The following is a 55,266-nucleotide window of genomic DNA, read 5'->3' as shown; positions in this document are numbered from 1 at the left end:
GCATTGGCCCGGGCGAGCCGCGCGGTCGCCGGATCGCGCTCGACCAGGTGAAGCGCCAGGTCGGGCGCGCGCAGGCCGGCCGCCAGCCCGGCGGTGCCGACGCCGGCGCCGAGATCGACCAGCAAGCCTCGGGCCCCGGCCGGGACGGTTGCGGCCAGCAGGATGGCGTCGAGCCCGGCGCGATGCGCGCCGCGCGCGGGCTGCTCGATGATCAGGCGCCCGCCGAGGAACCGGTCGAGCGTGGTGGCGGGATCGCCGGGAGGCGGCGGATGGGCGTGCGCTCCGCCGGCCGCTTCACCGGATGGCGCACCGTCCGGTGCCGGCGACGCGGCGGCTGCAGGCACCGCGCTCACGCGCTTTTCGCCGGACGCAGTTCGTGGCCGAGGCCGGCATCGGTCAGGATGCGCCGGGCGCGCGCGATCTCTTCGCTGTCGACCAGGATGCGCCGCGGCAGGATGCCGAGCGAGCCTTCCAGCGTCGCCATATGGGTGTCGAGCAGGAGATGGGCGATGCCCGCGCCCTGGAGCAGCGCATCCACCGTCGTGATCAGGACGATGTCGTTCGAACGCACCAGTTCTTCCATCGTCATGAGTCCTCCCGCCGGTCAAGCTTAGAGCATCCCGGGCGCCGACGGAATTCATTCCCGCATGGCGGGACTATCTCGGTGACGATCCACGACGTCAGCGTCTCTTGTCCCCGGACCGCCACATCCCTATGCTCCCGCGCGCACGAAATAAGGAGCCTTCCTCCGTGGGCGTCGTCGTACCTTTTGAAGAGATCCAGAATCCGGAGCCGTCGATCGACCGGCTCATCGGCCTCGTCACCGACGACATGGACCGCGTCAACGCTCTGATCCTGTCCAAGGCGGGCTCGGATGTCGCCATGATCCCGGAGGTGGCCAACCACCTGATCTCTTCCGGCGGCAAGCGGCTGCGCCCGATGCTGACCCTCGCCGCCGCGCAGATGTGCGGCTATCGGGAGGACGGCCATATCCGGCTCGCCACCGCGGTCGAGTTCATGCACACCGCCACGCTGCTGCACGACGACGTGGTCGACGAGAGCGACATGCGCCGCGGCAAGCTGGCCGCGCGCAAGCTGTGGGGCAACCAGGCCAGCGTCCTGGTCGGCGACTACCTGCTCGGCCAGGCCTTCCGGATGATGGTCGAGGTCGGCGTCATGCAGGCCCTGTCGATCCTGTCCGATGCGGCGGCGATCATCGCCGAGGGCGAGGTGATGCAGCTCGCCGCGGCCAAGAACATGGCCACCACCGAGGACGAGTATCTGGCGGTGATCCGGGCCAAGACGGCGGCGCTGTTCTCGGCGGCGGCCGAGGTCGGCCCGGTCGTGGCCGGCCGGCCGCGCGGCGAGCAGGCCGCCTTCCGCAGCTACGGCACCAATCTCGGCCTCGCCTTCCAGCTCGTCGACGATGCGCTCGACTATGGCGGCTCGTCGGCCAAGCTCGGCAAGAATGTCGGCGACGACTTCCGCGAGGGCAAGATCACCCTGCCGGTCGTGCTCGCCTATCGGCGCGGCTCGGACGAGGATCGCGCCTTCTGGACGCGCTGCCTGCAGGGCGGGGAGATCGGCGAGGGCGATCTCGGCCGCGCCGTCGACCTGATGAAGCGCCACAATGCGCTCGCCGACACGGTCGACCGGGCGCGCCACTATGGTGCCGTCGCGCGCGATGCGCTGGCGCCGTTCCGCGAGAGCGAGCACAAGCGCGCGCTGCTCGAAGTCGTCGAGTTCTGCGTCGCCCGCGCCTACTGACGACCACACCGTCTGACGCCCGGGCTTGCCGCCGACTCCGCGTCTCGCGGCTTGCCGGCGCCGTTGGGCGGGCCATAAGGTCGCCGGTCAGGCGGCGGCGCGGACCCCGGCGACGATCCGGGCGACCGCCGCCAGCGCGACGAGCGCGACCAGGCTCAGCACGGCCATCAGCCCAAGCGCGTGGTCGGCGCCGGCATGGTCGATGACGAAGGCGGTGACGGCCGGGGCGGAGGCGATCGCCATCTGCCGGGCGATGCCGATCCGGCCGAGCAGTTCTCCGAAGCCGCCGGCGCCGAACAGGGCGAGCGGGATCGTGCCGCGCACGATCGAGAACAGCCCCTGGGTGGTGCCGAGCAGCATCGCGAAGACCCAGAGCGCGACCGGATTCGGCGCGCCGAAGGCCCCGATGACCAGCGAAAGCGCCATGCCGGCCGTCATGGCGATGCCCTTGGTCAGCGGATGCACGCGCTCGCCCGCGATCAGTTCGGCCGCGCGCGCGATCACCGAGGCCGGTCCCTTCATGGCCGCGATGGCGATGATCGTGCCGGGCGCGGCGCCGAGCGAGGCGAACAGCGCCGCGAAGGTCAGCTCGATGGCATTGAACACGAAGCTCATCGCCGCGATCGCGATCGCCAGCAGGATGCCGACCTGCAGGGCGGCCCGGCGCGGCAGCGGTTCGACCGGCGGCAGGGCGGCCGCGGGCTCCGCAGGCCGGATGTCCGACGAGGGCTCGAGGATCTGCCGGCGCGGCGCGAAGGCGACGACATAGATCGGGATGCAGACCGCAAGCTCCAGCGCCGCCAGGACCATCAGGGCCTGTCGCCAGCCGAGCCAGTCGGAGAGGAGGCCGGTCACCGGCCAGAAGACGGTCGAGGCGAAGCCGCCGAACAGCGTCACGGTGGCGATCCGCCGCCGCGCGCCGGCCGCATCGACCTTGGCGAGGGCCGGAAAGATGGTCTCGTAGAGCGCCATCTGGCTGCCGATCTGCAGGGCCAGCAGCGACAGGCCGATGCTCGCCACCCCCTGGGCGGCCGACAGTCCGACCAGCCCGAGCGCACCCATCACCGAGCCGGCGATCAGGATGCCGCGCGCGCCGCCGCGATCGATCTGGCGGCCGAGCGTCGGACCGAGCAGGCCGGCGGTCAGCATGGCGGAACTGAGCAGGCCGAAGACCATGGCGAGCGAAACGCCGGTGTCGCGCGACAGGGCCGGCGCGATCACCGCGATCGTGAAATAGATCGTGCCGATGCCGACGAGCTGGGCGCAGCCGACGAGCATGAAATGGAGAAGCGGCATGGCCGGCGGGCCTGTCTCGACGGGGACCTTCGGGGAGAGGCCGGCGCAGCGCAACTCGGTGACGCACGGAGTTTCGTGGCTAACATGACCGGGATCGGCCGGCTAGCCGCTCAATCCGCCACCCACCAATGCGGAAATGTCCGGCGCAGCGCATGCGCGGCCCCGGCGGCGGCGATCCGATCGGGAAAGAGGCCGAAGACGGTCGCGCCCGAGCCGGACATGCGCGCGAAGCGGCAGCCCGGACAGGCGGCGAGCGCGCGCTCGGCCTCGGCCACCGCGGGCACGAGGCCGATCGCCGGCGCGCGCAGGTCGTTGCGGGTCTCGCCGAGCCATCGGGCGAGATGATCGAGGTCGGCGAATTGCGCCGGCAGGGCCGGCAGGGGCGGATTGTCGCGCCGGTCGAGCCCGCGGAACACGTCCGGGGTGGCGACCGGCACGCCCGGATTGACCAGCACGAGCGCGAAGTCCGGCAGGCCGGCGAGCGGCGCGACCGTCTCGCCGATGCCGGAAACCCGTGCCGGCCGGCCGGCCAGGCACATCGGCACGTCGGCGCCGAGCGCCAGCCCGAGCGCCGCCAGGTCCGCGTCATTGAGGCCGGCATCCCAGAGCCGGTTCAGCGCCTTCAGCGTCGCCGCCGCATCGGCCGAGCCGCCGCCGATGCCCGAGGCCACCGGCAGGGCCTTGTCGAGCGTCAGCCGCGCGCCCGGTCGCGGCCGCCCGCGCGCGGCGACCCGGTCGGCCAGGGCGCCGGCCGCGCGGAGGACGAGATTGTCCAGACCGGCGGAAAGGCCGGCCGCGAAACAGCCGGTGAGGGCGAGCGACAGGGTCTCGGCCGGCTCCGCCGTCACCCGGTCGCCGAAAGGCGCGAACGCGACCAGCATGTCGAGGCTGTGATAGCCGTCCGGCCGCCGCCCGGTGACATGCAGGGCGAGGTTCAGCTTGGCCGGGGCCGGTTCGGCGACGTGGTCGGGGGCGGGCACGGGCGGCTCCGGATGGGACGGCCGTGTCTTAGCAAGCCGCACCGGCCGGCCGCAATCGGCATCGCCGGCCGGGGGCTGGCGCCCCGACGCTCGCCGGGACCCCGGCGCCCCGACGTCGAGTCGAGCGCGCTCAGCGCCCGGCACCCCGACGTCCATCGCGCTCAGCGCCGCGGTGCGCATTTCCCGCTCGGCAGCCGATAGCCGCCGCCGCCGCGACAGCCGCAGCCGCTGCAGGCCAGCCGCTCGGCCGTCTCCGTCACGGCCGCCGGGGCCGACGGCGTCCTGCCGGGCACCGCGTCGGTGCCGCGTACCGCGACGGAGCCGGGCACCGCGACGGAGTCGGGCGCCGCGATGGTGTTGGCGCCGGCCCCGAACGGCCAGGCGAGAGCGGACAGGAGAAGAAGGGTGGTGGCTGCAGCCCGCATGGCTGTCCTCCGCGTCGTCTTCGGTCTTGCGGACAGCGAGCATGGACGATGGCGGACATGCATCCCAGAATAATAATATCGATGAACTGCGCGCATAAGGAGAACAGGGTTGTGTTCCCTGGTCCGCTACGCCGGAGATCGCGGGGCGTGGGGCACATCGCTTCCGCGCGACGCTGCCGACCGGCGCGCAGCGCTCTTGAAGCACGACGGTACGGAGCGCCCGTGAAGCGTGACGGTGCGCAGCGCCTTTGCAGCCTACCGGCGCGGAGCGCCCCTTGAAGCATGCCGGCGCGGAGCGCCCCTTGAAGAATGAGGGTGCGTCTGCTAATATGAACAATGTTCATTTTAGGGATGATCGACCATGGGCGGTCTGGAAATCCTCGGCATACTGATCATGCTCGCGATTCCCGTGTCCGGGGTCGTCGGGTTCTTTTTCAGCCTCGGGGCCCGTCGGCGCCTGAACGATCTGACGGCGAACCGGCGTGGGCTGGAGATCGCCCTGGAGGATGTCGCCCGCCGCATCGACCGGGTCGAGCGGCGCCTGATCGCGCTTGAGGCCGGAGGGGCGGCGACGGCGGCCCCGGTCGCGGGAACTGCAGCCCTTGGCGCCCCGATCGCCGCGGGCGAGACCGGCGCGGCCCCCGTGATGCTCGACGAGCGGGGCGCCGTCATCGGCCGGTTCCGGGAGATGCAAGAGGCCGCCGAGGACGCGGCTTCGGCCCTTCGCGCGGCCCGCGTCGCCGCCGAGGCCGGTCCGGAGGGGCCGATACCGTCTTCGGGCGACCCGGCCGAAGCCGTCGCCGAGGCGGCGGACCCCTCGCGCGCCGACGCCGCGGCTGCCGGCGATGCGGCCGTTCCGCCGCCGCCCGCTCCGCCGTCCCGCAGCCTGGAGGAGACCCTCGGCACCCGCTGGACCGTCTGGATCGGCGGACTGGCGCTCGCGCTCGGTGCGGTCTTCATGGTCAAATATTCGATCGAGCAGGGCTTCTTCGGCCCGGCCGCGCGCATCGCCTTCGCGGCCCTGTTCTCCGCCGCCCTGCTCGCCGCCGGCGAATATCTGCGCCGCAACGAGATCACCCGCCCGATCGGCGAGATCCCGGTCGCCCATATCCCCGGCGCCCTGACGGCGGCCGGCACGATCGGCGCCTTCGCGACCGTCTATGGCGCGCATGCGCTTTACGGCTTCATCGGCCCGGCGACCGCCTTCCTCGGCCTGGGTCTGGTCGGCCTCGCCACCCTGGCGCTCGCCCTGCTGCACGGCCCCTGGCTGGCGGCGCTCGGCCTGCTCGGCGCCTATGCGACGCCGCTCCTGGTCGAGAGCAAGGATCCGAACGTCCCGGCGCTGGTCTCCTATCTCCTCATCGTCACCGCCTCGTCCTTCGGGCTGGCGCGGCTGCGGCTCTGGCGCTGGGTTGCCGGCGGCGCCTTCGGCCTCGCCGCCGCCTGGTTCTTCCCCATCCTGGTCGAGATCGGCCGGCCGAGCCCGGACACCGGCTGGCTCCTCGCCTATGTGGCCGGGCTCTACGGACTGACCGCCGCCATCCTGGTCGTCTCGCTGCATGGCTGGTCGCGGCTGCCGGAGGACCGGCCGACCGACCGCTTCGCCGTGCTGGGGCTGTCGGTCGTCGCCGCGCTCGCCTTCGTCGGCACCCTGCAGGACCTGCAGGGCACCGGCAGCCGCCTGCTCGCCACCATCGTGGTGGCCGGGCATTTCGCGCTCGCCTGGGGGGTGGCGGCGGTCGCCCCGGCGACGCTCGCCGCCAGCCTCCTCGCCGTCATCTCGGTGCTGGCCTGGAAGGTCGAGGTCAATCCGGCCTTCTGGGCGGATACTTTCGCCTATGGGGCCGACGGGCTGGTCGCCCTGCGGCCGCGCGTGGTCGTCGATTTCCTGACCGTGGCGGGCCTCGCCGGTGCCCTGACCGGCGGCTTCGGCTTCCTCGGCGCGCGCCGCGCGACGCCCGGCGCCGACCGCACCGCCGGCTGGTTCGCGCTGGCCGGCGTGATCGGTCCGGTCATGATCCTGGTCGTCGCCTGGCTGCGGACGTCGGGCTGGGAATCGAGCGCCGCCTTTGCCGGCGGCGGCCTCGTCCTGGCGGCGGTCTTCGCGGCGGCGACCGCGCTCCTCGTACGCCAGGAGCGGCCGGACGTGCCCGCACGCGCCGTCGCCGCCTATGCGGTCGGCAGCATCGCGGCGCTCGGCGCCGGCCTCGCCATCGGGCTCGAACGCGGCGCGCTGACCGTGGCGCTCGCCCTGATGGTGCCGGCGCTCGCCCATGTCCACGGCGCCCGGCCGATCCCGGCGCTGCGCCCGCTCGCCGCCATCGCCGGCCTCGCCGTGCTGGCGCGCGTGTTCTGGGACCCGCGCATCGTCGGCGACGATCTCGGCACGCGCCCGATCCTCAACTGGCTGCTCTACGGCTACGGCATCCCGGCCGCCGGCTTCGCCTATGCGGCCTGGACCTTCGGTCGCACGGGCGGCCGGGTGGACGGCCGGAGTGGCGACGACGTCTGGCAGCGCATCCTGGAAGCGCTGGCGGTGATCTTCGCCGGCCTGCTCGTGCTCTTCCAGATCCGCCACCTGTCGCATGACGGCGATGTCTTCGCGCCGGGATCGAATCTCGGCGAGGTCGGCCTCTCCGCCACCATGGCCTTCCTGATGAGCGCCGGTCTCGCCCGGGTCGCCGGCCGGCTCGGCTCGCGGGTCTACGATGCCGCCGGGGTGATCTTCACCGGCGCCGGCGTCGCCGCCGCCGCCCTCGGCGCGCTGGTGCTCGAAAACCCGATGCTGACCGGCGAGCCGGTCGCCCATCTCGTCTTCTCCACCCTGATGCTCGGCTATCTCCTGCCGGCCGCGGCCGCGCTGCTCGCCGCGAAACTCTCCGAGGGCGTACGGCCGCCGCAGCTGATCATGAGTCTCCGGACGCTCGGCGTCGTGCTCGTCTTCGCCTGGATGAGCCTGATGGTCCGCCGCGTCTACCAGGGGCCGGATCTCTGGCACGGCCCGACCAGCGACGCAGAGCTCTGGACCTATTCGGCGGTCTGGCTCGGCTTCGGCGTCGCGCTCCTGATCGGCGGCCTGCTGGCGGCCTCGCAGCCGGCCCGGCTGGCCTCCTCGCTGATCGTCACGCTGACCGTGCTGAAGGTGTTCCTCTACGACATGTCGGCCCTGACCGGCATCTGGCGGGCGCTGTCCTTCATCGCGCTCGGCGCGATCCTGATCGGCATCGGGCTGCTCTACCAACGCCTGCTGTTCCGCCATCCGACGCCGGCCCCGACGCCGGTGGCGGCGCGGCCGGATTGATCTAAAGGAGCGCCATGGCGGCGGCGGGTGCGCAGGCCGCCGCCGCCAGCGCGAGCGCGGGATCGGTGGCCGGGATCAGATCGGCGAGCGGCCGGCAGGGCCGGCCCAGCCGCCGGGCGACCTCCTCGATCGCGAAGGCGCCGGCCCCGCAGGCGACGACCGGCGCCGCGTCCGGCAGGCCGGCCCCGGACAGGACCGTGGCGGCGGCGTCCTGGATGCGCCGGATCTGCGCCTCCGCGAAGGCGGCGGCGAGATCGCGCCAGGCCGCCATGCTCGCCTCGGCGACATCGACGCCGACCATGCGCGACAGTCGCAGCCGGCTCTCCGCGACCGACTTGCCGCGCCCGTCCGCCGTGCCGTGCTGGTCGGCGCCCTCCGGCAGGCGGCCGAGCAGGCGCCAGATGTCGGCTGAGGTGGCGAAATGCTCGGCCATCACGCCGAGCCGACGGCCCGCGAAGGGGATGTCGGCGGCCAGCGCCATCAGCGGCGTGCGCACCACGCCGGTATAGACGAGTTCGCCGGTCGCCAGCCGCTCGGCATCCGAATAGCCGCGCGCCGCCGCCGCGCCGGCCCTGACCGGGATGATGTCCGTGGTGGTCGAGCCCATGTCGATCAGGAGCCCGTCGCCGAGCGCGGCGGCGGTCAGCCGGGCGGTCGCGTGCCAGTTGGCGGAGGCGACATCGTCGGCATGGGCCGCAGCGTTGTCGGCGGCGATCTGTCCGGCCCGGCCGGCATAGATCGTCACGTCGGCGCCGAGATGCTCCGCGGCCCGCGCGGCCAGGGCGGCGACGCCCTCGGCGCGGCTGGAGAAGAGGTCGACCAGTTCGCCCGTCATGGTCGCCTGATGCCGGCCGCGCTCTCCGATCCGGCCATGGGCTCCGATCCGGCCGAGCACCGCCGCGAAGGCCGCATCGAGACGGTCGAGGCCCTGCCACAGGGCGCAGGGTTCCTGCACGACGGCGACGATGCGGCCGTCCTCCGCGACCGCCGCCTTCAGATGTGCGCCGCCGATGTCCCAGCCGATCCGCCGCATGTCCGTCTCCCGTCTCTCGCCGGTGCGAGGAAAAGCAGGCCTGCGGTCCGAATGCCAGCCCCGCCACGGTCGCACCCGGGGTTGTTCGGGATCGCGCGTGCCCGCCCCGGGGCCGTCACGGTCGCACCCGGGGCCGTTCGGGGTGGCGCGTCGCCCGGCGGGCGCATGCCAAGGTCGCGCCGCCGCGCTTGCGAACCCGGCAGGCGGCGTCCAAGGTCGGCGCTGCCAAACCCGGAGGCCGCCTTGGACGTCGTTCCCGTTCTCGATCTGAAGCAAGGTCTGGTCGTGCGCGCCCGCCACGGCGACCGCGACGCCTACCGGCCGATCGAGACGCCGCTCGCCCCATCGGCAGCGCCGCTCGACGTGGCGCGTGGGCTCGTCGCGCTCCATCCGTTCCGCCGCTTCTATCTGGCCGACCTCGACGGCATCGAGGGGCGGGGGCGCTCGGACGCGATCGTCGACGCGCTGGCGGCCGCCCTGCCGCAGGTCGAATTCTGGGTCGACAACGGGCTCGCCGACGCGGCCGCCTGCCGGGACTGGCTCGGCGCCCACCGCGCGCGCCTGGTGATCGGTTCGGAAAGCCAGACCGATCCCGGTCTTGCCCGGGCGCTCGGGGCCGGGGCGGTGCTGTCGCTCGACTATCGCGGCGACGTCTTTCTCGGACCGGCGGCCCTGGAGACCGACGCCGCGCTGTGGCCCGACGACGTGATCGTCATGACCCTGGCCCGGGTCGGCAGCGGCGCCGGGCCGGATCTCGCCAAACTGGCCGCCGCGCGCGGCCGGTCCTCCGGCACCCGGCTCTGGGCCGCCGGCGGCGTGCGCGGTGTCGACGATCTCGAGGCGCTGCGCGGCCTCGACGTCTCCGGGGCCCTGATGGCGACCGCGCTCCACGACGGCCGACTGACGGCGGCCGACATCGCCGCGCTGGCCTGAACCCTTCTTTCGCCAGGTACCGAGCCATCCGGGGCGGCGCCCGCGTGCCGACCGTCCGCCGTCGTGACCCTCCCGGCCATTCGAAGCCGGCGCCCGCCTGATTGGTCGCGCGCGGGCGAACCCGGTCGTCGGTTCCGCCTGCCAGGCCGGTGTCGACGACCCGGACTGCGCGCATGGCCGGCCGCTTTCGCAACCTGACAAAGATTACGAAAATGTAATATCGATTTTGTTCCCTGGAAAAGTTCAGTTACGGACAAATGACGCGCTGTTCAATTGCTATCACGAACGCATGATCCGATCGTGATTATGTAGTAACGGTCATGTCAACGCTGAAAATCGCGATCGGTATTGAAGGTCCGCAGCAGAGGATTAAATATCGTCATGTGAACTTGCTTACCACGGGCCGCCGAGCCGGCGGCTCAAACACAGGAGCCTAAAGATGTCCATGACCAAGATCGGCGCTGTCGCCCTCATCCTGTCCGCCGCTGCCATCGGTGCCGCCAGCGCCGAGCCCGATGATGCCGCGTCCCGCTCCAGCGTCTATGACGCCGCGCCGGCCGCCGCCGTCTACGAGGGCCGCCAGGCGACCCCGATCCTCGCCCCGGCCGTCACCAACACGGCCGGCCAGACGAACCTGCAGTGGTTCGAGCAGCGCGAAATGCAGGACGTGAACAAGAACTGATCGCGGCGGTCCCCGGCGCGGTCGGCCGCAGCCCGGCACGCCATCCTCGCCTGCCCCTGTTGCAAGTGAGCGTGTCGCGTCGCGTCAACAGCCCGATGATCCGCCCGTTCCGGGGTGCGAAGGCTGATCCGATCAGAGCGAGCCGCTCTGATCGGATGGGGCCCTGAGGGCCCGGGAGCCCGGGGGACTGGAGCCCTGGCGCCTCGGACCCGTAGGCCGACCGGCGAACGACGGTATCGGCGATCCCGATCCGACCAGTGGCGGCCTCGCCGCCGAAGTCATCCCGATCGGCGGCCGCTGGCGATCCCGCCGGCGGCCGGCCGGGAAACCGTTCCACCATCTTTGCGGCGCCGCATCCGACCCGACCGGATGCGGCGCCGTTTCTGTTTGCGCGTTGATTTGCCTGCTGAGAATTCGTGAATACGTTTTCATGGGCACGATCAGCGAATTCAAGTGCGATCACGAAGTGATGATGCTGGCGTCATCTTCCGATCACGCAACCGTCAATGTTCACAAACGCGGACAGTACCGTCAATCGAACGAGGGGTTTTTCTGCCCATCGAACCCATTACATGAGCTCTCATGCTGCACCGACGCAGCGAGCAAACGGAGACTTCCATGTCCATCATCACCAAGACCGCCGCTCTCGCGTTCCTCCTCTCGGCCACCGCCATCGGCGCCGCCTCGGCCGAGCCGGACGATGCCTATACCCGCTCGGGCGTCTATGACGTGGTCCCGACCGCACCGGCGGCCCGCGCCGCGACGGTCTATGAAGGCCGCCAGGCGACCCCGGTGACCGGCCTCAGCCAGGCCGATCGCGAGCGTCTGCAGCAGTTCGAGCAGCGCCAGGCTCAGGACCAGAACAAGAACTGATCGGGTCAGGTCGTCCGGGACGGCGCGATGCGCCGTCCCCGACCTCGATCGTCGCTCGACCCGGTTGGTCGGGATCGACGGGACGAAACAGACGGGCCGGGCGGTTGACCGTTCGGAACGCAGATTGGGTTCAGGCAAAGTCCCGATCCGCAGGCGGTCCTCGAAAGGCCGGATGCGGATCGGGACTTCCTTTTTGTGGCGACACCGCATCTTGTGGCGACACCGCTTCGCGGCATGCGGTTCTGCCCGGCGCCTGATGCGGCGAGGGCAGGGGGGCGGCCGGCGGTACGGTCAGTCCGCGACGGCGGCCTTGAAGCGCCGTTCGGCCGTGGTGCCGAAGGTGTAGTGGCTCGACGAATAGGGGGCGGCGCTGCCCGGCGTCGCCGACCGATAGCCGACATGGATGCCGACGATGGCCGGATCCGGTCCCGTGGTCAGATAGGCGGCACCGGACAATCCGCCGCGCCCGGTGCAATCGGTCCGGATCTCGCGCGGCCCGCCGTCGCTCTTCTCGACCACCTCGCGGACCTGACAATGGTCCACGGTCCGGCCCCGTTCGGGGCTGTAGGAGACCACCACGATTCCCTGTCCGGGGCTCGGCGGCAGGCCGAGGCGATAGGGGCGAATTCCGGTGACCGGCTCGGCCAGCCGGCCGACCGCCCAATCATGGTGACCGGCCATGCCGTAGGGCCGCGTCGAGCCGCAGCGGGCCGGGTCCGGCTTCAGGGCGATCGATCTTGTGGTGCCGCCGACCGCGATGATGAAGCGGCAGGCGCCCGATGCGGCGCGGGACTGGCCGTTCTCGTCATAGAGCGCATGGGCGGCGGTGGTCACCAGATCGCCGCGCCCGGTCAATTGTCCGGTCGAGCGCATCCCGCCGCATTCGATCGTGCCGGTGGCGCCCCAGGATCCTGCGAAGGCCGACTTGCCGACTTCGCCCGGCGGCAGGGCGCTGCTGCGCGTGTCGCGGCCGACCACCACCGTCGCATCCGGCCCGGTCACCGGGGACGAGAGAGCCGGTGGGGCTCCGGCAAGAGCCAGAAGCGCGCATCCGAGCATTCCATGCCGCGTCAGACGTCTGGTCATCCGGAGAGCCTCGCCACTCTTCACGATCGTGCGAGCGTAATAGGCGAAGAGGCCCTTTGTCGAGCGATTGAATTAAGCATGAACGGACCGCTCTTTGGGCGGCTTTCGTGACGTTCATGTCAGGCTTGGGCTGTACAATAATTGAGATTGAAAGACGTTTCGGCACAAGACATTGCCGGAAAGCCGGCGCAACAGGCCGTCTTCGCTGCGATGCGGAAACGAAAACGGGGACGGCGCGTTCGCCGTCCCCGTTTCGCTCTTCGAGCCTATTTGCCGAAGAATTTGGCAACCAACCGCTGGAGCAGACCCCGCGGCATCGCCGGGGTTTCCGGCTGCCCAGGGTGGTTTCCTATCTAAGCGCCGAAGGGGTGCTTCACAGAATCACGCTTGGCGGTCACTTCCGCCGCCTTGGGCTCGCCGGCGACGGCGCGCTTCAGAGCGAGCTTGGTCGCCTCGTAGTTGAACGACTGGATCTTCGCGTCGTCCTCGGCTTCCCAGTGGATGAACACGCCGACCAGCACGTAGACGTCGTCGGCTTCGTCGGCCGGAATGGTGCCGTCCGCCACGCAGTCCTGCACGGCCTTGGCGACCGCATACTGGGCCGGGCCGAACATCTGGACCGCCTGCTTGGCGCCCTTGATCGTGACCTTGTTGAACATCAAGGTGTTCGGCTTGCACGGCAGGTTCGGCGCGATGACCGCGAGCAGCGACGTGAAGCCGTCCTTGTTGTTGGTCAGGCTGTTGCAGAACGCCGCCTCGGCGGCGCTGTTGCGCGGGCCGACCAGCAGATCGATGTGAGCGATCTCGTTGCCGTCGCCGACGAGAGCCTCGCCGACCATGACCTTGTTGATTTTCGCCATCAGTAAACCTCCCGGTACACAAAGAAATTCCACGGCAGGGCGATCCCTGCACCGCGGACCCCCGGTCTATCCTTGCTGCAGCACCCGACATTCGGCACGATCCGAAGCGCGAGCCGGTTCGCCAGATAGGACGGACATTTCCCAGACGGAGCGGAGCCTAATCCGGCCGCTGTCAGGCGGCAAGAGAGCGGCCCTACGCGTATTCACGTAATTGGCCGGATTAGGTGCGGCAAAATCGTCGCAACCGTCAAATCCGCGCTGGTTCCAGGGTTTATGCTGCGCCGCTTCCAGGCCGCGTCCCATTTCATCAGTTCGTCATGCCCGCCTGACCTTGCGGTAGCGCCGCGTAAGGTTTCCGCGGTCTTTCGCACGTCCTCAGCTATATCAGCGCCGAATTTGCGGACGATGTGGCTATCCGGTCGGGCGGCGAGCCAGGCGAGGTAGATTTCGGTGACCGCCGCCGGGCCGAAGGGGGAGCGGCGGATAGCCGCGGCGAGCGCCGGCAGGCCGATCGTCCACAGATCCGCGAAGCCGGTGACATATTGCCGCGCTATCGAGTCCCGGTCGGCGGCGGCCGCCATGGCGGCGTGCAGATCGACGGCCGGGCCGTGCACGTCGTGCTCCGGGGCGCGCCCGAGCCCGCCCGGATTGGCCAGCCGGATCGCTGCGAACACGTCCTCCGCGTCCTGGCGATCGAGTTCGGCGAGAATCGCGCCGAGATCCGCCCGCAGGTCGCCGCCACGCTCCGCCGCGGCCAGGATCGGCGCGGCCAGCAGCAGGATGCCGAGATTGGTATTCTGGCCGACGGCCGCCATGGTCGCCTCGACCGCCTCGCGCACCCGACGGCCGACCCGCGCGCCCGGCCGGGCGACCAGGGGCGCGGCGACGGCGGCGCTCAGCTCGAAATCGGCGACCGTCATGCGATGGCCGGGCGCATGGACATGCACGTTGCCGGGCTTCAGCGCCTGCAGTTCCATCAGGCAGGCCCGCTCGAAGGCCGCCGCCAGGGCCGATGGGTCGGGCGCGCCTGCCGTCATGGCCGCGCCGCGTCGCCGAAGGCGGCCGCCATCAGGTCGGCGGCGATGCGCCCGGCAATGTCGATCGCGGTCACGCTCTGGAGGCCCGTCCAGGCCGGCATCGAATTGACCTCCAGCACCATGTAGCCGCCCGTGCCGTCCTCGATCAGGTCGACCCCGGCGAGATCGGCGCCGACGGCCTGCGCGGCGGCCAGGGCGAGTTCGGTCGCGGCCGGGTCCGCCGCCCAGGCCTCGGGCCGGCCGCCCTGGTGGACGTTGGTGATCCAGGTCTCGCCGTGCCGGCGCATGGCGGCGATGACGCGTCCGCCGGAGACCAGCACGCGGTGGTCGCGGAAGCCGCCCTCGGACGGGCCGACGAAGCGCTGCAGATAGTAGAGGCCCGCGACGGCCTCGGGCGGCGGCAGGTCGGCGGCCGCGCGCACCAGCGCCAGGCCCTTGCCCTGCGCGCCGAAGAGCGGCTTCAGCACCAGCGGCCCGCCCAATTCGGCCAGGATGGCGGCGGCCGTCTCGCGGCTCTCGGTCACCCAGGTGGCCGGCGTCGGCAGGCCGGCGCGCGCGATCATGAGGCTGGTCATCGACTTGTCGACGCAGGCCTCGATCGCCCGCGGCCGGTTCCAGACCGTGCAGCCGGCGGCGACCAGGGCATGCAGGATGCCGAGCCTGACCGTCACCGCCTCGAAACTGCCGGCCGAGATGGTGCGCACGAAGGCGGCGCGCGGCAGGCGCCCGTCGAGGCCCGGGATGCGCACCGGATCGCCGGCGCCGCCGGTCGCGATGGTCACCCGCTCCAGCGGCACGATCAGGCTGTCGCGCCCGGCCACCGCGAAGCCGGCGACCAGCCCCCGGACATGGCTGTCGCGGCCGTCGGCGAAGACCACGATCGTGTCGGAGAAATCCGGCACCCGCCCGTCCCCGTCAGCCGAACGAGGCGTCGACGAGACCCGGCGCGATCGCCCCGGCACGATGGCTGTTGCCCGATTCGAGCGCGGTCACGACCACCTCGGCGGGCGAGAACAGCATGCCGTCGATGGCGTAGAAGTCGCCGCCGAAGCGGCGGAAGACCTCGCCGAACGGCGCGCCGTAGTCGCGCGAGGTCGAACTCGGCAGGCGTTGGGCGAGATCGCGGGCGTCGTCGTCGGGTCCCTCGACGAAGAGATGCACCGTGCCGCCATAGATGATCGCGTCGTTGGTGCGGCCCATGGCGGTGACGAAATCGGGCGAGGGCGGCGCCAGCGGGGCGATGCCGATGCCGTCGACGATCCGCTCCATCGGGAAGTGCAGGGCATGCACCTTGTGCAGCGCCACTTCGAGCACGCGGCCGACCACCTGGGTCGAGCCGGCGAGGCTCTGGGTCGGGGCGTAGAGGAAGGTCAGCGCGGCCGGATCGAGCCCGGTGCCGTCGGCGACCATGCGCACCACGGCCTCGGTCGGGGCCGTGTCGGTCTCCAGCACCAGGGCGCCGCTCGCCGCCCGGTCCGCATAGGCGATGTCGGCGAAGATGTCCTCCTTGGCGTAGAGCGCGCGCGCCGGGCCGGAGCCGAGCGCGAACCAGCCGTCGTCGGCGAGGCTCCAGCCGGCATACTGGCTGCCGAGGCACGCGACGACCGGGTCGGTCGCGCCGACGCGGATCGCGAAGGGCCAGCGCGGCGTGCTCGGCGACGGCACGATCGCGACCTGGCCGAGCCCGCCCATGCAGATCTCCGTCAGCCGACGCCCGGCCTCGATGCCGCCGCGCCGGGTGGCACCGGCATCGATCAGGCGGCAGCCGAGCGGGCCGGCCAGGACGGCCACGCGCAGGCTGTCCGCCTCCGCCGCCATCGCCTCCACGAGCGGAGCCGCCGACCGGTTCACGCTCGGCTTCGTACCCGTACCCGCCATCGACCTCTTCCCCCTTACGTCGCGCCGCAGTCCGCGCGCAGCCATGCCGAGCGCCGTTCGATCAGGGCGCGGACCGCCCCGACATCCGGCGCTTCGGCGGTCACGGTCGCGATCGGATCTCCCGCCCCGATCGAACCGCCCGAGTCCGGCCTATCGAATACCCAAGCGGGCCACTCGGCAGCGAGCACCGCAGCAATCGGCTTCGTCGCATAGACGATCCCGATGCCCCGGACCATAGCGGAAACGACTTTCATTTCAGGCAAATAGCCGCGGCAGGCCGCGATATGGGCGGCGAGCAGCGGCACTTCGCCGCAATCGAGCACATCGAGCGCGGCACCCGGGCGCGGGTTGATCTCGACCAGCGTCCAGTCTTCGCCGTCCAGAACGGCGTCGAGACTGGCGAGGCCGCGCAGCCCGAAGCGGCGCGCGAGCCGGCGCGCGGTTTCGATCATGCCGGCCTCGACGGTCTCCGGCAGCCGGACCGGGCCGGCCATGCCGCCGAAGCGCCACGGCCGCGCCGGGGTCGGCGCCGCCCATTGCTCCGCGAAGCCGACCGGGCGGATGTCGATGCCGTCCGACAGGAAGCCGAGCGAGACCGACCGGCCGGGCACGAAGGCCTGCGCGTAGCGCCCGCGCGGCAGCGTTCCGGGCCGGCGCGCGGGGCGGACATGCACGCCGCCGGATCCGCCGATGCGCTTGATGAGCCAGTCGCCCGCCTCCGGCACCGTGCGGGCGATCGGCGGATGCGGAATGTCTTCCTGGCGGCAGGCCGCGGCGAGGCTCTGCGGGTCCTTGGCCGCGCGCACGCCCGGACCGGCCGTGCCGAGGAGGCCGTAGCGCGCCGCCAGCCGTTCGATCAGCCGCGGCCGGTCCTCGAAACCGGACCCGAGCACCAGGCCGATCGGCGGGGCGGGGGCCGCGGCCGCCAACCGGTCGAGCGCGGCGACCAGGCCGTCGCGCCGGAAACCTGTCGCCAGGGCCCCCTCGACCGCGATCGCGGCCGGACAGAGCGCGCGGGTATCGCTGTCGGCGAAGAGGTCGGCGACCAGCGGCACGAACCCGGCCCGCCGCGCGGCGGCGGCGAGCGCCCGGCCGGATTGCGCGGCGACCAGCAGGCAGGCGCCGCCGGCCGCCGCTTTTCTCGCCGGATCGGCCTCGGCCGCATCGACCGCCGGCGGGGGCAGGTCCGCGCGCAACGTCCGGTCAGCCGATGAAGGCACGGGCCTCGGCATAGGCATGGCGGAAATCCAGCACCAGCGGTTCGCCGGTGGTGATCATCCGCCGGAACAGCCGGTTCTGCGCCTGATACTTGACGTTGCCGATGGCCAGCGCGCCGAGCCCGACGCCGTCGCCGATGCCGAGCGGCTCGCCGTTGGCGAACACGTCGATGCCGTGGATGCCGGGCGGCGGCACGGCATTGACGTCGCCCGCGACCAGCAGCTTCTTCGCCGCGGCGACCTGGTCGGCATTGAGGATCTGCACGCCGGCCGGGCCGGCGGCGAACAGCACCTCGGCATCGAGGGCCAGTTCGGCATTCTTCTCGGGCGAGGAGCCGTCGGCCGGCTCCACGTCGACGCCGAAGCGGGCCTTCATGTCGGCCGCGATGGCGCCGACCCGCTTGGTGCCGTCATAGCCGACCAGCTTCACCCGCGCGCCCTCGCCGGCGGCGATCACGGCGGCCGAGAAGGCGACCACGCCGGTGCCGCCGTAGATGACCACGGTCTTGTCCTTGAAGCTGGTCTGGAACCGGGTCTCCAGGAGCTTCGCCGCGCAGGCGACCATGCCGGCGGCGGTCGTGAAGGAGCCGGCCGGGTCGGCCATCAGGTTGATCAGGAACGGCGGCACGAGGCTGTCCTCGGCCGTCTTCATCATGTCGAGCGCCGCGATGGCGTTCTTGCCGGCGAAGAAGACGCCCTGGCGCACCGCATCGGCCGGCGAGCGCGAGAAGATCGCGTCCTGGACCAGCCCGCGCACCTCCTCGGGGGTGACCGACGTGTAGGTGGCGATCACGTCGAAGCCGGCATCCGCCGCCATGTTCACGTCGAACGGGCTCATATGCTTGAGCGGCGTCAGCATGTGCAGGATGTTTTTGGACATTTCCCCCGGACTCCTCGCGCCCGCCAGGCGGGCCATCTGCTTCGGCCGATCATTCGGCCTCGATCGCGGCTCCCTGGTTTCTGCCCCTGACGATGAGGAAATTCAAACCGTCCGCGATGCGGTCATTCAGCGCAAGGGCGGCGACGGCGGCCTCGGCTGCGGCTTGCGTGGCGAACAGTGCGAAGCCGGTCGGACCCCAGGAGCTCTGCCCGTATCCGGCGGAACCGGCCTCGGCGAGCGCCGTGAGCGCGGCCGCGACGCGCGGCGAGGTGAAGCGTCCGCCGCCCTGCGCGGGCGCGAAATGGTCGCCGAGCCGGGCCTGGATCTCGGTCACCGCCGCGCCGAAGCCGGCAAGGTCGGCCTCCGCCAGCGACGGCAGCATGCGCATCAGCACGAGCCGGCAGAGATGCGCCGCATCGGCGGCCGGGAAGGTCGGCAGGGTGCGGAAAGCGGCCCGTTCGTCGTCGCCATGGACGCCCTCGGTGGTCTCGTCGAGCACCAGCACGATGCGCCAGGCTTCCGGGATCGGCAGCCGCGCGATGATCGGCGGTGCCGCCGGCCCCGCGCCCTTGCCGCCGTCGAGCACGAAGCCGCCGCCCTCGAAGGCCGCCACGCCGATGCCCGAGCGCGCGCCGCGATCGAGTTCGGCGGCGACGGCGCCCGCGTCGAAGGGCAGGCCGTCGAGCCGTGCCACCCCGGCCGCGATAGCCAGCGCCAGCTGGGTGCCGGAGCCGAATCCGGCATGGGCCGGCATGGTGCCGGCGACGACGAGATCGTGGCCGGGCTTGACGCCGAGCGCCCGGCAGGCGGCGACGAGGTAGCGATGCGCGCGGCCGACCTCGGCGCCCGAGACGGCGGTGACGGCGGCGCGCGCGATGCGGATCATCGCGCAAGGCCGATCGACGGCGAGGCCGATCGAGCCGAAGCGCCGTCCGAGATCGCCGTTCAGATCGAGGAAGCCGATATGCAAGCGCGCGGGAGCGGTCACGCGGACCAGCCCGGGCCGCGTCTGGACGGACACCATCATCGCCCCTAGGTTTCTGCCTTGTCAGGGTCCGACGCGATGTCGGGACCAGTCGACCGGGATTTTGGCCCGTCGAGCCGGAGAGCGCAACGATGAGCGAGCGTCAGACCGAGAAGACCTATACGGACGACGAGGTGCGCGCCCGGCTCGCCGCCGAACTGCCGACCTGGCGTCTGGAAGACGGCTGGATCCGGCGGACCTACCGCACGTCCAGCTGGAAGGGCACCCTGATGGTGATCAACACGGTCGGCCATCTCGCGGAGGCCGCCTGGCACCATCCGGACCTGACCGCCTCCTATGCCTGGGTCGAGGTGCGCCTGATGAACCACGCCGCCAAGGGCATCACCGACAAGGACTTCGCGCTGGCCGCCAAGATCGAGGAGGTCGTGCAGTGGCAGCCGGCCCGCGAGGGCAAGGGGCTGGAGGGCACGCCCGACAAGGATCTGCGCTTCGCCTATATCAAATACGACTGAGCCGGCGCGAAGCCGCGGACCGGTCCGGCGCCTGGCCGGCGCCGGCGCAGGTCCGGACCGCGAAGATCCAGGGCATGATCCCCCCGGTCAGTGGGGGTCATGGTGGATCGCGCCGCCCGGACCGCGCACGGCCGCCGGGGGCCGGACGGCCATGCTCCGAAGCGTCGTCGGCAAACGCCGTGGATCGGTCAGATCCGATAGCCGTCGCGGCCCGCCGGCCCGCAGCGCCAGCGCTCGACCTTCCATTTCGGATGCGACTGGGACCATTCCGCAATGATCGGTTGGGCGCCGATCATGCACTGGATCGGCGCGACTTCCTCGACGCTCACCGACAGGCGCTCCTCGCGGCAATCGCCGGGCGTGGACAGCATGCAAACGGCCAGGATCAGTTCCATGGGGTGTGACCTTCCGTGTCAGGGTCGGGTATCACCCTCTCGGTCGCTCTCTCACCTCTTGCGCCGCCGATCCTCCGGCCCCGCATCGCCGGGATCGCGGGGACCCCTGCGGAACCGACCCGGAAGTCGCGGTCTGTTCGTCCTTCGGTACGGTCCTGCCGCCGGTGTGTTCCGCGGTCCGCCGCACAGTCACAAGTTGGCAAGCCCCGTGCCACGCTCCGTCCCGGAGCCGCCGCCCGGCGAGGCGGTCCGCCCGGATGGGTGCTGGAATTTCAGTGAACGCGCGAAAAGCGCCGATGGCTCAACGGCGATAGCCGGTCTCGAGTCCCCGGCCTCACAATCATGTGATCGCGCCCTTCGGGCGCATGTCGGCTCGTCGACGCCTCGGTCGATCCCCTCGGAAATATTGCAATGCATTCAAAAATTGTGCGCTGCACACTGTTCCGCCGCCCAAATATCAGGCGGTCGGCAGGGAAGTGCCTGCGATCTTTTGTCACGACCGAGATCGGGAGTGACCAATAAGCCGGCAACCCGGAGCCTGCGGCCGCTCTGTCGCCGCCGGAGCCGGTCTTCGTCCGCTCTGCCGCTTCGGGAGTCGGCCTTCGGCCGCCGGCTCGCCCCGAGAGGCCGCACCGTCAATCCGGCACCGCGCCGGGGCACCGTCCGCGCCGGGAAACGGTCCGTGCCGGGCGGGGGTCTTCGTCCGGTCGGAACCCGTTTGCCGTCCGGAAGGAACCGGCCTCAGCCGGCCGCGACCAGGATCTCGCCCTTGCCGAGCGCCGCCATGTCGCCGCGCCAGCGCAGGGCCCGCTCGGGGATCAGCCCGGCGGCCACCGGCACCGTCGTGGCGATGTGGCGGGCCAGAAGCCGCAGGAAGGGCAGTTCGTAGCGGCCGGCCGGCACGAAGGTCGGACCGAGGTCGCCATGCCGCCCGGCGACCAGCGTGCCGCGCTTCATCAGCGTGCCGGGCTCGGCGCCGAGTTCGGCCGTGACGATGGTGCCGCCCGACATGCGCGCGCCGGCATGGGCGCCGGTCCCGGCGATGGCGACCAGGAGGCCGCGGCGCATGCGGTCGCCGGCCCGGTCGCCGACCCGGCCGCTGACCACGATGATGCCGCCGGCCTGGCCCGCCATGGCGCCGGACGCCGCCGTGCCGCCGGTGAAGTCGCCGGCGTCGCCGCCGATGGTCAGGAGCCCGCCGGTCATGCCGGCACCCGCCCGGTGCAGGGCCGATCCGGTCACCCGGATCGCGCCGCCCTTCATGCCGGCGCCGACATCGAGGCCGGCATCGCCGACCACGGTGATCCGGGCCGATCCGGTCAGGCCCGCGCCGATCCGGTCGAGGCGGTCCGAGCCGCCCTCGAACACGATCTCGCCCGGATCGTCGCCGGAGACCTCGAAGAGATCGCCGACGGTCGGGGCGTGTTTCGTGGTGCCGACCACCAGGGCGGCGATCGCCGCGCGGTCGAGGCCGACGAGACCGGCCGGCGTCAGGGCCGAGAGATCGAGCCGCTCGGGAGGGGCGGCACGCAGGCGGAAGACGAGGGCGGCCATCAGATGAGGTCCCTCAGCTTGAAGTGATGACGGCCGAGATTGCCGCCGTAATTGCCGGCTGAGATGCGCAGGATGCCGTGCTCCGGCCCGAACGCGCAGGCGGCGTGCAGGCCGCGCCGCATGGATTCCCGGATCGCCTCGAAGGACAGCCCGTCCATGACCAGTTCCATCACGCAGTCGGTCTCGGCGTCCAGTTCCGAGCCCGGATCGCCGCGCAGCACCGGGCAGAAGGCGTTGTTGGTCGAGGCGATCAACGCCTTGTATTTCGAGCCGACCTTCGAGCCCGAGCGCACGATGCCGCCCGGAAAGGGCAGGATCACGTCGGCGACCGTCGAGGCCGCCGCGACGGCCGCTTCCGATGCCTCCAGCACCTCGGCATGGCTGCGCCCGAGGATCAGCAGGTTGCCGCCGCCGATCGCGCTCTCCGAAAGGCCGGTCGAATGCTCGACCAGGAACTCGCCGTCCATCACCGGCACGCGCCAGTAATGCGTGCCGCCGAGCCGCTTGGAGATCTGGTTGCCGTCGCCGAAGAAGCGCAGGGTGGCGCCGAGCTTCAGCTTCTTGGTGCCGTCGAGGCCCGCGAAACAGGCCGAGCCGGGGCTGGTCAGCACGCATTGCCCGACGCGGTTCTGGATCTGCATCTCCAGGCCCTTGCCGTCGAAGCCGAACATCAGCACCCGAAACCCAGGCCGTCCGTCCGGGGTCTCGTCGGGGGAAAGCTCGCGGTCGATGCCCGCCTCGACCCCGCAGGCGATCACCGAGGTGGCGAAGCCGGTCATGGTGCGGGCGGCGATCTCGGCCCAGCGCGCGGTCGGCGCGGTGATGACGAGGCCGGTCGCGGCCATGTCGAAGGCCTCGGCGAAGCTGTCGTCGATCGTGACGCCGTTGAGGCTCAGTGGCTGCATGGTTCGACCTTGAAGACGTGGCGTTCGCCGAAGGCTTCGTCGGGAACCGCGAAGGCCTTGGCGCCGACGCCGTAGCGGTCGGTCAGATAGGTCTCGACCTCGCGGGTCATGGCGGCGTCGTAGCCGGGTTTCAGCGCATGGGTGCGGCCGAAGATCCAGCCGGTGCAGCGGCCGTCGCGCACGGCGACCCGGCCGTCCTTCAAGACCAGCCGCGCCGCGCGGAACATGGCGGCCCGGTCGGCGAGGTCGTCATAGACGGCGATGTCGGCGACGGCGCCCGGCTTCAGATGGCCGCGATCGGCGAGCCCGAGTAGGCGGGCCGGCGCGGCGCGGGTCATGATCGCCACCTCGTCGAGGGTATATTCCCGCTCCAGCGCGGCGAGGCCGCAGCGCCGCTTCGCCTCTTCGGGCATGCGCGCGATCCAGCGTTCGCGTTCGCCGCGATCCATCAGCAGGTGCAGGATCTCGGGGTAGGACGTGAACGGGCCGCCATTGGGATGGTCGGTGGTCATCAGGCAGCGCCACGGATCGGGCGAGAGCAGGAACAGTTCGAGCCCGATCGCCCATTGCAACTGGTTGACCCAGCTCTTGGCCCGGTAGTCGATCGGCACGATGCCGCCGCCTTCCGCATCGCCGTCGACCAGCGCCCATTTCTTCGGGCTGGCATGGGGGTGGCCGGAATACTGCTTCATGATGTCGAGCGAGATGGTCACGGTCGGCCCGAACATGACCTGCCCGACATCGACCGAAACGTTCGGATGGGCGGCGAGCGCCGCCGCGATGGTCTCGGCGCCCGAGCGGAACAGGCCGGCCGGGTCCTCCTCGTAGGCGTAGAACTGGATATGGGCGAGATGGATCGGCCGCCCCTCGGCGCCCGCCATGGTCGCCCGGACGGTCTCGGTCGCGCCCGGCACGCCGAGATTGTTGCAATGGACGTGGAGCGGATGCGGCACGCCGATCTCGGCCGCCGCGTCGAGCAGCCCGGTCACGATCCGGCGCGAGGTCAGGCCGTAATGCGGCACCTCGTCGTCGAACGAGAAGGCGCGCAGGTTCGACTTGAAGGCCGGCGCGCCGCCGGCATTGATCACCTTGAGGCCGAGGCCGCGCGAGGCGGCGAGCGCGTGGGCGACCGCATCGCGCACCGCGTCGCGGCTTTCCCGTTCGCGCAGCAGCTTCAGGAGCAGGTCGTCGTTGCCGACGACGGTCAGCGCGCCCTTGTCGATGACCGGCAGGTCGGCCAGTTCCAGATGCGTCTGCAGCGCGTGCGTCGGCGCCAGCGCCGGCTCGATCACCGTGGTGAAGCCCATCTCGGCATAGAGCCGGCCGATTTCCCAGCTCGACCAGCGCGCATGGGCGAAGGGCATGCCGTCCGGCGAGGGCGCCTCGTTGACATGCAGCTCGGGCAGCAGGAGCCGCGCCAGCGTGACGTTGCCGCCGGCGATGTGGCTGTGCACGTCGATGGCACCGGCCATCACGATGCGGCCGCGGCAGTCGTGGGTCTCGTCGACCGCCTCGCCGGGTTCGGGGGCGGCGACGATGCGGCCGTCGCGGACGTAAAGGTCGCCGACCGCGTCGAGCCCCTGCACGGGATCGATGACGCGGCCGCCGGCGAGACGGATCAGCATGCCGCGCCTCCCTGGATGATCTGCGCGAGGCGACCGATCACGGCCGCCGCGCGTGGGCGGGCCGACGGCGCGGCCGGCTCCAGATAGCTGAGCCCGTCGCGGCGCGCCTCGTAGAGCGTGCCGCCATGGTCGATGCCGGGCACGCCGACCTCGATCACCACGTCGGCCGCGGCGGCCTGGCCGGGCGGCACCAGCGCGACCGTGCCGGCCGCGGGCAGCCAGTCCGGCAGGCCGGGCGCCAGCGGACCGACCCACAGCACCGCATCGGCCTCGCCGGAGGCGACCAGGCGGCGGCCGTCGAAGCGCCAGTCGTCGCCCTTCGGCACGCCGCGGACCATGCCGAAGCGGCCGGGCAGGCCGACGGTCCACAGCCCGGCCAGCGCCGCGGCCTTGCCGTTGAGCGCCGGCGGCGGGGTCAGCGCGGTGAAGCGCGTGGCGACATTCATGTCCTTGACGAGGCCCTGCGCCAGTTCGATGCCGAGCGCGCCGAGCCCGGCCGGATCGTAGACCAGCACGCCGAAGGCCGCGGCCTTGATCTCGGCCGCCGCCGCGGTGATCGCGGCGAGTGTCGGCCGATCGCCGGTCGGCGCGGTCAGTCCGTGGCCGGCCGCGGCCGCGCGCAGGGCCGCCAGGACCGGGCGCAGATGTGCGGGATCGGCATCGAGATGGCTGACCGCGACGGTGGTCGGCCCGAAATCGACCGCTGGCGCATCGCCGCAGCCGATCAGCAGCACCTTGCGCTGGGTCCGCCAGGGATAGAGCGGGCTTGCCGCCGCCTCGAACAGGCCGACCGCCACCGCATGGGCGAGCGCGGCCGGGCCGGCGACGACGACCAGATCGGCCCGGTGGCGGGCTTCCGCCGGGGTGGTGTTCATCTGGCCCGAATCGGCGAAGGCGCGCATTTCGGCGGCGAGCGCGTCGCCGGCGGCCGGATCGACCGCCGCGCCGGTCAGGTCGGCGAGCGCGAAGGCCGCCCGGATCGCGTCCAGGTCCGCCGCCAGTCCGGCGATCAGGGGCAGCCGCGCCCGGCCGATGAGCGCCGCCGCACGCGCTTCGGCCTCGGACGCCGGCCAGCCGACCGCCGCTTCGCTGATGACCGCCACGATTCCTCCCAAGACATGCCAATGGTGTCAGGCTGCGAAGCAGACTGCCGAGTCTTTGTTCCCGGCAGGTTAGTCCGCTGACCGGCTTCCGCAAAACGTCGCAATGGTCGCCGAGACAACTCGACGCAGGCCCGGCCGGGGATCGGTCGGCCGCAGGCAGCCTCTTCCCTGTCGGGCTCCGTTTCGGCACCTTGGCGCGCCGCGCCCCGCATCGTGGCCGGGATCGCACGCCGGACCGTGGCCGGTCCGTTCCGGCCGCGGGGCCCGCGGTGCGTGGGAAGGGTCCATGAAGCTCAATACCGCCTCGATCCGCTTCCGCATCGCCGCCGTCGCCGGCCTGGCCGCGGCCTCCGCCATCCTGGCCGCGGTCGCGGTGGTCTGGTCGCTGTCGCTCGCCGAGGACCGGATCGCCGGCGCCCTGGCGTCGCAGCGGCGGCTGGATCTGTGGAGCGCGGTCTCGGCGCGCATCTCCGACTACACCTTCGTCGCGCTCGACACCGCCGAGCGCGGCGCCGCCGGCAACCGCCGCATCGAGGAGGCCCGGCGCGGCGTCGACAGCGCCTTCTCGGCCGTCGACAACGCCGTCATCGAGGCGATCGAGACCGCGCCGACCGACGGGCTGAAGGCGGCGAGCGCCAATCGCGGCCGCATGCTGGCCCGGCTGCGGGCCGGCTTCGAGGTGCTCGACCGGCAGATCGGCGAGCGGATGGCCGAGCCGAACGGCGCCGTCGCCGACCAGATTCGCGGCGCGCTGAACGGCTTCGCGGTCACCTTCGCCCCCAACCTGTCGGCCATCATGGACGACGAACGGCGCACCGGCGGGCGCATCCAGGAGGAGATGCGCGCCCTGCGCGGCCGGCTGACCCTGGCGGCGGCCGGGGCGGTCGCGCTGGCCCTGGCGCTCGCCCTGTGGCTGTTCCGGGCGGTCGCCCGTCCGCTCGTCGTCCGTCTGGCCGACCTCGGCCGCGGCGCCGGCGCGATCGGACGCGGCGACCTGCGCGCCCGTCTCTCCGTCACGGGGCGCGACGAACTGAGCCTGGCGCTCGCCGGCTTCAACCGCATGGCCGCCCGGCTCGAACGGCGCGAGGCGCGGGTCGCCGCCGACCGGTCGCGGCTCGAGCAGACCATCGCCGAGCGCACCGCGGATCTGCGCGACGCCAACCAGCGGCTCGCCGCCGTCGACGCCGCCCGGCGGCGCTTCTTCACCGATGTCAGCCATGAGCTGCGCACGCCGCTGACCGTGATCCTCGGCGAATGCGATCTGGCGCTGCGCCGCCCGCTCCGCGAGCCCGGCGACCCGGCCGGCGAGGCGCTGACGACGATCCGCACGCGCGCCCAGCGCCTGCACCGGCGGGTCGAGGACCTGCTGCGCGTCGCCCGCTCGGAAACCGGCGAGATCGACCTGATGATCGCCGACACCCCGGTCGGCGGCTTGATCGGGGAGGCGGCCGAGACGGTGGCGGCGCTGGCCCGGCGCGGCGGCGTCTCGCTCAGCGTCGATCCGGGCGAGGGGCTGGCGGCGCGCGCCGACCGGGACTGGATGCGCCAGGTGACCGAGGGGCTGCTGGCCAATGCCATCCGCCATACCCCGTCCGGCGGCAGCGTCCGCGTCGCCGCGCGCCTGGAGGCCGGCATGGTGGCGATCCAGGTCGCCGATACCGGCGCCGGCATCGCCGAGGCCGACCTGCCGCGCATCTTCGACCGCTTCTATCGCGGCGCCGGATCGGAGGCCGGCAGCGGCTTCGGGATCGGTCTGGCGCTGGCAAAATGGGTGGTCGAGAGGCATAAGGGCAGCATCGCGGTCACCAGCGCGACGGCCGACGGGGTCGACCGGCCCCGCGGCACGACGGTGACGATCAGGCTGCCGGCCGTGGAGCCGGAAGGCGGGAGAACGGCATGACGATCCTGGTGGTCGAAGACGATCCGGACATCGGCTCGCTGTTGCGGCGCGGCCTCGGCGAGGAGGGCTACGCGGTCCACGTCGTCGATACCGGTGCGGCGGCCCTGCCCGAGGCGCGGCGTCTGGCGCCCGAGGCGATCATCCTCGACGTGATGCTGCCCGACCATTCCGGCATCGAGATCTGCCGCAGCCTGCGCGCGGAAGGCTTCGCCATGCCGATCGTGATGCTGTCCGCCAAGGCGGCGATCTCCGAGCGCGCCGAAGGCCTGGAGGCCGGCGCGGACGACTATGTGGTCAAGCCCTTCGCCTTCGGCGAGCTGGTCGCGCGGCTGAAGACCCACATGCTGCGCCGCTCCGACGCGCCGCAATCCGGGCGCTACCTGACGGCGGCACCGCTGACCCTGGATCTCGAGACCCGCATCGCCCGCATCGGCGAGGCCGAGACCCGGCTGACCGAACGGGAAAGCGCGCTCCTGGTGGTGCTGATGCGCGCCGCCGGCCGGCCGGTCGCACGCGGCGACATCTTCGACCAGCTCTGGGCCGACCAGGGCGGCGCCTCGCTCAACGTGGTCGACGTCTATGTCGGCTATCTGCGCCACAAGCTCGGCGAGATCACGCCGCCCGGCCAGCAGCTGATCGTCACCGTCCGCGGCCGCGGCTTCATGTTCAAGGCCGACGGCTAGCCCCCACGCGTCGGCAAGGCATCGCCGTGCCGACATTCCAGTCAGCAGCCGCCGAGGCGGTCGGGGAACCGCCCGGAACCGTCCCCGCGCGGATTCCTCAAGACGCCGAGGCTTTGGTGCCTCCGCACAGTCGGTGGACGGCCGGACGCATCGCGCCTCCGGCCGCCGTCTCACTTCTTGGCGAAGTTGGCGGTGACGGACTTGTCCGTGCTGGCCGTGAAGGTGCAGGTCGTGGCCTTGCCCGTGCAGCCGCCCGACCAGCCCTTGAACTTGGTCTTCTTGCCGACCGTCGCCGTCAGCGTGACCGACGTCCCGGTATTGACCTGCATCGAGCAGGTCGACCCGCAATTGATGCCGGACGGGTTGCTGGTGACGGTGCCGGTGCCGCTGCCGGTCTTGGTGACGGCGACCAGGACCTTGCTGTTCGAGGTGTTGAAGGTCGCGGTGACCGACCGCGCCGCCGACATGGTGACCGTGCAGGTCGACGACGAGCCCGAGCAGGCGCCGCCCCAGGCACTGAAGCTGGAGCCGTTGGCGGCCACGGCGGTCAGCGTCACGCTGGTATTGGTCGTGAAGGTCGACGAGCAGGTCGCGCCGCAGCTGATGCCGGACGGGCTGCTGGTCACCGTGCCGGAGCCGGTGCCGCTCTTGGCGACGGTCAGGGTCTGCGGATCGGAGGCGTTGGTGAAGGTGGCGATCACCGACTTGGCCGCATCGGCGCTGAGCGTGCAGGTGGTCGAGGTCCCGGCGCAGGAGCCGCTCCAGCCGCCGAACACCGAGGCATTGTCGGGGGTGGCGGTCAGCGTGACGCTGGTGGCGTAGGCGAAGGTGGTCGAGCAGGTCGCGCCGCAGTCGATGCCCGACGGGCTGCTGGTGACCGAGCCGGCGCCGGTGCCGTTCTTCGAGACCGAGACGGAGATCTGCGTCGCCACGAAGGTCGCGGTCACCGACTTGGCCGCCGACATGGTCACCGTGCAGGTGGTCGACGAGCCGGAGCAGGCGCCGCCCCAGGTCGAGAAGGTCGCCCCCGTGGAGGCCGCCGCGGTCAGCGTGACGCTGGCATTCTCGGTGAAGTTCGCCGAGCAGGTCGAGCCGCAGTTGATGCCCGAGGGCGAGCTGGTCACCGTGCCGTTGCCGGTCTTGCTCACCGACAGCGCATAGGTGGTCGCCGGGGTCTTGAAGGCCGCCATGGTGGCCGCGCGCTCGTTGTGGACGCGCGCATTGTCGTGGGTCTGGGCGGTGCCGGTGGCGACGCTGTTGTAGGTCAGGTTCGGGTTCGAGAAGCGGCCGATGCGCGGGCAGGACCCGCAGGCATTCACATAGGCCATGATGGTCCGCCAGGAGGTCTGGTAGACATAGCCGTGGCCATAGGCATAGGGCGTCGTCGAACTGTCGACGTAGGGGTCGTGGCGGGCGCCGAAATTATGCCCGATCTCGTGCTCGAAGGAATGGTTGGAGACGGCGCAGTCCCAGTAGACGACGCTATAAGCGGAGGTCGAGGACGAGTTCAGCCAGCCGAGCCCGCAATAGGCCGTGCCGTTGAACATGAAGCTGACCAGGTCGGCGCCGAGCGCCTCGCGCTTGGTGTTGATCGGGCCGAGACCGCCGGTGCCGTTGGTCACGTCGTCGAGCGCGGTGTTGAAGTCCGTGCCGGAATAGGAGGTCTCGATCGTGCCGGCCAGGCGCAGGCGGGCATCGACGCCGCTATCCGAATAGGCCGTGTTGGCCGTGTCGACGGCCAGCTGCGCATAGGCGTCCATGTCGCTGCCATAGGCATTCTTGGCGGCGGTGTTGTAGGCGACCAGGATGTCGATATAGGTCAGCGACCCTTTGGTGGCGGCCTTGGCCTTGGGATCGATGCCGCCATTGCCGCGTGGCAGCGCGCCCGGGGGATGCTCCGGCGGGAAGGCCGAAACGTCGCGTTCGATGATCGCGTGGGTGCCGTTGCCGACCGGGCGGATATCGAAATTGCCGCGGTCGCTGGTGATCGTGCCGGTGATCGCGCCCTTGCGGACGACCAGGATGGCGCGGCCGTCCTTCCCGTCCAGCTTGCCGACCCAGGTCAGGTCGTCGTTGCTGCGCTTCTCGGCCGATTTCAGCGTCAGCTTGCCGATCGCGCTGCCGAAGTCGATCGTGTCGGTCTGGGTGTCGACGGGCAGGCTGGCGCCGGCCTGGAAGTAGCGGACCGACTTCTTGCCTTTCAGTCCGGCCATGGCCGGATCGGCATTGCGGGCCTGCACGGTCGCGGACTCGGCGCTGAGATACCGGACGCTCAGGGCTTTTCCCGAGGGTTCGGCTGCTGTCGCGGTGCCGGCCAGAGCAGCCGCAATGATCAGTCCGAGCATCCATTTCAGCATCGCAAACCGCTCCGGTGGGTCTCGCCCGGTTCTTGGCGGGCGAATCGCGCCAACTTTCATGCAGTTATTAGGTGCAATCTGTAAATCAAGAAACAATCGCGTTCTTCGAAGTGAGCGAAAATTGTCGGCATTCGACGTTTCCGCGCATCGGCGACTGCGTCCGGCGGTTGCGGTGGGGCCCGGGTTGCCGAACCGGACCGCGGCGGCACCCGACACCGTTCTGCGGAGGAATCCAGCGCGGTTCCGTTAGGGAATTCGATCTGGCTCGGCTTCGGAGCCCGACTTGGCTTTTCCTCCGAGCCCGGCTTGGCCTGCCTGGGAAGCCCGGCTCGGTTTCTTCCCGCCGGCCCGGAGGCGCCCGACCGGATGCGGCGGTCACGATTCCGGCATCGGGCGCAAACGGACGGGTCGGCGCTTGCATTTATATTGCGCGCAATATAATAGTGTCGTCCTCAACAACCAAGGAGGCCATCATGGGCATTCAGGCAGTCTACAAGGCGACCGCGACCTCGACCGGCGGACGCGAGGGTCATTCGCGCTCCTCCGACGGCGTGCTCGACGTCAATCTGTCGGTTCCGAAGGACATGGGCGGCCCCGGCGCGGCCGGCGCGACCAATCCGGAGCAGCTGTTCGCCGCCGGCTATTCGGCCTGCTATCTCGGCGCGCTGCGCTTCGTCGCCGGCAAGCAGAAGATCAAGATCGTCGACGAGGCGAGCGTCACCGCGACCGTCGGCATCGGCCAGATCCCGGGCGGCTTCGGTCTCGAGGTCGCGCTGCACGTGTCCCTGCCGGGCATCGAGCGGGCCACCGCCGAGGAGATCGTCGAGGCGGCCCACAAGGTGTGCCCCTATTCGAACGCGACGCGCGGCAACATCGACGTGACGACGACGATCGCCTGATCGCGCACGGCTGCGACATTCCGCTGCGGCGGCCGGCGGCCCATCCCCTGCTACCACTGCCGACCGGACAGGAGGCCTGCGCGAAAGCGTGGGCCTTGCCTGTATTGCGGCCGAAATCCGCGGCGTTCGACTTGATTCTTATGGATTTCTTATTTATTGCAGTGCAGAAATACTAAGATTTCTCTTATTCTATTTTGTTTGACACCGGATCGAAGCCTGCAAATATACGGAAGCTGTCGCACATTCGATGCGACTGGGACGGACCTTCTCAGGAAATTCTTAGAAATAAGACTTGGCTGGGCGGGTCGCACAAAACGGAGGAAAGACCATGCGTTGGAACAAGCCCCTCGTTCAGGAAATCTGCGTCGGCCTCGAGATCAACGGCTACTTCCCGCCGGAATACTGAGACCGACGACGGGATCGTGAAGCGTGGACGATAGGGGCATGACTGTCCGTCTCCGCGCGATCGTTCTCGGTTCGGCAGCCGGCGGCGGCGTTCCGCAATGGAACTGCCGCTGCCGCGTTTGCCGGATGGCCTGGAAGGGCGACGGCTCGGTCCGTCCCCGCACCCAGTCGAGCGTAGCGGTATCCGCAGACGGCGAGCGCTGGCTTCTTCTGAACGCCTCGCCCGACATCCGCCAGCAGATCTGGTCGGCGCCGGCGTTGCACCCGCAGACGGGTTCGCGCCATTCCCCGATCGCGGCGGTTCTGGTCACCAATGGCGACGTCGATCACGTGACGGGTCTTCTCGGCCTTCGCGAACGCCAGGCATTCGACCTCTACGGCACCGACGAGACGCTCCGGACGATCGCCGACAACCAGATCTTCGACGTGATGGCCGCCGACTGCGTGACACGCAGGAGCGTGGCCTTCGGCGAACCGTTCCGGCCGCTGCCGGGGCTCGACATCGAAATCTTCCCCGTCCCCGGCAAGGTCCCGCTCTGGCGCGAGGATCAGAGCCTCAGGATCGGGGAGGAGGGCGAGAACACCGTGGGGGTGACGATCAGCGCCGGCGGGGCGCGCCTCGTCTACATTCCCGGCTGCGCCCACGTCACCGACGCGGTCAGGGCGCGCATCGACGGTGCCGATGCCCTGTTCTTTGACGGGACGCTCTACACGGACGACGAGATGATCCGCGAGGGTCTCGGGGCCAAGACCGGCCGGCGCATGGGGCACATCTCCATGTCGGGGCCGGACGGCAGCGCCGCCGCCCTCGCCGGTCTCGCGGTCGGCCGACGCTGCTTCATCCACATCAACAATACCAACCCCGTCCTGATCGAGGGCTCGCCCGAACGCCGGGCGATGGAGGAGGCCGGTTGGGAGATCTCTCACGATGGCCTGGAGGTGGTCCTGTGACCCGTCTGATGACCCCCGACGAATTGGAAGCCGCCCTGCGCAAGGTGGGCGCCGAGCGCTATCACAACCTGCATCCGTTCCATCACCTGCTGCACGGCGGCAAGCTCAACAAGGGGCAGGTGCAGGCCTGGGCGCTGAACCGCTACTGCTACCAGTCGGCCATCCCGCGCAAGGACGCGGCGCTGATGTCGCGCTGCGACGACCGCGACCTGCGCCGCGAATGGATCCATCGGATCACCGACCATGACGGCACGGGCGAGGATCCCGGCGGCATCGAGCGCTGGCTCGTGCTGACCGACGGCCTCGGTCTCGACCGGGACTATGTCGTCTCCAAGCGCGGCGCGCTGCCGGCGACCAAGTTCGCGGTCGAAGCCTATGTCCACTTCACCCGCGACAAGCCGCTGCTCGAAGCCGTGGCGTCGTCGCTGACCGAACTGTTCGCGCCCGGCATCCACAAGGAGCGCATCTCCGGCATGCTGGAGAACTACGACTTCATCGACGAGAAGGTGATCGCCTATTTCCGCCGCCGGCTCGACCAGGCGCCGAAGGACGCCGATTTCGCGCTCGACTACGTCAAGAAGAACGCGCGCACCCCGGACCAGCAGGAGGCCGTGATCGCCGCCCTGACCTTCAAGACCGAGGTGCTCTGGTCGCAGCTCGACGCGCTCTACTTCGCCTATGTCGATCCGGGCATGCCGCCGCCCGGCGTGTTCCGCGCCACCTGAGGCCTCCGCCATGCCGCCGGTCGCGTCCGCCAGCCGTCCCGTCGAGCCCTGCCGGTCCCGGACCGTGGGCGGCCGATCGGGGGCGGTTCGGCGCGGGGCGGCCCGGCGCCGGGTGCCGACCCCGCGATGGGTGCCCCGTGCTATCACTCGGCGCGCAAGCCGAGCGCAGGGGAGTGATCGCATGGCCCGGATTCTCAGTCCCGCAGACCTGGAGGCGGAACTCCGCCAGGTCGCCGCGCGGCGCTACTATCACCTGCACCCGTTCCACCGCCTGCTCAGCGCCGGCCGGCTGGACCGGGCGCAGGTCACCGCCTGGGCGCTCAACCGCACCTACTATCAGGCGATGATCCCGGTGAAGGACGCGCTGGTGCTGTCCCGCCTCGCCGATCCGGCCGATCGCCGCTCCTGGCGCCGGCGCATCGTCGAGCAGGACGGCGAGGGCGAGGGCGAGAGCGGGCTCGACCGCTGGCTGCGGCTGACCGACGGCCTCGGCCTCGATCGCGCCAAGGTGCTGGCCTTCGAGGGCGTGCTGCCGGCGACCCGCTTCGCCGTCGACGCCTATCTGCAATTCGTCCGCGAGCGCACGCCGCTGGAGGCCGTCGCCTCCTCGCTGACCGAGCTGTTCTCGGCGACCGTGGTCTCGGAGCGCATGTCCGGCATGCTCGCCTCCTACGACTTCATCGCCCGCCGGACGCTCGCCTATTTCGACGAGCGGCTGGCCCGGGTGAACCGCGATGCCGACTTCGCGCTCGCCTATGTCAAGACCCATGCGGTCACGGCCGAGACGCAGGCCCTGGCGATCGCCGCCATGCGCTTCAAGTGCGACGTGCTCTGGTCGCAGCTCGACGCGCTGCATTTCGCCTATGTCGATCCGAAGCTGCCGCCGCCGGGGGCCTGGAACCCGGACGAGGAGACCCGATGAAAGCCGATGCCGCCACCGACGAGGCCGTGCCGCGCCTGCCGCGCGGGGTGAAGCTGCGTTTCGACCAGGTGCGCAACAGCTGGATGCTGCTCGCCCCGGAACGCGCCTTCCAGATCGACGAGGCGGCGGCCGGCATCCTGAAGCTCTGCGACGGCGAACGCACGCTGGCGACCGTGATCGCCGAAACCGCCGCCGCCTACAACGAGGCGCCGTCGGTCGTCGATGCCGACATCCGCGCCATGCTGGTCGATCTCGCCAACAAGAGGGTGCTGGAGCTATGAACGCACCGCGGCCCGTCTCCGTCCCGGCGCCGCTCGGCCTGCTCGCCGAGCTGACCCATCGCTGCCCGCTGAAATGTCCCTATTGCTCCAATCCGATGGAGCTGGACCGGCGCTCGGTCGAACTCGACACCGAGACCTGGAAGCGGGTCTTCACCGAAGCCGCCGCGCTCGGCGTGCTGCACACCCATCTGTCCGGCGGCGAGCCGACCGCCCGGCGCGACATCGTCGAGCTGACCCGCCACTGCGCCGAGGTCGGTATCTATTCCAACCTGATCACCTCCGGCGTCGGCGTCTCGCAGGACCTGCTGACCAGGCTGGTCGATGCCGGCCTCGATCACGTCCAGCTCTCCATCCAGGGCGCGGACGGGGCGGTCAACGATCATGTCGCAGGCTACCGCGGCGCCTACGAGAAGAAGCGCGAGGTCGGCCGCTGGGTCGTCGATGCGGGCCTGCCGCTGACCCTCAACGCCGTCATCCATCGCGGCAACATCCACCAGGTCGGCGACCTGGTCGGTCTCGCCGTCGCCATGGGGGCGAAGCGGCTCGAGGTCGCCCACACCCAGTATTACGGCTGGGCCTACGCCAACCGCGCCGCGCTGATGCCGGCCAAGCCCGATGTCGACCGGGCGATCGCGATCGTCGAGGCGGCCCGCACGCGCCTGGAAGGCACGCTGGTCATCGACATGGTCATCCCGGACTATTACGCGAAATATCCCAAGGCCTGCTCGGGCGGCTGGGGGCGCCGGTCGATCAATGTCGCGCCGTCCGGCAAGGCGCTGCCCTGCCATGCCGCCGAGACCATCCCGCATCTGGAATTCTGGAACGTGCGCGAGCATTCGCTGCGCGACATCTGGCTGTTCTCGCCGGCCTTCACGGCCTATCGCGGCACCGACTGGATGCCCGATCTGTGCCGGACCTGCGAGCGGGCCGAGATCGACTGGGGCGGCTGCCGCTGCCAGGCGCTGGCGCTCGCCGGCGACGCCGCGGCGACCGATCCGGCCTGCCACAAATCGCCGCTGCACCACAAAATCGTGGCTCTCGCCGAGGCGGAGGCAGTGACAGCCACACCGCCGCCCTATCAATATCGGGAAATGACGGCCCGGGCCCGCGAACCGGTAGAATGACGGCATCCCGGTCCGGACTTGGCTCCGGCCCGACGCCGACAGGCAAAGAACCGGCGCGGGCTTAGGGCAGGACAGTCTCGGGAGGAGATGACCCTTGTCGATGATGGAATTCGGAAAGCGTGCCGTTGCGGCCGCGGCCTTCGCGATCGCTCTCGCCGCCGTCGTGCCCGGCGCCTTTGTTTCAGTGGCCGAGGCGGCCGGGCCGGCGGCCCCCGCCACCGCCACCAAGGCCGCCGCCACCAAGGCCGATGTCGGCGAAATCCTGTTCGAGGGCGAGCACTATCTGAAGGCAGCGCCCGGGACGGTCCTGAAATACAGCTTCGAGCGCAGCGTCCGCGATCCCGACAAGGTCAAGCCGGGCTTCAAGGACGTGGTCGAGCTGACGCTGGAGCCGGGCGAGGCCGCGACCAAGCGCAACGTGATCGTGACGCTGTTCAAGGGGCCGCAGCATCGCGCCGCCGGCCCGTTCGACAATGTCGCCTTCAATCCGACCGCGATCCTGATGCTGGAACTGCATCTCGGCGATTTCGCCAAGCTGCTCGGCGGCAATCCGCGCTACTTCAAGAACGCGATCCGGACCGGAATGCGCGAGGCCGCCAGCGCCGAGCCGGTCAAGGTCAAGCTCGGCACCGGCGAGGTCGACGGCACCCAGTTCACCGTCAGGCCCTATGTCAACGATCCCCAGAAGGCCCGCATGGCCGCCTTCTCGGAAACCGTCTACCGCTTCACGGTCTCGCCCGAGGTCCCGGGCGTCATCTACGAGATCCGGATCACGACGCCCGCCCCCGACGGCGGCGCCCCGCTGGTCGAGGAGGTCACCCGCTATGTCGAGAACTGATCGCCGCCGGGCCGGCACGGCCCTGTTCGCGCTGGTCGCCGCGCTCGCCCTGTCCGGGCCGGCGCTGGCGCAGAACGGGGTCGACCCCGGCACCCTCAACGACTTCCCGACCGCCGCGCGCGCCGACTACGTGTTCGGCTGCATGGCCGCCAACGGGCAGACCCGCGACGCGCTGATGCGCTGCTCCTGCTCGGTCGACGTGGTCGCCTCGATCCTGCCCTACGACAAGTACGAGCAGGCCGAGACCATCCTGATGATGCGCCAGGGCGTCGGCCAGGCCGCCTCGACCTTCCGCTCCAACACCGCCATGGACGAGACCATCGCGGATCTCCGCCGCGCCCAGGCCGAAGCCGAAATGCGCTGCTTCCCGTAAGGCCGCCGCAGTGCCGTCCCGCCCGGACGGGGACTCCGGGGGGGCGCCGTCGGTCGGACGGACGCGGGGGCAGGGGCAGCCGTCACCGAGGAGGCCCGGGGCGTGCGGAGCCGGGGGTGAAGGCGGTTGCCGAGGGGATTGGGCACCTGCCGTGGCCCGGGGCAGGCCGCCGGAAGTTGACGGCCCCCCGCGGACGGATCGAACCGCGCACGGCGCATGGTCTCGCGGACCGCAATCCGCGCCAGCGGCGCCGGAATGCGCCAGCGGCGCCGAAATGCGCCAGCGGCGCCGAAATGCGCCAACGGCGCCGAAATGCGCCAACGGCGCCGAAATGCGCCAGCGGCGCCGAGAGGGTCACTTCGACAGGCTGGCCTTCAGGGCTTTGATGCCGTCGCGCAGCGCCGCGAGGTCGCCGGCGGGCTGCCCGATCAGGCAGCCGATCGCCCGGACCGCGTCCGCGGCCGGCCCGCGCAGGGCGTCGCCTGCCGGGCTCAGCACCACGCGCACGACGCGCTCGTCGGCCTTGTCGCGGCTGCGCTTCAGATAGCCGGCGCCTTCCAGCCGCTTCAGAAGCGGGGTCAGCGTGCCCGAATCGAGCCCGAGACGGTCGCCGATCTCGCCGACCGAGAGCCCGTCGCGTTCCCACAAAACCAGCATCACCAGATACTGCGGATAGGTCAGCCCGAGCGGCTCCAGAAGCGGCTTGTAGGCCCGCGTCATGGCCTGCAGCGCCCCATAGAGCGCGAAACAAATCTGATCCTCAAGCCGCGGCGGCGTATCCATGGCGCCATCCTATAGCGCACAATGGAATGACGGGTCGCCTCATCGGCGAAATGCCGAAGCCAGCCGCATGATCTCCCGGCTCCTTCCCCTGCGCCCCCTGCCAAGGGGGAGAAGGTGCCCGAAGGGCGGATGAGGGGGCCTGGATGTGGAAAACCGGGCGCGCTTTTCGGTTCGGCTCGGGATATCCTGCGGCGCGAACCGACTGTTCGGCAAATTGCCGCGGGACCGCCCCCTCATCCGCCCTTCGGGCACCTTCTCCCCCCTTGTGGGGAGAAGGGATACGCCTCTGACGCAATGCGGAAGCGGCCCGCGAGATCTGCTGCCTCCTTCCCGGTGTCTGCTTGCGGCGGGAAACGGGTCGCCTCATCGGCGTGACGCGGCATCCGGCCGCACGATCTCCCGGCTCCTTCCCCTTCCCCCTTGCTGAAAGAGAAAAGACGCCCCTTCGATGTCGGGTCCAAACGGGTCTTGCGGACCGGTTCACCGTGTTCGGCGGATGAAATCGCCGAAGGCGCGGGGGCCGTCGCCGACCTTGGCGGTGCCGAGGGTTTTCAGCGTGGCGGCGTCGATCGCCGACAGGGTGTTGGAGAACCAGTCGGCGACCAGGATGCGGCGGCCGTCGGGGGTGGCGGCGATGCCCTCCGGGTATTCGCCGCCATAGGCGAGTGTCGCCACCGGGGCGAGGCTCGCGGTGTCGAAGACCGTGATCGTGTCGGCATGCTGGTCGGTGACGAAGGCGCGGGAGCCGGCGAGTGCGACCGCATAGGGCGTGTTGCCGACCGGAACGCGGCCGATCTCGCGCCGTGCGGCGAGGTCGATCACCGAGACGTCGTTGGAGCCGACATTGGCCGTATAGGCGCGCCGGCCGTCGGCCGAGACCGTGACCCCGAAGGGCCGCGTGCCGACCGGCACCACGGCCACCACCGTCAGGCTCGCGGCATCGATGATCGAGATCTGGTTGGAATCCCGGTCCGCGGTCAGCACCAGACTGCCGTCCGGGGTCGGCGCGATGCCGGACGGGCTCTCGCCGACCGTCACCTGCGCGGTCACGCTTCCGGCCTCCGGGTCGACCACCAGGAGCCGGTGGGCATACCAGTCGGCGACATAGACCGGGTGGCCGGAAGGGTGCACGGCGAGGCCGAGCGGGCCGCCGGTGAGAGCGATCCGCTTCACGATCGCGCGCGTCTCCGCGTCGATCACCGTCAGCGTCTTGGAGTCCGGGCTGGTCACATAGGCCCGCCGGCCGTCGCGCGAGACCGCGATGCCGGCCGGCTTGCCGCCGATCGCGATCGTGGCGACCGGCGCCATCCGATCGAGATCGACGACGGTCAGGTCGTCGGAGCCCTGGTTGGTGACGAAGGCCTCGTCGGCCACCGCCGGCCCGGCCGGGGGACCCGCCACGACGGTCAGCAGGCCGAGCACCAACACCACCGCCGCCGCCGGGCGCGCCGGCAGGGCGGGGGTCAGAGCCCAGATGGAAGACCGGCGGAGCCAGCCCGCCGGCCGTCGGGTCCTGTCGGCGCCGGGCACGCTCAGCTGCCGCTCTCGACCTTCTTCTTCAGGGCTTCGAGGCCGGAGGAATAGACGCCCTTGATCGCCTTGATGGCGGCTTCGTCGCTCAGCTCCGGCGGCGGATCGTTGTTCGGGAAGCCGCGATAGAAGGCGCCGCGCCATTCCACCTTGGCCTTGCCGCCCTCTTCGGTCACGGCGATGCGCGAGGTGTAGTTGGTCACGGGCAGGACCTTCACGTCCTCCTTGGTGATCCGGTAGCTGTAGTTCATCCCGGCGGCGTCGTATTTCTCGAGCGTCTCCTCGGGGATGACGGCGCCGCCCTGCAGGGTCAGCGTGCGGGTGGCATTGACGTCGTTGCCGCCCTTGCCCTCGCCCTTCACGACGGCCGGGTGCCAGCTCATGTCCTGGAAATTGCCGATCACGGCCCAGACCTTGGCGGCGGGCGCGTTGATCTCGATGGTCTCGGTCACCTTCTGGCGGGTCGGGCCATGGGCATCGGCCGTGGCGGCGACGAGCGCCACGGCGGCAGCCGCGACGGCGGTGAGGGTCCAGTGCTTCATCGTTTCCTCTCCTGCGAACCGGTCGGTACACCGCCGGCTGATTTCTTAAGGGACCGGGGCGGGCCGCCGGTCGTGTCGTGAGCTAATGGGTACTCGCATCCGTGGCGGCCAGAGGTGCGGCGAAATGCCCCTCGATCTTCTGCCGGATCCAGTCCCAGGCCTCGCGTTCGGCCGGGCCGGCCGTCTTGGAGACGGCGATCTCCAGATAGGCCATCTCGGTCTCGACCTTGTCGCGCGGCAGCATGCCGAGCCGGGTCGACAGGATGGCGGCCTCGAGCACCGCGGCCTGGGCGCGGTTGAAGCCCGAGAAGGGGCGATGCGCGGCCTCGTGCACGACCCGGCAGCGGAAGCGCGGCCGGGTCGCGTCGTCGGTGAAATCGACCACCGCGAGTTCGATATGGCCGAAGCAGTCGGCCAGCCGCACGCCCTCGACCCGGTCGGCGGGGACCAGCGGCCAGTCGCGCCGCCCCGTGACATGGCCGGCGACGACGCGCATGTCGGTCGGCCCGGAGGCGACCGCGAAGGGGTGCCGGTGCAGGTTGTCGATCGCCGGGGACGGCCGGAACGGCGCCAGAATCCATCCGGCGTCGTCGCGGATCAGCCCGTAGGGCGCCACATGATGGCTGCCGTCGGGGTTTCGCGTCGCCACCACCGTCTCCAGGATGAAGGGCATCAGTCGGCGTCTCCTCCGGCATCGGCAGGGCCGGCACCCTCGGCATCCGGGTCGGTTGCGTCGGCGGTCGCGTCCGGCGCCGCCTTCTGCCGGCGGGTCGCCAAGGTGTGGCCCGCGTCCTTCAGACGGGTCAAGTCCTCCGCCTTGCGGTCCCATGCCGCGCCCCAGTCGAGGGGTTCGTCCTGCGCATAGCGCTTGCCGAGCCGCCATGCGGTTTCCGCCTTGGCGAGCTCGGTGCCGAGATAGAAGGCATGGCCGCCGTCGGTCTCGACCCCCAGATCCGGGAAGAAGGGCAGCGCCTCGGTATGCACCGCATGCACGTCCCGATTGTAGACATGGATGCCGTCCTCGACCACCTCGATGCGGAAATTGCGGTCGCGCACCGCCGCGGCCGCCGCCGCGACGCCGGCGGCGCTGTTGGCGTAGGGCTTGCGGTCGTGCAGGGCGGAGAGCGCGCCGGAATAGCCCTTGGGCAGGGCGCCGTCGCGTCGGGCGGCGTGCAGGATGCGGCGGGCGGCATCGTGTTCGGCGATGGTGCGCCGGGTATGCGGGCTGACCTGGACCACCAGCACGTTGCGGATCGCCAGTTCGGAGGCGATGCCGAGCAGCGTCATGGTGATGCCGGTCGTGTCGGCCTCGGTCAGTTCGGTCAGGTTGCCGGTGCCCATCAGCATCTCGGCCGCCGGCATGGCCTTGCGGAAGGCATGGTAGCGGACGATCGAATCGGTGAAGCCGAAATGGATCGGGTCGAGGATCGGGTCGGCCAGATAGGGCAGGCCCCAATCGTCCATCCGCCGGCAGGCGCGGATCAGGCTGTCGAGATCGTGCGGGCGGGCCGGCACCAGCACCGGCACGGCGGCAACCGCGCGGGCGAGATCGAGCGTGTCCTCGTTGAGCGACAGGAGGAAGTCGCAGCCGGCCTCGGCGCCGATCCTGAGTTCGCCGACATCGGCGCTGTCGACCGAGACGCGCAAGCCCGCGGCCTTCAGGGCGCGCACGCAGTCGGCGAGATGCGGGAAGGGCGTATCCGGCAGGCAGCCGAGATCGATCACGTCCGCACCCTGGGCGGCGAGCCCGAGCGCCTTGGCGAGCACGGCCTCGACCGGCAGATCCGGCGCATCGACGATCTCGGCGAAGATCCGGAGGTCATGGCCCGACAGATCCGGCACCGCGGCGCCGCGGCCGAAGAAGGCCGGCAGGTCGACCACCTCGTCCGGCCCGCGCCGCACCGGCACGCCGAAATGGGCCGACAGGGCGTCGAGATCGGCCCGGCAGCGGCCCGGCACTACCACCATCGTGGCGCCCTCCGGCAGGCTCACCCGGCGGCGGATGATCTCCTCGGTCATCAGCGCGGCGACCTTCACGCCGGCATCGATCACCTTCCACTGGAAGGTCCGCCCGTCCTGTCCGCGCCCGCCGATCTCGGCCATCACCGCCTCGACCCGGGCTCGCGCCAGATGGCCGGTCAGCAGCACGATCCGGTCCTGGGACGATGGGGTTTGGGCGGGGGCGTCGGGCATCGTCTTCCGGTTCGGGCTGGGGCGGTCGGCGCGGCCGCGCGCGGCCGGGAGGGTCAGGCCGCGACCGGGCTCTGGCCGGCGGCGGCGAGCATGCGGTCGAGCGCGGCTTCGAGCTCCGGCAGGGTCTCGACCACGTCGGTATATTCGAAGGATTTCAGCGCCTCGGTATTCTGCAGGTCGATCCGGCGCGGATAGACCTTGACCCAGCCCGACGGCGCCTCGGTGTCCATCTCCGGCGCGGTGTCGCAGGCGAACACCACCGAGGGCACGCGGCACTTGCCGGCCTGGGCATAGACGTTGGTGGCCAGCGTATCGGAGATGCCGTGCACCGCCTTGGCGACCGTATTGGAGGTCGCCGGCGCGACGATCAGGCCGAAATACTGGCCCTTGTAGAAGTTCCCGACCGGCGCGGCGCTGGCGGTCGTGTCCTTGAAGATGCGGGTGTCCTCGGGCAGGAGCTCGAACTCCTTCTTGTACATTCGGATCACTTCCGCCGCCGCCTTGGTGACGAAGAGATCGAGATGCGGAACCTTGCGCATCAGCGTCAGGCATTCGACGAAATAATGCCCGGAGCCGGTCAGGGCCCAGCCGAGGCGGGGTGTCACGACGGTCTTGGCCACACGCGCATCCTCTTTGCCATCCGATCCGGCCCGCCCGGTCAGCCGAGCGGGTCGAAGCCGATATCGCTCTCCGGCGCCGCGATCGCAGCGCCCAGCCTGTCATGGTCGGCAGGCCCGAGGATGCGGACTATACCGGAACCGCCGGCCAGGAAAGCCGGAAAGGCCGCATCGAGATGGCCGGCGGCGACGAGCCGCAGCACGGCCGGGCCGCTCCCGTCGGGTTGCGCGGTGGCGGCGGCCGCCGCCGGGTCGGCGGACTTGACCAGGATCACCGCGGCGGCGGCGATCTCCCGGGCGACGAACAGGGCGAGGCTGTCGGAGGTCACCGCCCAGGTCTCCGGGATGGCCGGATGACCGTCGCGGAGCGCGACCGGATGCCACAAAGCCTGTCGATTGCGTTCGAATGCCATGGCAATGGCTTGCAGAGAATTGCACAGCGCCAGCTGCGGCCGGCGCTCCGCGATCACGGCGGCGAACTGGCTCATGGCATCGAGCGCGAGGCGATGGGCGAGCCCGTCCGAGAAGCCGAGCCGGCCTTGCGCGGCGCGGACCGCGTCGGCAAACATCCCCCCGCCGCAGACGATGACGACCGGGCGGACGGCGTCGATCACCCGGTCGAGCAGCGCGTCGAGATCGGCACCCGCCATCAGGCTGCCGCCAAGCTTGACGACGACCGGCGCGCCGGCCCTCACGCGGTCAGGCCGAGCGCGGCCGGGGGCGATCCGACGAGGCGCCGCCCCGACCCGGCCGCCCGGCAGGCGGCGGCGGCCTCGGCGACCCGGTCCATGACCAGCGGCCGGCGCCGGTCGAAGTCCTCGCACAGCCCGCCGCGGAAGCCGAGGAGGTCCGGCCCGAGGGCGGCCAGGCCGGCGATGTCGGCTATGCGCAGCGATCCGGCCAGGCCGACCATCAGCCCGTGCCGGCGCGCCAGGGCCACGAAGGCGGCGCGCTCGGCCGGACCGGTCGCGGACAGGAGGCCGCCGGCCTTGCCCTCGGTATCCATCATGATGCCGGCGAAGCCAGCCGCGGCAGCGGCCGGCACCAGGGCGAGATCGGGGGCGCGGTCGGCGATCAGAACCCCGACCAGCCTTGTGCGCGACCCGAGCCGGCGACCCAGCTCGGCCACCAGGCCGGCGCGGTCCGGTCCAGGGAAGAGGCCGACCTTGACCATGTCGACCCCGGTCGCCGCCACCCGCTCGGCCGCATCGAGAACGCCAGCCGAATCAATCAGATCGCCGATCACGGCGGTGACCGTCCGGGATCGGCCGACGGCCTCCCGGATCGCCCGGATGGTCTCGACCGGCAGCGCGCCGAGCGCACCGGCGGTCGGGTCCTTGGCGTCGATCAGATCCGCCCCGGCCGCCGCCGCGCGGACGGCCTCGGCCGGATCGGCGACGCTGACGAGCAGGTTCGGCATGGCGGAGGTTCCGGCGGCTGGTGGGATCGGCGCGTCAAACTAGCGCCTCGGCCCGCGCCCGGGAAGCTGCGCACGGCCGGACATTCGGCCGCGTTCAGGGCGACCGGCCGCGTTCAGGGCGACCGGTCCCGTTCAGGGCAACAGGGGCAGCGGCGGATCGGCGAAGCGGTTGCGGAACAGCCAGCGCACGCCCCGGGTCCAGCTCTCGTCGGTGTCGCCGTTCACGTCGACGCTCATGGTGCGCACCGGGCGGTCGGCGGCCACGTCGGTGACCGTGATGTCGATATGAATCAGCAAGGGCGTCAACTTCTTGACGCGTCCGAACACGGCGAGATCGGCCCCGGCCTCCCGGGCCAGATCGGTGCCGCAGCCGTTGCATTTGTGCAGCGGGGCGGCGTCGGCGAGCTTGCCGGCCATCGGCGTGAGATCGACCAGGGTCTGCTGGCCCTTTTCGGCGACCAGCCGCCGGAATTCGGCGGTGACCAGCGTCAGCCGCTGCCGGTCGGCCAGGTCGGGGCCGCGCCCCTGGAGCATGGCCGCCCCCATGGCGGTCATGCCGGTCGGATCGGCGCTGACGCCGCCGTCGGCCAGTTCGAAATCGAATACCGCGATGCGCGGCGGTTCGGTCGCCCCTGCGTCGAATCCGCCCAGGAGCAGCCCGGCCAGACCCAATCCTGAGAAGAGGCTCAGAAGGCCGCCGCGGCGCCCGGCCGTCGAAACGCTTGCCGATCCGTGCTTTTGCTGACTTCGTCTCATGGCAGCGAAGCTAGCACGCGGTCCCGGCCCGGCAAGTGGCTCGTGGGTTTAGGATTCTCTTATCTCATTCGGGATTGCCCGCCCGAACCCCACTGCTAGGGTCCCATGCCGGAAACGCATGGGGAGGAGGACGCGATGGCCCGGATTGACGCACAGGCGGCGATGCGCACCGTTCTTCTGACGGCCTGCACCGCCATGGCCGGATGGGCCGGGACCGCGGCCTCGGCGCGTGCCGACGAACTTTCCGTCGGCATCCTGTCGCTGCGTCCGCCGCCGCCGCCGATCTACGATCAGGACCCGCTGCCCGAGGATCTGGGACTGGCCGGCGGCCGTCTCGCGATCAAGGATTCCAACACCACCGGCCGGCTGGTCGGGCAGAGCTTCCGGCTCGACGAGACGATCATCGACGAGGGCGACGATCCGCTGCCCGCCTTCGAGGAACTGGTCGCCAAGGGCAACCAGTTCGTCGTGCTCAACCTGCCGGCCGCCCAGGTCCTGAAGATCGCCGATGCGGCGAAGGGGCGCGACATCCTGCTCTTCAACGCGGCGGCGGAAGAAGAATCGCTGCGCAACGAGGATTGCCGCGACAACGTCATGCATGTCGCGCCGACCCGGTCGATGCTGACGGATTCGCTGGCGCAGTTCCTGGTCTGGAAACGCTGGCGCAACTGGCTGGTCATCTACGGTCCGCATCCGAACGACCAGCTCTATCTCGATCAGATCAAGCGGGCGGCGAAGAAGTTCTCCGGCAAGATCATCGCCGAGAAGCTTTGGGAATTCGGGCCCGACGGCCGCCGCACGGCGCAGCAGGAAGTGCCTCTGCTGACCCAGGCGCTCAGCTACGACGTGGTGATGATCGCCGACGAAGCCGGCGAGTTCGGCGATTATGTCGCCTATCACACCTGGGATCCGCGGCCGACCGCCGGCACGCAGGGCCTGATGGCGACGACCTGGCATCCCCAGGCCGAGCAGCACGGCGCCGTCCAGTTGAACAACCGCTTCAAGCGGCTCGCCAACCGGCCGATGACGTCGCTCGACTTCAACGTCTGGATGGCGGTCCGAACCGTCACCGAATCCGCCCCGCGCGTGAAGTCGGTACAATTCAAGCCGCTCTACGATTTCGTGCGCGGCAAGGAATTCGAACTCGCCGCCTTCAAGGGCGTCGGCCTGACCTTCCGGGATTGGGACTGGCAGTTGCGCCAGCCGATCCTGTTGGCGCAGGCCGCCGCGCTGGTCTCCATGTCGCCGCAGCCGGGCTTCCTGCATCAGCGCACGCCGCTCGATACGCTCGGCACGGACAAGCCGGAATCCAAATGCAAGCTCAAATGAAGCCCGGGCGCAAACCCGGACAGTCGGGAGGATCATCCATGAAGGCGCGGATCGCCGCCGTCGCGGCCATCGCCGGAACGTTGCTGGCCGCCGATGCGGCCGAGGCCTACACGGTCTATGTGTCCAACGAAAAGGACAATACGATCAGCGTGATCGACACCGCGACCATGACGGTCACCAAGACCTTCAAGGTCGGCCGCCGCCCGCGCGGCCTCGCGGTCACGCCGGACGGCAAGTATATCGTCGTCTGCGCCTCCGACGATCACCGCATCGAGGCCTGGGACACGACCGACTACAAGCTGGCCCGCACGCTGCCGTCGGGTCCAGACCCGGAACTCTTCGCCTTTTCGCCCGACGGCAAGCTGATGTATGTGGCGAACGAAGACGACAATCTCGTCACGGTCGTCGACATGGAGACCAACAAGAAGGTGACCGAGATCCCGGTGGGCGTCGAGCCCGAGGGCATGGCGGTCAGTCCGGACGGCAAGACGGTGATCAACACGTCGGAAACGACGAACATGATCCACTTCATCGATGCCGCCACCCAGAAGATCACCGACAACGTGCTGGTCGATGCGCGTCCGCGCTTCGCCGAATTCAGCAGCGACGGCGCCAAGCTGTGGACCTCCGCGGAGGTCGGCGGCACCGTCACGGTGATCGACCCGAAGACCAAGCAGGTGCTGAAGCGGATCGAATTCTCGGTTCCGGGCCTCAACAAGGAGGCGATCCAGCCGGTCGGCATCCGCATCACCAAGAACGGCAAGCGCGTCTTCGTGGCGCTCGGCCCGGCCAACCGGGTCGCGGTGATCAACGGCGACACCTACGAGGTCGAGAAGTATCTTCTGGTCGGCCAGCGCGTCTGGCAGTTGGCCTTCACGCCGGACGAGAAGATGCTGTTCTCGACCAACGGCGCGTCGGGCGACGTGTCGGTGATCGATGTCGACGCGCTGCGCGTCACCAAGTCGATCAAGGTCGGCCGACTGCCCTGGGGCGTCTGGGTGAAGCCCGAGTGAACCGGCCGATGATGGAGGGCCACGCGTGATCGAAACGGCAGGTCGGACGGCGGGCGCGGTGGTGCCCGCCATCGAGGTCGCCCATGTCAGCCACGCCTTCGGCGCCCGCAAGGCGCTCGACGACGTGTCGCTGAGCGTGCCGCAGGGCGCCTTCGTGGCCCTGCTCGGCCTCAACGGCGCCGGCAAGACGACGCTGTTCTCGCTGCTGACCCGGCTCTACGACAACGTCACCGGCCGCATCGCGATCATGGGCAGCGACCTGCGCCGCCGGCCGACCGAGGCGCTCGGCCGGCTCGGCGTGGTGTTCCAGGCGCGCACCCTCGACCCCGACCTGACGGTGCTGCAGAATTTCACCTACCATGCCTCCCTGCATGGCCTGTCGCGGGCCGAGGGCCGGCACCGGGCCGAACGGCTGCTGGCGCGCTTCTCGCTCGCCGACCGGCTCAACGACAAGGTCCGCAGCCTGTCCGGCGGCCAGGCCCGGCGCGTCGAGATCGCCCGCTCCCTGCTGCACGATCCGCGCGTGGTCATCCTCGACGAGCCGACCGTCGGCCTCGACATCGCCGCCCGCCAGGATATCGTCTCGCTGGTGCGCCGGCTGGTCGACGAGGATGGCCTGAGCGTGCTCTGGGCGACGCATCTCTTCGACGAGGTGCGGCCGGCCGATCCGATCGTGCTTCTGCACAAGGGGCGCGTGCTCGCCCGCGGCACGACGCCGGATCTCTGTGCGCAGGCCGGCGAGCCGAGCCTTGCCGGCGCCTTCCGCAAGATCACCGGCACTCCGACCGAAGAGGCCGCCTGATGCACGGCACCATCCCACCCGCGGCCGCCGAGGCGCCGTTCCGACTGCCGCGGTTCGGCTACCTGCACTGCTTCTGGGGCATCCAGAAGCGCGAGATCCTGCGCTTCCTGCTGCAGCGCGGGCGCTTTCTGTCGACCCTGGTGCGGCCGCTGGTCTGGCTGTTCATCTTCGCCGCCGGCTTCCGCTCGGTGCTCGGCGTCTCGATCATCCCGCCCTACGAGACCTACGTGCTCTACGAGGTCTATGTCACGCCGGGCCTCTGCGCGATGATCCTCTTGTTCGCCGGCATGCAGTCCTCGCTCTCGATGGTCTACGACCGCGAGGTCGGGTCGATGCGCATCCTGCTGACCAGCCCCTATCCGCGCTGGTACCTGCTCGCCTCGAAACTGGTCGCCGGCACCACCATCGCGGTGGTCCAGGTCTATGCCTATCTGGCCATCGCCTATTGGTGGGAGGTCGAGCCGCCGCCGATCGGCTATCTGGTCGCGTTGCCGGCGGTGTTCCTGTCCGGCCTGATGCTCGGCTCGATCGGGCTCTTCGTCTCCTCGCTGATCAAGCAGCTGGAGAATTTCGCCAGCGTGATGAACTTCATCATCTTCCCGATGTTCTTCACCTCGTCGGCGCTCTACCCGCTGTGGCGCGTCAAGGAATCGAGCCTGCTGCTCTATTACATCTGCACGCTCAATCCCTTCACCTACACGGTCGAGCTGATCCGCTTCGGCCTGCATGCCAAGATCGACGCGCCGCAGTCCTGGGCGGATTTCGTGGCCATGTTCACCGCCATGGGCAAGGCCAATGCGCTCGATCCCTTCGCCGGCGACCATCCGGCCTTCATCGCCCTGCTGGTCGTCGTGACGACCACCGCCCTGTTCATGGGCCTCGCCATTCTCGCCTACGATCCGTCGCGCGGTCTGATCGGCCGGCGCGGCGGGCCTGAAGGAGCCGCGTCATGATCGCCTGTCTGCGCCTCGCCCTTGCCGCCGCCCTCGCGCTGGGTCTCGCTGCCCCGGCCGCGGCGGCCGGAACGGACCCGAACTGGCCCTGCATCCAGGTGCGCAATCCGCAGATCGCCGCGACCGCGATCTGGGGCGGGCCGGACATTCCGGCAACCGCCAAGGAGTGGTGGAGCGAGCAGGATGTCGCCGACGCGGTCCGCGCCATCGCCTCGCGCCGCACGCCCGTCGAGGAGACCGAGAAGATCATCGCCAAGGTCGCGGAGGCGCCCGGCGACAAGGCCATGCGCCTGTCGAAGCTGTTCGTCGGCATGCTGGAGCGCGTCAATGCCGAGCGCGACCGGGTCATGAACGGCCTCGTCCGCTACGCCCGCAAGCAGCAGGCCTTCGCCCGCCGCATCGAGCAGTTGGGCGACCAGATCGCGCTGATCAAGGCCGGCAAGCCGGTCGAAGGCGTCAAGCCGGAGGATCTGCCGAAGCTCGAGGAGGAGCTGAAGTGGACCATCCGCATCTTCGACGAACGCAACCAGTCGCTGACCTATGTCTGCGAATCGCCGGGCCTCCTGGAGCAGCGCGCCTTCGAACTGGCCAGGATCATCGCCGAGAAGCTGTGACGGTTCACGCGCGGTTCAGCCGGCGGATCGTAGAGACTGCGGACATGCCCTAACGGCATGACGGAGGTCTGCGATGAAGAATGCCGTGCAGTCACTCGTCGGCTTGGGTTTGCTTCTCGCGGCCACCGATCAGGCCGCCGCCGGCGACGTGGCGCCGCGCATCAGTTGCGCCGGAAAAGGCGGCCTGACCATCGAGGGGTCGGCCGGCGAGGGCCGCAAACCGAACATCACGGTGACGATCGGCGAGCAGGTCTCCGAATTCGGACCCGACGATTCCGTCGCCTACGTCTCGTTCGGCCCGAAGGACGGCGTCTGGACCCTGATCGTGGACCGCACCGCGCCGGATGCGAGCGGCTATGTCGAGGTCTATGCGCTGCCCAAGTCGCTCCGCTTCAAGCCGAAGGACGGTGAGGACTACGAGATCCGGTTCACCGGCCGTGCTTGGGCGACGCATCTCGGGTCCAAATCGGTGCGCGGTACGGAGGTGACATGCCTCGTCCGGAAGGACGTCTGATGCGCCCTCTGGCCGGGATCCTCGGCACCGCATGGCTGGCCTTCGCCGCCGGGTGCGGGACGGCCGAGGCCCGCGCGATCCGCTGCCTGTTCACCGAACCGTCGGCGATTCTGATCTGGCGCCCGGCGGCACGGTCCCTGACCATCGAGGACCCGGTCACGGACTATCCGAACGTCCGGCGCGAGACCGTCCGTCCGGTCACGGCGCGGCGGCTGGCGCGCGGGCGGATCGACCTGGTGGCGCCGGACGGGCGCGTGCTCCTGCAGCTGACGCGCGATGGGCGGGGTTCGGACGGCATGTCGGACCGGCGCTATCCCTACTCGGCCGGAAATCCGCGTGAGCAGAACCGCGACGGCGGCTGCTTTCCGGTCTCCTGACGGGTGCCTTTCGCGATCCTGCCGGCAATGTGATCGGCGCCGCAGCGGGGCGACTGCGCGCGTCGCGCCCAAAACCGGCAGGACGCGGCCTGCGTAGTGTTCCCATTAACAGTTAGTAACTTGCCGGCGCCCCGGCGCCGCCGCATGGTCGCGCCGAGCCGTCCGGCAAGGCGGCAACGGGTCGCCAAAGCTCATGAAGAAGTTTTTCGTCTTCCTCGTCCTGGTCGCGCTTGTCGGGGCGGGCGTCGTGGTCGCTGCGGAACGCGACCCCAAGGTCGCGGCCTGGATCAACCGCGCGGCCGTCTGGGCGGGCGCCAAGCCGCCCTTCGACGCCGCGAAGACCGGCGAGGCCGCCGGCGAGCGCTGGCGCACGGCGCCGGTCGAACGCGGCACGCTGCAGTCCGCCGTGCTGGCGACCGGCACGCTGCAGCCGGTGCAGACCGTGCAGGTCTCCTCCCAGGTCTCCGGCCAGATCGTGGAGCTGATCGCCGATTTCAATTCCAAGGTGAAGCCGAACGACGTGATCGCGCGGCTCGATCCGACCACCTTCCAGGGCAAGGTCGCCTCGGCGGAGGCCGATCTCGCCGTCGCGGAGGCGAGCATCCGTTCCAAGCAGGCGACGCTCGCCCGCGCGCGCTCGGAACTGGTCCGCATCGACGAGGCCGCGCGCGACAGCGACCGGGCGCTCGATCGCGCCCGCCAGCTGGTCAAGACCGGCGCGGTGACCGAGCGCTCGGTCGAGCAGGCCGAGGTCCTGAAGGCGCAGACCTACGCGCAGGTCGTCTCGTCCAAGGCCGACATCGCCCTGGCGGAGGCCGAGATTCGCGTCGCGGAGGCCAATGTCGAGCAGAAGCGCGCCGCGGTCCGCATCGCCCGCACCGATCTCGACCGTGCCACCATCCGATCGCCGATCGACGGCATCGTCATCGACCGGCAGGTCGAGCTCGGCCAGACCGTGGCGGCCAGCCTGTCGGCCCCGACGCTGTTCGTGATCGCGGCGGCGCTGGAGGAGATGCAGCTGGAGGCCTCGATCGACGAGGCCGATATCGGCCGCGTCCGCGAGGGCCAGCAGGTCGCCTTCACGGTCGACGCCTATCCGGGCCGCGGCTTCGAGGGGCGCGTCTCGCAGGTGCGCCGGGCCCCGAAATCGGTGCAGAACGTGGTCACCTACACGGCCGTCGTGACGGCGGACAATTCCTCCGGCGCCCTGTTCCCGGGCATGACCGCCAATGTCCGGCTGATCGTCGACACCCGCAAGGATGTGCTCCGGATCCCGCAGGCGGCCCTGCGTTTCCGTCCGGCGCAACCCGTCGCCGACGGTCAGGCCCAGGGCGGACAGGTCAAGCGCGCCCGCACCGTCAACGCCACCGCCGAGGAGGGGCGCCGCGCGCGCATCTATCTCCTCGGCGCCGACGGCGGCCTGAAACCGGTCGAGGTCCGGGTCGGCCTCGCCGCCGACACCATGGTGGAGGTCTCCGGCGACGGCGTGCAGGCGGGCGACCGGGTCGTCACCGGCCGCCTCGACGACGCTCCGGAACGGCGCCGCGCGCCGCTCGGCTTCTGACGGGAGGCCACCATGGAGGCGCAGCCGGTCATCGCGGTCGAGCACCTGACCAAGACCTATTCGGGCGGCGACGAGGTGGTCCACGCCCTCGACGACGTGAGCTTCACGGTGCCGCGCGGCAGCTTCGTGGCCGTGATGGGGCCGTCCGGCTCCGGCAAGTCGACGCTGATGAACCTGATCGGCTGCCTGGACCGGGCAACCTCGGGCCGGCTCCTGATCGACGGCGTCGATGTCGAGCAGATCGACAGCGACGGCCTCGCCGGCACGCGGCGCGACACGCTCGGCTTCGTCTTCCAGACCTTCAACCTTCTGCCCCGGCTGACCGCGCTCGACAATGTCGCCATGCCGCTCGCCTATGGCCGGATGCCGCGGCGCCGGCGCCGGCAGCGGGCGGCCGAACTGCTGGCCGCCGTCGGCCTGTCCGGCCGGGCCCGGCACATGCCGCCGCAACTGTCCGGCGGCCAGAAGCAGCGCGTCGCGATCGCCCGCGCGCTGGTCAACGACCCGGCCGTGGTGCTCGCCGACGAACCGACCGGCGCGCTCGACACCCGCACCGGCCGGGAGATCCTGGCCCTCCTGCAGGCGCTGAACCGCGACGGCCGCACCATCCTGATGGTCACCCATGACGAGGATGTCGCCCGCCATGCCGGCCGCATCCTGCGCTTTCGCGACGGGCGGCTGATCGCCGACGAGGTCGTCGCCGCGCCGCTCGATGCCCGCGCCGGCATCGAGCCGGCACCGGTACCCGTCAGCACGCCGGAGACGGCCGGCACGCCGGGGACGGCCGCAAAGCCGGTGCCCCAAGGCATCCCGGGAGCGGTCGCATGAGCTTCATCGAGGCGACCCGCATGGCGCTCGCCGCGCTGACGGCGAACTGGCTGCGCTCGGCGCTGACGATGCTCGGCATGGTGATCGGCGTCGCGGCGGTGATCGCCACCTTCGCGATCGGCGTCGGCGCGCAGGAGACCATCGGCCGGATCATGACCAGCCTGGGCTCGAACATCATCGTGGTCTGGCCGGGCAACAGCAATCTCGGCGGCGCGCGCGGCCCGTCCGGCTCGTCCGGCCGGCTCTCCGAGCGCGATGCCACCGCGCTGCGCGACGAGGTCTCCGAGGCCCTGGTGGTGGCGCCGAGCGTCGCCGGCAATGTCCAGGTCGTCTACGGCAATCTGAACTGGTCGACCCGGGTCAACGGCGTCGAGGACGATTTCTTCGTGGCCCGCGACTGGGAGATAGACACCGGACGCAGTTTCACCGAGGCCGAGGAACGGCGCGGCGCCAAGGTGGCGATCATCGGCCGGACCGTGGCCGAACAGCTGTTCGGCGAAGACGACCCGATCGGCAGCGTGATCCGCATCCAGAAGATGCCCGCCGAGGTCATCGGCGTGATGAAATCCAAGGGTCAGACCATGTTCGGCCAGGACCAGGACGACGTCATCTTCGTGCCGCTCGACACGGCCCGGCAGCGCCTGCTCGGCCGGTTCAAGTCCCGGCCCGACCAGATCGACTCCATCACGCTGAAGGCCAATTCGGCCGAGGCGCTCGACGAGGTCGAGAAGTCGGCCCGCGCGGTGCTGGACCGGCGCTTCGCCCAGCAGACCGCCGGGGATCTGTCGGAGGCCTACAACCTGCGCAACCTGACCCAGCTGGTCGAGGCGCAGACCTCCGCGGCCCGCACCCTGTCGCGGCTGCTCGGCGTGGTCGCCACCATCGCGCTGGTGGTCGGCGGCATCGGCATCATGAACATCATGCTGGTCTCGGTGACCGAACGGACGCGCGAGATCGGGCTGCGCATGGCCGTCGGCGCGCGCCGGCGCGACATCCGGCTCCAGTTCCTGATCGAGGCCATGGTGCTGGCCCTGGTCGGCGGCACCATCGGCATCCTGATCGGCGCGGCGACCTCGGTCACGCTCGCCCGAATGACCGGCTGGCCGCTGGTCATCGCCCCCGACGTGATCGGCCTGGCCTTCGCCTTCTCGGCCGGGGTCGGCGTCTTCTTCGGCTGGTATCCGGCCACCAAGGCGGCCCGGCTCGATCCGATCGAGGCGCTGCGCTACGAATAGCCGGCAGGGACAGCCCCGGCCGCCGGCCAAGGCGACCGGCCAGGGCGACCGGCCCGCGCGGCCGGCCAGGAAGCCGCCGTTGACGCCGTAACGCCCCCGTGGGAACACCCGTTTCCTACGGGGGGCGGCATGGCTTCGGTCTGGACTTGGTTGCAGCGGCTCGGCACAGGCCGGAAGCGTCCGGACGGCCTTTCGACGCTCTCGCTATCCGCTTTCCGTGCGGCCCGCACGCCCTCGGCAGACCGGCCGCCGACAAGTGAGCCGACCGTCGGGTTCGACTCCGAAACGCTCGTCTTCGATCTCTTTCGCGATACGGCAGCCAACCGCGTCGTCGCCCTCGGCCCGCGGATCGACACGATCGTGCCGGCGCTCGGACCGCTTCGGTTCCGCGCCGGTGGCGTGGAACTCGATGTCGAGGCCCGGCCGGCCCGGTCCGGCCTGCCGCTGATGCGCTGGATCGTCACTGGTCCGGACCTGGATCGGGCCGACCGGATCGAGGTGACGGCGCGCGGGCGGCGCGCCGAAGTCGCCATCCAGCCCTCCGGGGCCAGCCTGTTTTCCGGTCGCCGCGTCCTGTTCACGCTGTCTCAGGACAATCATCTGGCCTGGATCCGGGATTGGGTCGAATATCATGTCCGGACGGAGGGCATCGACGCGCTGCTCCTCTACGACAACGGCTCGAAGCGCTATGCGCCCGACGATGTCGCGGCCGCGGTGGCCGGGATCGACGGCCTGGCCCAGGTCACGGTCGTCTCCTGGCCGTTTCCCTACGGACTGAGCGGGCATAACGGCCAGGACCGCTTCTGCCAGGTCGGCGCCCTCGAACATGCCCGGCGGCGCTTTCTGCCCCTGGCCCGCGGCATTCTCAACCTCGACATCGACGAAGTGGCGGTCAACGGCGGCAGTCCGGTCCTCGAACGCCTGGAGGCGACGGCGTCGGCGGCCGCGGTCTTCAGCGGCTTCTGGGCCGAGGCTCCGGCCATCGCCACCCCGGCCGAGCGTGATCGCGTGCGGCATCGGGACTGCCTGCTCGGCCGGCTGGACCAGATCGAGCCATCCGGGCCGCGTACCGAGACGCCCTGTCGTCCGAAATGGGCGGCGATCCCGGCCCGCCTCGCCGACGATGCCGGCCTGGCCGTGCATGCGATTCTCGGTCCGGACCATCGCCCCGACCCCGATTCGGTCTGGCGCGTCGGCGAGGGCACGGTGCATTTCCGCCATCTCCGGCAGATCAATCTGGGCTGGAAGAGCGAGCGCTGGAAGAGCGATGCCTATGATCCGGGCCGGCATTATTTCGCCGCCGATCTGGCCGATCAGTTCGACCGGGTCTGGGGACCGGATGCGACCCGGGCGGCCCGGCGCCTGTGGCAGGAGCCGGCCGGCGCGCCGGTGCGCCGGATCATCGGGCCGT

General features: G+C 70.6%; 55 protein-coding genes and 1 pseudogene (2 of these 56 cut by a window edge). 27 read left to right on the top strand and 29 right to left on the bottom strand.

What is annotated here, in order from left to right:
• Both ABB55_RS09120 and ABB55_RS09115 read right to left on the bottom strand, forming a co-directional pair.
• On the bottom strand, positions 1-353 hold the start of the coding sequence (locus ABB55_RS09120) for a tRNA1(Val) (adenine(37)-N6)-methyltransferase (protein ID WP_244472005.1). Its footprint begins 634 nt before the window's first position; 353 of the gene's 987 nt are visible here — the first part of the coding sequence; it begins with the start codon at positions 351-353; the stop codon falls past the left edge of the window.
• Complete coding sequence (locus ABB55_RS09115; protein WP_054361931.1) at positions 350-583, bottom strand: putative signal transducing protein; 234 nt, start codon at positions 581-583, stop codon at positions 350-352. Before ABB55_RS09115 ends, ABB55_RS09120 begins: the two co-directional genes overlap by 4 nt.
• A 167-nt stretch (positions 584-750) precedes the next feature.
• Between ABB55_RS09115 and ABB55_RS09110 the strand changes: the two genes are divergently transcribed.
• On the top strand, positions 751-1,767 hold the full coding sequence (locus ABB55_RS09110; RefSeq protein ID WP_054358534.1) for a polyprenyl synthetase family protein: 1,017 nt from the start codon (positions 751-753) through the stop codon (positions 1,765-1,767).
• Between the two features lie 87 nt (positions 1,768-1,854).
• Here the strand turns inward: ABB55_RS09110 and ABB55_RS09105 are convergent, their stop codons facing one another.
• From ABB55_RS09105 to ABB55_RS09095, 3 genes are all read right to left on the bottom strand, one after another.
• Complete coding sequence (locus ABB55_RS09105; RefSeq protein WP_152981986.1) at positions 1,855-3,063, bottom strand: MFS transporter; 1,209 nt, start codon at positions 3,061-3,063, stop codon at positions 1,855-1,857.
• A gap of 110 nt (positions 3,064-3,173) precedes the next feature.
• A complete protein-coding gene (locus ABB55_RS09100; RefSeq protein ID WP_054358532.1) occupies positions 3,174-4,043 on the bottom strand; it encodes a 4-(cytidine 5'-diphospho)-2-C-methyl-D-erythritol kinase in 870 nt (289 codons plus the stop codon).
• A 161-nt stretch (positions 4,044-4,204) separates the two neighbouring features.
• A complete protein-coding gene (locus ABB55_RS09095; RefSeq protein ID WP_054358531.1) occupies positions 4,205-4,468 on the bottom strand; it encodes a hypothetical protein in 264 nt (87 codons plus the stop codon).
• Positions 4,469-4,829: 361 nt separating this feature from the next.
• Here ABB55_RS09095 and ABB55_RS09090 point away from each other — a divergent pair, with 361 nt between their 5' ends.
• Positions 4,830-7,769 (top strand): DUF2339 domain-containing protein, encoded by a 2,940-nt coding sequence (locus ABB55_RS09090; RefSeq protein WP_054358530.1) that lies wholly within the window; start codon positions 4,830-4,832, stop codon positions 7,767-7,769.
• Position 7,770: 1 nt separating this feature from the next.
• Here the strand turns inward: ABB55_RS09090 and ABB55_RS09085 are convergent, their stop codons facing one another.
• Entirely contained in the window at positions 7,771-8,802 is a 1,032-nt protein-coding gene (locus tag ABB55_RS09085; protein ID WP_054358529.1) for a hydantoinase/oxoprolinase family protein, read from the bottom strand.
• 243 nt (positions 8,803-9,045) lie between these two features.
• Here ABB55_RS09085 and ABB55_RS09080 point away from each other — a divergent pair, with 243 nt between their 5' ends.
• The 3 genes from ABB55_RS09080 to ABB55_RS09070 all read left to right on the top strand — a co-directional run bounded on the left by ABB55_RS09080 (position 9,046) and on the right by ABB55_RS09070 (position 11,290).
• Complete coding sequence (locus ABB55_RS09080; RefSeq protein WP_054358528.1) at positions 9,046-9,735, top strand: HisA/HisF-related TIM barrel protein; 690 nt, start codon at positions 9,046-9,048, stop codon at positions 9,733-9,735.
• Positions 9,736-10,174: 439 nt separating this feature from the next.
• Positions 10,175-10,417: a hypothetical protein gene (locus tag ABB55_RS09075; protein ID WP_054358527.1), complete on the top strand. Its 243-nt coding sequence runs from the start codon at positions 10,175-10,177 to the stop codon at positions 10,415-10,417.
• Between the two features lie 618 nt (positions 10,418-11,035).
• The gene (locus ABB55_RS09070) at positions 11,036-11,290 is read left to right on the top strand and encodes a hypothetical protein (RefSeq protein WP_054358526.1); all 255 of its coding nucleotides are present in this window, start codon (positions 11,036-11,038) and stop codon (positions 11,288-11,290) included.
• 291 nt (positions 11,291-11,581) lie between these two features.
• On the opposite strand, the gene ABB55_RS09065 is transcribed toward ABB55_RS09070, so the two are convergent.
• From ABB55_RS09065 to ABB55_RS09030, 8 genes are all read right to left on the bottom strand, one after another.
• Positions 11,582-12,376 (bottom strand): serine protease family protein, encoded by a 795-nt coding sequence (locus ABB55_RS09065; RefSeq protein ID WP_083463482.1) that lies wholly within the window; start codon positions 12,374-12,376, stop codon positions 11,582-11,584.
• Positions 12,377-12,729: 353 nt separating this feature from the next.
• A complete protein-coding gene (gene fae, locus ABB55_RS09060) occupies positions 12,730-13,236 on the bottom strand; it encodes a formaldehyde-activating enzyme (protein ID WP_054358524.1) in 507 nt (168 codons plus the stop codon).
• Between the two features lie 203 nt (positions 13,237-13,439).
• On the bottom strand, positions 13,440-14,273 hold the full coding sequence (locus ABB55_RS09055; RefSeq protein WP_054358523.1) for a triphosphoribosyl-dephospho-CoA synthase: 834 nt from the start codon (positions 14,271-14,273) through the stop codon (positions 13,440-13,442).
• Entirely contained in the window at positions 14,270-15,175 is a 906-nt protein-coding gene (locus ABB55_RS09050) for an ATP-grasp domain-containing protein (RefSeq protein ID WP_244472004.1), read from the bottom strand. The genes ABB55_RS09055 and ABB55_RS09050 overlap by 4 nt, the downstream gene beginning before the upstream one ends.
• Before the next feature lie 13 nt (positions 15,176-15,188).
• Positions 15,189-16,151: a methenyltetrahydromethanopterin cyclohydrolase gene (gene mch, locus ABB55_RS09045; RefSeq protein WP_054358522.1), complete on the bottom strand. Its 963-nt coding sequence runs from the start codon at positions 16,149-16,151 to the stop codon at positions 15,189-15,191.
• Between the two features lie 14 nt (positions 16,152-16,165).
• Positions 16,166-17,371: an ATP-grasp domain-containing protein gene (locus tag ABB55_RS09040; RefSeq protein ID WP_244472003.1), complete on the bottom strand. Its 1,206-nt coding sequence runs from the start codon at positions 17,369-17,371 to the stop codon at positions 16,166-16,168.
• Positions 17,355-18,248 (bottom strand): NAD(P)-dependent methylenetetrahydromethanopterin dehydrogenase, encoded by an 894-nt coding sequence (locus tag ABB55_RS09035; RefSeq protein ID WP_054358521.1) that lies wholly within the window; start codon positions 18,246-18,248, stop codon positions 17,355-17,357. The genes ABB55_RS09040 and ABB55_RS09035 overlap by 17 nt, the downstream gene beginning before the upstream one ends.
• A gap of 49 nt (positions 18,249-18,297) precedes the next feature.
• Complete coding sequence (locus tag ABB55_RS09030; protein WP_054358520.1) at positions 18,298-19,275, bottom strand: beta-ribofuranosylaminobenzene 5'-phosphate synthase family protein; 978 nt, start codon at positions 19,273-19,275, stop codon at positions 18,298-18,300.
• A gap of 89 nt (positions 19,276-19,364) precedes the next feature.
• Between ABB55_RS09030 and ABB55_RS09025 the strand changes: the two genes are divergently transcribed.
• Positions 19,365-19,745 (top strand): 4a-hydroxytetrahydrobiopterin dehydratase, encoded by a 381-nt coding sequence (locus ABB55_RS09025; RefSeq protein WP_054358519.1) that lies wholly within the window; start codon positions 19,365-19,367, stop codon positions 19,743-19,745.
• Positions 19,746-19,933: 188 nt separating this feature from the next.
• Here the strand turns inward: ABB55_RS09025 and ABB55_RS09020 are convergent, their stop codons facing one another.
• The 5 genes from ABB55_RS09020 to ABB55_RS09000 all read right to left on the bottom strand — a co-directional run bounded on the left by ABB55_RS09020 (position 19,934) and on the right by ABB55_RS09000 (position 25,327).
• The gene (locus ABB55_RS09020; protein WP_054358518.1) at positions 19,934-20,140 is read right to left on the bottom strand and encodes a hypothetical protein; all 207 of its coding nucleotides are present in this window, start codon (positions 20,138-20,140) and stop codon (positions 19,934-19,936) included.
• Between the two features lie 741 nt (positions 20,141-20,881).
• A complete protein-coding gene (locus tag ABB55_RS09015; RefSeq protein ID WP_054358517.1) occupies positions 20,882-21,694 on the bottom strand; it encodes a formylmethanofuran dehydrogenase subunit C in 813 nt (270 codons plus the stop codon).
• The gene (gene fhcD, locus ABB55_RS09010) at positions 21,694-22,599 is read right to left on the bottom strand and encodes a formylmethanofuran--tetrahydromethanopterin N-formyltransferase (protein ID WP_054358516.1); all 906 of its coding nucleotides are present in this window, start codon (positions 22,597-22,599) and stop codon (positions 21,694-21,696) included. Before fhcD ends, ABB55_RS09015 begins: the two co-directional genes overlap by 1 nt.
• Complete coding sequence (locus tag ABB55_RS09005; RefSeq protein WP_054358515.1) at positions 22,587-24,224, bottom strand: formylmethanofuran dehydrogenase subunit A; 1,638 nt, start codon at positions 24,222-24,224, stop codon at positions 22,587-22,589. The genes fhcD and ABB55_RS09005 overlap by 13 nt, the downstream gene beginning before the upstream one ends.
• On the bottom strand, positions 24,218-25,327 hold the full coding sequence (locus ABB55_RS09000; protein ID WP_054358514.1) for a molybdopterin-binding domain-containing protein: 1,110 nt from the start codon (positions 25,325-25,327) through the stop codon (positions 24,218-24,220). The genes ABB55_RS09005 and ABB55_RS09000 overlap by 7 nt, the downstream gene beginning before the upstream one ends.
• 286 nt (positions 25,328-25,613) lie before the next feature.
• On the opposite strand from ABB55_RS09000, the gene ABB55_RS08995 reads away from it, so the two are divergent.
• A complete protein-coding gene (locus ABB55_RS08995) occupies positions 25,614-27,227 on the top strand; it encodes a sensor histidine kinase (protein ID WP_054358513.1) in 1,614 nt (537 codons plus the stop codon).
• Entirely contained in the window at positions 27,224-27,910 is a 687-nt protein-coding gene (locus ABB55_RS08990; protein WP_054358512.1) for a response regulator transcription factor, read from the top strand. Before ABB55_RS08995 ends, ABB55_RS08990 begins: the two co-directional genes overlap by 4 nt.
• 170 nt (positions 27,911-28,080) lie before the next feature.
• On the opposite strand, the gene ABB55_RS08985 is transcribed toward ABB55_RS08990, so the two are convergent.
• Positions 28,081-30,267, bottom strand: a complete 2,187-nt coding sequence (locus tag ABB55_RS08985; protein WP_054358511.1) for an InlB B-repeat-containing protein — start codon at positions 30,265-30,267, stop codon at positions 28,081-28,083.
• A gap of 479 nt (positions 30,268-30,746) precedes the next feature.
• On the opposite strand from ABB55_RS08985, the gene ABB55_RS08980 reads away from it, so the two are divergent.
• The 8 genes and pseudogenes from ABB55_RS08980 (at position 30,747) to ABB55_RS08945 (ending at position 36,785) form a co-directional block, all read left to right on the top strand.
• Positions 30,747-31,166, top strand: coding sequence for an organic hydroperoxide resistance protein (locus ABB55_RS08980; protein ID WP_315901519.1), 420 nt, complete (start codon positions 30,747-30,749; stop codon positions 31,164-31,166).
• A gap of 328 nt (positions 31,167-31,494) precedes the next feature.
• On the top strand, positions 31,495-31,572 hold the full coding sequence (pqqA, locus tag ABB55_RS31270) for a pyrroloquinoline quinone precursor peptide PqqA (protein ID WP_140940681.1): 78 nt from the start codon (positions 31,495-31,497) through the stop codon (positions 31,570-31,572).
• A gap of 38 nt (positions 31,573-31,610) precedes the next feature.
• Positions 31,611-32,522: a pyrroloquinoline quinone biosynthesis protein PqqB gene (gene pqqB, locus ABB55_RS08975; RefSeq protein WP_054358509.1), complete on the top strand. Its 912-nt coding sequence runs from the start codon at positions 31,611-31,613 to the stop codon at positions 32,520-32,522.
• A gap of 8 nt (positions 32,523-32,530) precedes the next feature.
• Positions 32,531-33,247 (top strand): pyrroloquinoline-quinone synthase PqqC, encoded by a 717-nt coding sequence (gene pqqC / locus ABB55_RS08970; protein WP_083464082.1) that lies wholly within the window; start codon positions 32,531-32,533, stop codon positions 33,245-33,247.
• Positions 33,248-33,428: 181 nt separating this feature from the next.
• Positions 33,429-34,450: pseudogene (gene pqqC, locus ABB55_RS08965) on the top strand (pyrroloquinoline-quinone synthase PqqC).
• Positions 34,447-35,574: a pyrroloquinoline quinone biosynthesis protein PqqE gene (gene pqqE / locus ABB55_RS08955; RefSeq protein ID WP_054358505.1), complete on the top strand. Its 1,128-nt coding sequence runs from the start codon at positions 34,447-34,449 to the stop codon at positions 35,572-35,574. Before pqqC (ABB55_RS08965) ends, pqqE begins: the two are co-directional and overlap by 4 nt.
• A gap of 100 nt (positions 35,575-35,674) precedes the next feature.
• On the top strand, positions 35,675-36,412 hold the full coding sequence (locus ABB55_RS08950) for a hypothetical protein (RefSeq protein WP_152981985.1): 738 nt from the start codon (positions 35,675-35,677) through the stop codon (positions 36,410-36,412).
• Positions 36,399-36,785 (top strand): hypothetical protein, encoded by a 387-nt coding sequence (locus tag ABB55_RS08945; protein WP_054358503.1) that lies wholly within the window; start codon positions 36,399-36,401, stop codon positions 36,783-36,785. The genes ABB55_RS08950 and ABB55_RS08945 overlap by 14 nt, the downstream gene beginning before the upstream one ends.
• Positions 36,786-37,139: 354 nt before the next feature.
• On the opposite strand, the gene ABB55_RS08940 is transcribed toward ABB55_RS08945, so the two are convergent.
• The 9 genes from ABB55_RS08940 to ABB55_RS08900 all read right to left on the bottom strand — a co-directional run bounded on the left by ABB55_RS08940 (position 37,140) and on the right by ABB55_RS08900 (position 44,542).
• The gene (locus tag ABB55_RS08940; protein WP_054358502.1) at positions 37,140-37,568 is read right to left on the bottom strand and encodes a MarR family winged helix-turn-helix transcriptional regulator; all 429 of its coding nucleotides are present in this window, start codon (positions 37,566-37,568) and stop codon (positions 37,140-37,142) included.
• Positions 37,569-38,048: 480 nt separating this feature from the next.
• Positions 38,049-38,996: a YVTN family beta-propeller repeat protein gene (locus ABB55_RS08935; RefSeq protein WP_054361928.1), complete on the bottom strand. Its 948-nt coding sequence runs from the start codon at positions 38,994-38,996 to the stop codon at positions 38,049-38,051.
• Between the two features lie 104 nt (positions 38,997-39,100).
• Positions 39,101-39,640 carry an SRPBCC family protein gene (locus ABB55_RS08930; protein ID WP_054358501.1) on the bottom strand — a complete coding sequence of 180 codons (540 nt, stop codon included), beginning with the start codon at positions 39,638-39,640 and terminating at the stop codon, positions 39,101-39,103.
• Between the two features lie 82 nt (positions 39,641-39,722).
• A complete protein-coding gene (locus ABB55_RS08925; RefSeq protein ID WP_054358500.1) occupies positions 39,723-40,313 on the bottom strand; it encodes a DUF447 domain-containing protein in 591 nt (196 codons plus the stop codon).
• Positions 40,313-41,833: a DUF6513 domain-containing protein gene (locus ABB55_RS08920; RefSeq protein WP_244472002.1), complete on the bottom strand. Its 1,521-nt coding sequence runs from the start codon at positions 41,831-41,833 to the stop codon at positions 40,313-40,315. Before ABB55_RS08920 ends, ABB55_RS08925 begins: the two co-directional genes overlap by 1 nt.
• Positions 41,834-41,886: 53 nt before the next feature.
• Positions 41,887-42,453: a flavoprotein gene (locus tag ABB55_RS08915; protein ID WP_054358499.1), complete on the bottom strand. Its 567-nt coding sequence runs from the start codon at positions 42,451-42,453 to the stop codon at positions 41,887-41,889.
• A 38-nt stretch (positions 42,454-42,491) separates the two neighbouring features.
• Entirely contained in the window at positions 42,492-43,145 is a 654-nt protein-coding gene (locus tag ABB55_RS08910; RefSeq protein WP_152981984.1) for an amino acid kinase family protein, read from the bottom strand.
• Positions 43,142-43,870 carry a (5-formylfuran-3-yl)methyl phosphate synthase gene (locus tag ABB55_RS08905; protein ID WP_054358498.1) on the bottom strand — a complete coding sequence of 243 codons (729 nt, stop codon included), beginning with the start codon at positions 43,868-43,870 and terminating at the stop codon, positions 43,142-43,144. The genes ABB55_RS08910 and ABB55_RS08905 overlap by 4 nt, the downstream gene beginning before the upstream one ends.
• Positions 43,871-44,002: 132 nt before the next feature.
• Positions 44,003-44,542: a DUF3280 domain-containing protein gene (locus ABB55_RS08900; protein WP_054358497.1), complete on the bottom strand. Its 540-nt coding sequence runs from the start codon at positions 44,540-44,542 to the stop codon at positions 44,003-44,005.
• Positions 44,543-44,761: 219 nt separating this feature from the next.
• Between ABB55_RS08900 and ABB55_RS08895 the strand changes: the two genes are divergently transcribed.
• From ABB55_RS08895 to ABB55_RS08845, 11 genes are all read left to right on the top strand, one after another.
• On the top strand, positions 44,762-45,955 hold the full coding sequence (locus ABB55_RS08895) for an ABC transporter substrate-binding protein (RefSeq protein WP_083463476.1): 1,194 nt from the start codon (positions 44,762-44,764) through the stop codon (positions 45,953-45,955).
• Positions 45,956-45,993: 38 nt separating this feature from the next.
• Complete coding sequence (locus ABB55_RS08890; protein WP_054358496.1) at positions 45,994-46,968, top strand: YVTN family beta-propeller repeat protein; 975 nt, start codon at positions 45,994-45,996, stop codon at positions 46,966-46,968.
• Between the two features lie 25 nt (positions 46,969-46,993).
• Positions 46,994-47,770, top strand: a complete 777-nt coding sequence (locus ABB55_RS08885) for an ABC transporter ATP-binding protein (protein ID WP_083463475.1) — start codon at positions 46,994-46,996, stop codon at positions 47,768-47,770.
• Positions 47,770-48,723 (top strand): ABC transporter permease, encoded by a 954-nt coding sequence (locus ABB55_RS08880; RefSeq protein ID WP_140942622.1) that lies wholly within the window; start codon positions 47,770-47,772, stop codon positions 48,721-48,723. The genes ABB55_RS08885 and ABB55_RS08880 overlap by 1 nt, the downstream gene beginning before the upstream one ends.
• Positions 48,720-49,337, top strand: a complete 618-nt coding sequence (locus tag ABB55_RS08875) for a hypothetical protein (protein ID WP_054358495.1) — start codon at positions 48,720-48,722, stop codon at positions 49,335-49,337. Before ABB55_RS08880 ends, ABB55_RS08875 begins: the two co-directional genes overlap by 4 nt.
• A 73-nt stretch (positions 49,338-49,410) precedes the next feature.
• The gene (locus ABB55_RS08870) at positions 49,411-49,851 is read left to right on the top strand and encodes a hypothetical protein (protein WP_054358494.1); all 441 of its coding nucleotides are present in this window, start codon (positions 49,411-49,413) and stop codon (positions 49,849-49,851) included.
• Positions 49,851-50,228: a hypothetical protein gene (locus tag ABB55_RS08865; protein ID WP_054358493.1), complete on the top strand. Its 378-nt coding sequence runs from the start codon at positions 49,851-49,853 to the stop codon at positions 50,226-50,228. The genes ABB55_RS08870 and ABB55_RS08865 overlap by 1 nt, the downstream gene beginning before the upstream one ends.
• A 193-nt stretch (positions 50,229-50,421) precedes the next feature.
• Positions 50,422-51,792 (top strand): efflux RND transporter periplasmic adaptor subunit, encoded by a 1,371-nt coding sequence (locus tag ABB55_RS08860; RefSeq protein ID WP_054358492.1) that lies wholly within the window; start codon positions 50,422-50,424, stop codon positions 51,790-51,792.
• Between the two features lie 12 nt (positions 51,793-51,804).
• Entirely contained in the window at positions 51,805-52,620 is an 816-nt protein-coding gene (locus ABB55_RS08855) for an ABC transporter ATP-binding protein (protein ID WP_083463474.1), read from the top strand.
• Positions 52,617-53,855 (top strand): ABC transporter permease, encoded by a 1,239-nt coding sequence (locus ABB55_RS08850; RefSeq protein WP_054358491.1) that lies wholly within the window; start codon positions 52,617-52,619, stop codon positions 53,853-53,855. The genes ABB55_RS08855 and ABB55_RS08850 overlap by 4 nt, the downstream gene beginning before the upstream one ends.
• A 360-nt stretch (positions 53,856-54,215) precedes the next feature.
• Positions 54,216-55,266, top strand: partial view of a sulfotransferase family protein gene (locus ABB55_RS08845; RefSeq protein WP_152981982.1) — the 5' portion only. 611 nt of this gene lie beyond the right edge of the window; 1,051 of the gene's 1,662 nt are visible here — the first part of the coding sequence; it begins with the start codon at positions 54,216-54,218; its stop codon lies off the right edge, out of view.

The organism is Prosthecodimorpha hirschii (assembly GCF_001305515.1).
In the GTDB taxonomy this organism is placed as follows: Bacteria; Pseudomonadota; Alphaproteobacteria; order Rhizobiales; family Ancalomicrobiaceae; genus Prosthecodimorpha; species Prosthecodimorpha hirschii.
This window is presented reverse-complemented; position numbering and strand designations above follow the sequence as displayed.

Excerpts from the sequence above, each read along its gene's own strand:
- ABB55_RS09115 (WP_054361931.1), bottom strand. The coding sequence starts at position 583 with ATGGAAGAACTGGTGCGTTCGAACGACATCGTCCTGATCACGACGGTG.
- ABB55_RS09105 (WP_152981986.1), bottom strand. The coding sequence starts at position 3,063 with ATGCCGCTTCTCCATTTCATGCTCGTCGGCTGCGCCCAGCTCGTCGGC.
- ABB55_RS09095 (WP_054358531.1), bottom strand. The coding sequence starts at position 4,468 with ATGCGGGCTGCAGCCACCACCCTTCTTCTCCTGTCCGCTCTCGCCTGG.
- ABB55_RS09090 (WP_054358530.1), top strand. The coding sequence starts at position 4,830 with ATGGGCGGTCTGGAAATCCTCGGCATACTGATCATGCTCGCGATTCCC.
- ABB55_RS09085 (WP_054358529.1), bottom strand. The coding sequence starts at position 8,802 with ATGCGGCGGATCGGCTGGGACATCGGCGGCGCACATCTGAAGGCGGCG.
- ABB55_RS09075 (WP_054358527.1), top strand. The coding sequence starts at position 10,175 with ATGTCCATGACCAAGATCGGCGCTGTCGCCCTCATCCTGTCCGCCGCT.
- ABB55_RS09070 (WP_054358526.1), top strand. The coding sequence starts at position 11,036 with ATGTCCATCATCACCAAGACCGCCGCTCTCGCGTTCCTCCTCTCGGCC.
- ABB55_RS09065 (WP_083463482.1), bottom strand. The coding sequence starts at position 12,376 with ATGACCAGACGTCTGACGCGGCATGGAATGCTCGGATGCGCGCTTCTG.
- fae (WP_054358524.1), bottom strand. The coding sequence starts at position 13,236 with ATGGCGAAAATCAACAAGGTCATGGTCGGCGAGGCTCTCGTCGGCGAC.
- ABB55_RS09055 (WP_054358523.1), bottom strand. The coding sequence starts at position 14,273 with ATGACGGCAGGCGCGCCCGACCCATCGGCCCTGGCGGCGGCCTTCGAG.
- mch (WP_054358522.1), bottom strand. The coding sequence starts at position 16,151 with ATGGCGGGTACGGGTACGAAGCCGAGCGTGAACCGGTCGGCGGCTCCG.
- ABB55_RS09035 (WP_054358521.1), bottom strand. The coding sequence starts at position 18,248 with ATGTCCAAAAACATCCTGCACATGCTGACGCCGCTCAAGCATATGAGC.
- ABB55_RS09030 (WP_054358520.1), bottom strand. The coding sequence starts at position 19,275 with ATGATGGTGTCCGTCCAGACGCGGCCCGGGCTGGTCCGCGTGACCGCT.
- ABB55_RS09025 (WP_054358519.1), top strand. The coding sequence starts at position 19,365 with ATGAGCGAGCGTCAGACCGAGAAGACCTATACGGACGACGAGGTGCGC.
- ABB55_RS09020 (WP_054358518.1), bottom strand. The coding sequence starts at position 20,140 with ATGGAACTGATCCTGGCCGTTTGCATGCTGTCCACGCCCGGCGATTGC.
- ABB55_RS09015 (WP_054358517.1), bottom strand. The coding sequence starts at position 21,694 with ATGGCCGCCCTCGTCTTCCGCCTGCGTGCCGCCCCTCCCGAGCGGCTC.
- fhcD (WP_054358516.1), bottom strand. The coding sequence starts at position 22,599 with ATGCAGCCACTGAGCCTCAACGGCGTCACGATCGACGACAGCTTCGCC.
- ABB55_RS09005 (WP_054358515.1), bottom strand. The coding sequence starts at position 24,224 with ATGCTGATCCGTCTCGCCGGCGGCCGCGTCATCGATCCCGTGCAGGGG.
- ABB55_RS08995 (WP_054358513.1), top strand. The coding sequence starts at position 25,614 with ATGAAGCTCAATACCGCCTCGATCCGCTTCCGCATCGCCGCCGTCGCC.
- ABB55_RS08990 (WP_054358512.1), top strand. The coding sequence starts at position 27,224 with ATGACGATCCTGGTGGTCGAAGACGATCCGGACATCGGCTCGCTGTTG.
- ABB55_RS08985 (WP_054358511.1), bottom strand. The coding sequence starts at position 30,267 with ATGCTGAAATGGATGCTCGGACTGATCATTGCGGCTGCTCTGGCCGGC.
- pqqA (WP_140940681.1), top strand. The coding sequence starts at position 31,495 with ATGCGTTGGAACAAGCCCCTCGTTCAGGAAATCTGCGTCGGCCTCGAG.
- pqqB (WP_054358509.1), top strand. The coding sequence starts at position 31,611 with ATGACTGTCCGTCTCCGCGCGATCGTTCTCGGTTCGGCAGCCGGCGGC.
- pqqC (WP_083464082.1), top strand. The coding sequence starts at position 32,531 with ATGACCCCCGACGAATTGGAAGCCGCCCTGCGCAAGGTGGGCGCCGAG.
- pqqE (WP_054358505.1), top strand. The coding sequence starts at position 34,447 with ATGAACGCACCGCGGCCCGTCTCCGTCCCGGCGCCGCTCGGCCTGCTC.
- ABB55_RS08950 (WP_152981985.1), top strand. The coding sequence starts at position 35,675 with ATGATGGAATTCGGAAAGCGTGCCGTTGCGGCCGCGGCCTTCGCGATC.
- ABB55_RS08945 (WP_054358503.1), top strand. The coding sequence starts at position 36,399 with ATGTCGAGAACTGATCGCCGCCGGGCCGGCACGGCCCTGTTCGCGCTG.
- ABB55_RS08940 (WP_054358502.1), bottom strand. The coding sequence starts at position 37,568 with ATGGATACGCCGCCGCGGCTTGAGGATCAGATTTGTTTCGCGCTCTAT.
- ABB55_RS08930 (WP_054358501.1), bottom strand. The coding sequence starts at position 39,640 with ATGAAGCACTGGACCCTCACCGCCGTCGCGGCTGCCGCCGTGGCGCTC.
- ABB55_RS08925 (WP_054358500.1), bottom strand. The coding sequence starts at position 40,313 with ATGCCCTTCATCCTGGAGACGGTGGTGGCGACGCGAAACCCCGACGGC.
- ABB55_RS08920 (WP_244472002.1), bottom strand. The coding sequence starts at position 41,833 with ATGCCCGACGCCCCCGCCCAAACCCCATCGTCCCAGGACCGGATCGTG.
- ABB55_RS08905 (WP_054358498.1), bottom strand. The coding sequence starts at position 43,870 with ATGCCGAACCTGCTCGTCAGCGTCGCCGATCCGGCCGAGGCCGTCCGC.
- ABB55_RS08895 (WP_083463476.1), top strand. The coding sequence starts at position 44,762 with ATGGCCCGGATTGACGCACAGGCGGCGATGCGCACCGTTCTTCTGACG.
- ABB55_RS08890 (WP_054358496.1), top strand. The coding sequence starts at position 45,994 with ATGAAGGCGCGGATCGCCGCCGTCGCGGCCATCGCCGGAACGTTGCTG.
- ABB55_RS08880 (WP_140942622.1), top strand. The coding sequence starts at position 47,770 with ATGCACGGCACCATCCCACCCGCGGCCGCCGAGGCGCCGTTCCGACTG.
- ABB55_RS08875 (WP_054358495.1), top strand. The coding sequence starts at position 48,720 with ATGATCGCCTGTCTGCGCCTCGCCCTTGCCGCCGCCCTCGCGCTGGGT.
- ABB55_RS08870 (WP_054358494.1), top strand. The coding sequence starts at position 49,411 with ATGAAGAATGCCGTGCAGTCACTCGTCGGCTTGGGTTTGCTTCTCGCG.
- ABB55_RS08865 (WP_054358493.1), top strand. The coding sequence starts at position 49,851 with ATGCGCCCTCTGGCCGGGATCCTCGGCACCGCATGGCTGGCCTTCGCC.
- ABB55_RS08860 (WP_054358492.1), top strand. The coding sequence starts at position 50,422 with ATGAAGAAGTTTTTCGTCTTCCTCGTCCTGGTCGCGCTTGTCGGGGCG.
- ABB55_RS08855 (WP_083463474.1), top strand. The coding sequence starts at position 51,805 with ATGGAGGCGCAGCCGGTCATCGCGGTCGAGCACCTGACCAAGACCTAT.
- ABB55_RS08850 (WP_054358491.1), top strand. The coding sequence starts at position 52,617 with ATGAGCTTCATCGAGGCGACCCGCATGGCGCTCGCCGCGCTGACGGCG.